The 55,124-nt window shown below is 74.0% G+C and carries 55 protein-coding genes and 1 pseudogene (2 of these 56 cut by a window edge); 32 read left to right on the forward strand and 24 right to left on the reverse strand.

Annotation, left to right across the window (positions count from 1 at the left end; all coding sequences use genetic code 11):
- The 3 genes from VKA29_RS14855 to VKA29_RS14865 form a co-directional block, all read left to right on the forward strand.
- Window positions 1-455, forward strand: the end of a protein-coding gene (locus VKA29_RS14855) for a CapA family protein (RefSeq protein ID WP_324786003.1). Its footprint begins 535 nt before the window's first position; 455 of the gene's 990 nt are visible here — the last part of the coding sequence; the start codon falls outside the window, past its left edge; it ends in the stop codon at window positions 453-455.
- Between the two features lie 180 nt (window positions 456-635).
- Window positions 636-893, forward strand: a complete 258-nt coding sequence (locus VKA29_RS14860; protein ID WP_324786004.1) for a hypothetical protein — start codon at window positions 636-638, stop codon at window positions 891-893.
- Entirely contained in the window at window positions 890-2,194 is a 1,305-nt protein-coding gene (locus VKA29_RS14865) for a globin domain-containing protein (protein ID WP_324786005.1), read from the forward strand. Before VKA29_RS14860 ends, VKA29_RS14865 begins: the two co-directional genes overlap by 4 nt.
- A 384-nt stretch (window positions 2,195-2,578) precedes the next feature.
- On the opposite strand, the gene VKA29_RS14875 is transcribed toward VKA29_RS14865, so the two are convergent.
- The 5 genes from VKA29_RS14875 to egtA all read right to left on the reverse strand — a co-directional run bounded on the left by VKA29_RS14875 (window position 2,579) and on the right by egtA (window position 7,294).
- Complete coding sequence (locus VKA29_RS14875; RefSeq protein ID WP_324786006.1) at window positions 2,579-2,794, reverse strand: dodecin; 216 nt, start codon at window positions 2,792-2,794, stop codon at window positions 2,579-2,581.
- Between the two features lie 135 nt (window positions 2,795-2,929).
- Entirely contained in the window at window positions 2,930-3,892 is a 963-nt protein-coding gene (gene egtD / locus VKA29_RS14880) for an L-histidine N(alpha)-methyltransferase (RefSeq protein WP_324786007.1), read from the reverse strand.
- Entirely contained in the window at window positions 3,889-4,680 is a 792-nt protein-coding gene (gene egtC, locus VKA29_RS14885; RefSeq protein WP_324786008.1) for an ergothioneine biosynthesis protein EgtC, read from the reverse strand. The genes egtD and egtC overlap by 4 nt, the downstream gene beginning before the upstream one ends.
- Window positions 4,680-5,996, reverse strand: a complete 1,317-nt coding sequence (egtB, locus tag VKA29_RS14890; RefSeq protein WP_324786009.1) for an ergothioneine biosynthesis protein EgtB — start codon at window positions 5,994-5,996, stop codon at window positions 4,680-4,682. The genes egtC and egtB overlap by 1 nt, the downstream gene beginning before the upstream one ends.
- Entirely contained in the window at window positions 5,993-7,294 is a 1,302-nt protein-coding gene (gene egtA, locus VKA29_RS14895; protein WP_324786010.1) for an ergothioneine biosynthesis glutamate--cysteine ligase EgtA, read from the reverse strand. Before egtA ends, egtB begins: the two co-directional genes overlap by 4 nt.
- A gap of 291 nt (window positions 7,295-7,585) precedes the next feature.
- On the opposite strand from egtA, the gene VKA29_RS14900 reads away from it, so the two are divergent.
- A complete protein-coding gene (locus tag VKA29_RS14900; protein WP_324786011.1) occupies window positions 7,586-8,410 on the forward strand; it encodes a TIGR02452 family protein in 825 nt (274 codons plus the stop codon).
- Between the two features lie 106 nt (window positions 8,411-8,516).
- Here VKA29_RS14900 and VKA29_RS14905 read toward each other — a convergent pair whose 3' ends face one another.
- The 4 genes from VKA29_RS14905 to VKA29_RS14920 form a co-directional block, all read right to left on the reverse strand.
- A complete protein-coding gene (locus tag VKA29_RS14905; protein WP_324786012.1) occupies window positions 8,517-8,963 on the reverse strand; it encodes a type II toxin-antitoxin system PemK/MazF family toxin in 447 nt (148 codons plus the stop codon).
- A gap of 61 nt (window positions 8,964-9,024) precedes the next feature.
- Complete coding sequence (locus tag VKA29_RS14910; protein ID WP_324786013.1) at window positions 9,025-10,512, reverse strand: SPFH domain-containing protein; 1,488 nt, start codon at window positions 10,510-10,512, stop codon at window positions 9,025-9,027.
- A gap of 248 nt (window positions 10,513-10,760) precedes the next feature.
- On the reverse strand, window positions 10,761-10,979 hold the full coding sequence (locus VKA29_RS14915; protein WP_324786014.1) for a hypothetical protein: 219 nt from the start codon (window positions 10,977-10,979) through the stop codon (window positions 10,761-10,763).
- Between the two features lie 26 nt (window positions 10,980-11,005).
- Window positions 11,006-12,451 carry an amidase gene (locus VKA29_RS14920; RefSeq protein ID WP_324786015.1) on the reverse strand — a complete coding sequence of 482 codons (1,446 nt, stop codon included), beginning with the start codon at window positions 12,449-12,451 and terminating at the stop codon, window positions 11,006-11,008.
- Between the two features lie 182 nt (window positions 12,452-12,633).
- Between VKA29_RS14920 and VKA29_RS14925 the strand changes: the two are divergent.
- Window positions 12,634-13,575 (forward strand): annotated as a pseudogene (locus VKA29_RS14925) (helix-turn-helix transcriptional regulator).
- On the opposite strand, the gene VKA29_RS14930 reads toward VKA29_RS14925, so the two are convergent.
- On the reverse strand, window positions 13,523-14,392 hold the full coding sequence (locus VKA29_RS14930) for a class II glutamine amidotransferase (protein ID WP_324786016.1): 870 nt from the start codon (window positions 14,390-14,392) through the stop codon (window positions 13,523-13,525). The pseudogene VKA29_RS14925 and the gene VKA29_RS14930 sit on opposite strands and share 53 nt — an antisense overlap.
- 246 nt (window positions 14,393-14,638) lie before the next feature.
- On the opposite strand from VKA29_RS14930, the gene VKA29_RS14935 reads away from it, so the two are divergent.
- On the forward strand, window positions 14,639-15,613 hold the full coding sequence (locus VKA29_RS14935) for a Rieske (2Fe-2S) protein (protein ID WP_324786017.1): 975 nt from the start codon (window positions 14,639-14,641) through the stop codon (window positions 15,611-15,613).
- A gap of 220 nt (window positions 15,614-15,833) precedes the next feature.
- Window positions 15,834-17,054, forward strand: coding sequence for a glutamate--cysteine ligase (locus VKA29_RS14940; protein ID WP_324786018.1), 1,221 nt, complete (start codon window positions 15,834-15,836; stop codon window positions 17,052-17,054).
- A 70-nt stretch (window positions 17,055-17,124) separates the two neighbouring features.
- Here the strand turns inward: VKA29_RS14940 and VKA29_RS14945 are convergent, their stop codons facing one another.
- From VKA29_RS14945 to VKA29_RS14960, 4 genes are all read right to left on the reverse strand, one after another.
- On the reverse strand, window positions 17,125-18,903 hold the full coding sequence (locus VKA29_RS14945; RefSeq protein ID WP_324786019.1) for a stealth family protein: 1,779 nt from the start codon (window positions 18,901-18,903) through the stop codon (window positions 17,125-17,127).
- A gap of 13 nt (window positions 18,904-18,916) precedes the next feature.
- Entirely contained in the window at window positions 18,917-20,587 is a 1,671-nt protein-coding gene (locus VKA29_RS14950; RefSeq protein WP_324786021.1) for a stealth family protein, read from the reverse strand.
- A 528-nt stretch (window positions 20,588-21,115) separates the two neighbouring features.
- Window positions 21,116-22,408, reverse strand: a complete 1,293-nt coding sequence (locus VKA29_RS14955) for a cytochrome P450 (RefSeq protein WP_324786022.1) — start codon at window positions 22,406-22,408, stop codon at window positions 21,116-21,118.
- 20 nt (window positions 22,409-22,428) lie between these two features.
- Entirely contained in the window at window positions 22,429-23,784 is a 1,356-nt protein-coding gene (locus tag VKA29_RS14960) for a glutamine synthetase family protein (protein WP_324786023.1), read from the reverse strand.
- Window positions 23,785-24,132: 348 nt separating this feature from the next.
- On the opposite strand from VKA29_RS14960, the gene VKA29_RS14965 reads away from it, so the two are divergent.
- From VKA29_RS14965 to VKA29_RS15010, 10 genes are all read left to right on the forward strand, one after another.
- Complete coding sequence (locus tag VKA29_RS14965) at window positions 24,133-24,321, forward strand: ferredoxin (RefSeq protein WP_324786024.1); 189 nt, start codon at window positions 24,133-24,135, stop codon at window positions 24,319-24,321.
- A gap of 4 nt (window positions 24,322-24,325) precedes the next feature.
- Window positions 24,326-25,537 (forward strand): FAD/NAD(P)-binding oxidoreductase, encoded by a 1,212-nt coding sequence (locus VKA29_RS14970; RefSeq protein ID WP_324786025.1) that lies wholly within the window; start codon window positions 24,326-24,328, stop codon window positions 25,535-25,537.
- 9 nt (window positions 25,538-25,546) lie between these two features.
- A complete protein-coding gene (locus tag VKA29_RS14975; protein ID WP_324786026.1) occupies window positions 25,547-26,353 on the forward strand; it encodes an acetoacetate decarboxylase family protein in 807 nt (268 codons plus the stop codon).
- Window positions 26,354-26,387: 34 nt separating this feature from the next.
- Window positions 26,388-27,851, forward strand: coding sequence for an aldehyde dehydrogenase (locus VKA29_RS14980; RefSeq protein WP_324786027.1), 1,464 nt, complete (start codon window positions 26,388-26,390; stop codon window positions 27,849-27,851).
- Window positions 27,844-28,770, forward strand: coding sequence for a 3,4-dihydroxyphenylacetate 2,3-dioxygenase (locus tag VKA29_RS14985; protein WP_324786028.1), 927 nt, complete (start codon window positions 27,844-27,846; stop codon window positions 28,768-28,770). The genes VKA29_RS14980 and VKA29_RS14985 overlap by 8 nt, the downstream gene beginning before the upstream one ends.
- Window positions 28,771-28,780: 10 nt before the next feature.
- Window positions 28,781-29,626: a fumarylacetoacetate hydrolase family protein gene (locus VKA29_RS14990; protein ID WP_324786029.1), complete on the forward strand. Its 846-nt coding sequence runs from the start codon at window positions 28,781-28,783 to the stop codon at window positions 29,624-29,626.
- Between the two features lie 28 nt (window positions 29,627-29,654).
- Window positions 29,655-30,284, forward strand: coding sequence for a TetR/AcrR family transcriptional regulator (locus VKA29_RS14995; RefSeq protein WP_324786031.1), 630 nt, complete (start codon window positions 29,655-29,657; stop codon window positions 30,282-30,284).
- Between the two features lie 161 nt (window positions 30,285-30,445).
- Window positions 30,446-31,903: an APC family permease gene (locus VKA29_RS15000; RefSeq protein WP_324786032.1), complete on the forward strand. Its 1,458-nt coding sequence runs from the start codon at window positions 30,446-30,448 to the stop codon at window positions 31,901-31,903.
- Between the two features lie 125 nt (window positions 31,904-32,028).
- Window positions 32,029-33,519 (forward strand): aldehyde dehydrogenase, encoded by a 1,491-nt coding sequence (locus VKA29_RS15005; protein WP_324786033.1) that lies wholly within the window; start codon window positions 32,029-32,031, stop codon window positions 33,517-33,519.
- Entirely contained in the window at window positions 33,516-34,223 is a 708-nt protein-coding gene (locus tag VKA29_RS15010; RefSeq protein ID WP_324786035.1) for a type 1 glutamine amidotransferase, read from the forward strand. The genes VKA29_RS15005 and VKA29_RS15010 overlap by 4 nt, the downstream gene beginning before the upstream one ends.
- A gap of 405 nt (window positions 34,224-34,628) precedes the next feature.
- Here the strand turns inward: VKA29_RS15010 and VKA29_RS15015 are convergent, their stop codons facing one another.
- Window positions 34,629-35,201, reverse strand: a complete 573-nt coding sequence (locus tag VKA29_RS15015) for a MarR family winged helix-turn-helix transcriptional regulator (RefSeq protein ID WP_324786036.1) — start codon at window positions 35,199-35,201, stop codon at window positions 34,629-34,631.
- Between the two features lie 171 nt (window positions 35,202-35,372).
- Between VKA29_RS15015 and VKA29_RS15020 the strand changes: the two genes are divergently transcribed.
- Both VKA29_RS15020 and VKA29_RS15025 read left to right on the forward strand, forming a co-directional pair.
- The gene (locus VKA29_RS15020; RefSeq protein WP_324786038.1) at window positions 35,373-35,657 is read left to right on the forward strand and encodes a hypothetical protein; all 285 of its coding nucleotides are present in this window, start codon (window positions 35,373-35,375) and stop codon (window positions 35,655-35,657) included.
- Window positions 35,658-36,039: 382 nt separating this feature from the next.
- A complete protein-coding gene (locus VKA29_RS15025; RefSeq protein ID WP_324786039.1) occupies window positions 36,040-37,491 on the forward strand; it encodes a hypothetical protein in 1,452 nt (483 codons plus the stop codon).
- A 107-nt stretch (window positions 37,492-37,598) separates the two neighbouring features.
- Here VKA29_RS15025 and VKA29_RS15030 read toward each other — a convergent pair whose 3' ends face one another.
- Window positions 37,599-38,879: an MFS transporter gene (locus VKA29_RS15030; RefSeq protein WP_324786040.1), complete on the reverse strand. Its 1,281-nt coding sequence runs from the start codon at window positions 38,877-38,879 to the stop codon at window positions 37,599-37,601.
- Between the two features lie 129 nt (window positions 38,880-39,008).
- Here VKA29_RS15030 and VKA29_RS15035 point away from each other — a divergent pair, with 129 nt between their 5' ends.
- The 3 genes from VKA29_RS15035 to VKA29_RS15045 all read left to right on the forward strand — a co-directional run bounded on the left by VKA29_RS15035 (window position 39,009) and on the right by VKA29_RS15045 (window position 42,070).
- Window positions 39,009-39,944: a LysR family transcriptional regulator gene (locus VKA29_RS15035; RefSeq protein WP_324786041.1), complete on the forward strand. Its 936-nt coding sequence runs from the start codon at window positions 39,009-39,011 to the stop codon at window positions 39,942-39,944.
- Window positions 39,945-40,699: 755 nt separating this feature from the next.
- Entirely contained in the window at window positions 40,700-41,032 is a 333-nt protein-coding gene (locus VKA29_RS15040) for a hypothetical protein (RefSeq protein ID WP_324786042.1), read from the forward strand.
- A gap of 12 nt (window positions 41,033-41,044) precedes the next feature.
- Window positions 41,045-42,070 carry an Acg family FMN-binding oxidoreductase gene (locus VKA29_RS15045; protein WP_324786043.1) on the forward strand — a complete coding sequence of 342 codons (1,026 nt, stop codon included), beginning with the start codon at window positions 41,045-41,047 and terminating at the stop codon, window positions 42,068-42,070.
- 36 nt (window positions 42,071-42,106) lie between these two features.
- Here VKA29_RS15045 and VKA29_RS15050 read toward each other — a convergent pair whose 3' ends face one another.
- Window positions 42,107-42,535 (reverse strand): hypothetical protein, encoded by a 429-nt coding sequence (locus tag VKA29_RS15050; protein WP_324786044.1) that lies wholly within the window; start codon window positions 42,533-42,535, stop codon window positions 42,107-42,109.
- A 53-nt stretch (window positions 42,536-42,588) separates the two neighbouring features.
- The gene (locus VKA29_RS15055) at window positions 42,589-43,254 is read right to left on the reverse strand and encodes a helix-turn-helix transcriptional regulator (RefSeq protein WP_324786045.1); all 666 of its coding nucleotides are present in this window, start codon (window positions 43,252-43,254) and stop codon (window positions 42,589-42,591) included.
- Between the two features lie 166 nt (window positions 43,255-43,420).
- Between VKA29_RS15055 and VKA29_RS15060 the strand changes: the two genes are divergently transcribed.
- Together VKA29_RS15060 and VKA29_RS15065 are read left to right on the forward strand one after the other, a co-directional pair.
- Complete coding sequence (locus VKA29_RS15060) at window positions 43,421-43,804, forward strand: hypothetical protein (RefSeq protein WP_324786047.1); 384 nt, start codon at window positions 43,421-43,423, stop codon at window positions 43,802-43,804.
- A 236-nt stretch (window positions 43,805-44,040) separates the two neighbouring features.
- Window positions 44,041-45,108: an NAD(+)/NADH kinase gene (locus VKA29_RS15065; protein ID WP_324786091.1), complete on the forward strand. Its 1,068-nt coding sequence runs from the start codon at window positions 44,041-44,043 to the stop codon at window positions 45,106-45,108.
- Window positions 45,109-45,215: 107 nt separating this feature from the next.
- Here the strand turns inward: VKA29_RS15065 and VKA29_RS15070 are convergent, their stop codons facing one another.
- A complete protein-coding gene (locus VKA29_RS15070) occupies window positions 45,216-46,241 on the reverse strand; it encodes an NAD(P)-dependent alcohol dehydrogenase (RefSeq protein WP_324786048.1) in 1,026 nt (341 codons plus the stop codon).
- Between the two features lie 75 nt (window positions 46,242-46,316).
- Window positions 46,317-46,721, reverse strand: coding sequence for a DUF302 domain-containing protein (locus tag VKA29_RS15075; RefSeq protein ID WP_324786049.1), 405 nt, complete (start codon window positions 46,719-46,721; stop codon window positions 46,317-46,319).
- A gap of 173 nt (window positions 46,722-46,894) precedes the next feature.
- On the opposite strand from VKA29_RS15075, the gene VKA29_RS15080 reads away from it, so the two are divergent.
- The 3 genes from VKA29_RS15080 (at window position 46,895) to VKA29_RS15090 (ending at window position 49,462) form a co-directional block, all read left to right on the forward strand.
- Complete coding sequence (locus VKA29_RS15080; RefSeq protein ID WP_324786050.1) at window positions 46,895-48,262, forward strand: MBL fold metallo-hydrolase; 1,368 nt, start codon at window positions 46,895-46,897, stop codon at window positions 48,260-48,262.
- 70 nt (window positions 48,263-48,332) lie between these two features.
- Window positions 48,333-48,719, forward strand: coding sequence for a rhodanese-like domain-containing protein (locus VKA29_RS15085; RefSeq protein ID WP_324786051.1), 387 nt, complete (start codon window positions 48,333-48,335; stop codon window positions 48,717-48,719).
- Window positions 48,716-49,462, forward strand: a complete 747-nt coding sequence (locus VKA29_RS15090; RefSeq protein WP_324786052.1) for a sulfite exporter TauE/SafE family protein — start codon at window positions 48,716-48,718, stop codon at window positions 49,460-49,462. The genes VKA29_RS15085 and VKA29_RS15090 overlap by 4 nt, the downstream gene beginning before the upstream one ends.
- A 45-nt stretch (window positions 49,463-49,507) precedes the next feature.
- Here VKA29_RS15090 and VKA29_RS15095 read toward each other — a convergent pair whose 3' ends face one another.
- Window positions 49,508-49,795 (reverse strand): metal-sensitive transcriptional regulator, encoded by a 288-nt coding sequence (locus VKA29_RS15095; protein ID WP_324786053.1) that lies wholly within the window; start codon window positions 49,793-49,795, stop codon window positions 49,508-49,510.
- 82 nt (window positions 49,796-49,877) lie between these two features.
- Here VKA29_RS15095 and VKA29_RS15100 point away from each other — a divergent pair, with 82 nt between their 5' ends.
- On the forward strand, window positions 49,878-50,462 hold the full coding sequence (locus VKA29_RS15100) for a rhodanese-like domain-containing protein (RefSeq protein ID WP_324786054.1): 585 nt from the start codon (window positions 49,878-49,880) through the stop codon (window positions 50,460-50,462).
- Window positions 50,463-50,772: 310 nt separating this feature from the next.
- Here the strand turns inward: VKA29_RS15100 and trxA are convergent, their stop codons facing one another.
- Both trxA and VKA29_RS15110 read right to left on the reverse strand, forming a co-directional pair.
- Window positions 50,773-51,141 (reverse strand): thioredoxin, encoded by a 369-nt coding sequence (trxA, locus tag VKA29_RS15105; RefSeq protein ID WP_324786055.1) that lies wholly within the window; start codon window positions 51,139-51,141, stop codon window positions 50,773-50,775.
- Window positions 51,142-51,218: 77 nt separating this feature from the next.
- Complete coding sequence (locus VKA29_RS15110) at window positions 51,219-51,671, reverse strand: OsmC family protein (protein WP_324786056.1); 453 nt, start codon at window positions 51,669-51,671, stop codon at window positions 51,219-51,221.
- Between the two features lie 275 nt (window positions 51,672-51,946).
- Here VKA29_RS15110 and VKA29_RS15115 point away from each other — a divergent pair, with 275 nt between their 5' ends.
- From VKA29_RS15115 to VKA29_RS15125, 3 genes are read left to right on the forward strand one after another with little or no spacing between them, the layout of a single operon-like run.
- Entirely contained in the window at window positions 51,947-53,185 is a 1,239-nt protein-coding gene (locus VKA29_RS15115; protein WP_324786057.1) for an FAD/NAD(P)-binding oxidoreductase, read from the forward strand.
- 16 nt (window positions 53,186-53,201) lie between these two features.
- Window positions 53,202-53,519, forward strand: coding sequence for a TusE/DsrC/DsvC family sulfur relay protein (locus VKA29_RS15120; protein WP_324786058.1), 318 nt, complete (start codon window positions 53,202-53,204; stop codon window positions 53,517-53,519).
- Between the two features lie 13 nt (window positions 53,520-53,532).
- Window positions 53,533-54,006: a DsrE/DsrF/DrsH-like family protein gene (locus tag VKA29_RS15125; RefSeq protein ID WP_324786059.1), complete on the forward strand. Its 474-nt coding sequence runs from the start codon at window positions 53,533-53,535 to the stop codon at window positions 54,004-54,006.
- A 266-nt stretch (window positions 54,007-54,272) separates the two neighbouring features.
- Here the strand turns inward: VKA29_RS15125 and VKA29_RS15130 are convergent, their stop codons facing one another.
- A complete protein-coding gene (locus tag VKA29_RS15130; RefSeq protein ID WP_324786060.1) occupies window positions 54,273-54,524 on the reverse strand; it encodes a hypothetical protein in 252 nt (83 codons plus the stop codon).
- Window positions 54,525-54,796: 272 nt separating this feature from the next.
- On the opposite strand from VKA29_RS15130, the gene VKA29_RS15135 reads away from it, so the two are divergent.
- Window positions 54,797-55,124, forward strand: partial view of a peroxiredoxin gene (locus tag VKA29_RS15135; RefSeq protein ID WP_324786061.1) — the beginning only. Its footprint extends 350 nt past the window's final position; only the first 328 of its 678 coding nucleotides appear in the window; the start codon lies at window positions 54,797-54,799; the stop codon falls past the right edge of the window.

Below are 55,124 nucleotides of genomic sequence, written 5' to 3' on the forward strand. Positions count from 1 at the left end.
CCCTGGCCGCCCGGACCGACCTGGTCCTGGTCAGCGTGCACTGGGGCCCCAACATGACCCCCCGGCCCGTCGCGCACGTCAGCGGCGCCGCCCCCGCCCTCACCGCGTCCGGTGCCGATCTCGTCGTGGGGCATTCCGCTCATGTTTTCCACGGCTTCACCCGGCACGTCCTGTACGACCTGGGCGACTTCATCGACGATTACGCCGTTCACCCGGCCCTGCGCAACGACCTCGGTCTGCTCTGGCTGGTCACCCTGGACGAGCACGGCCCCGTGCGCACGGAGGCCGTTCCCGTCGCCCTGGACTACTGCCACACCCGCCTCGCCAACGACGCGGAGTACACCTGGATCGCCGACCGGCTCGGCGAAGCCTGTGCCGAACTCGGCACCCGCGTCACGGACGAGGGCGACCGGCTGTCGGTCGACTGGTCCCGTTCCCTGGCCCGTGCGAGCTGATCAGCACAGAATTCCGCTTTCGAACAGGGCCGGACGGCACCCGTTCAAAGGTGCTTTGCTCCCTTTCGCAGGGTCCGTCGGCAGTGCCCGGACCATCCCTTCGGGTGATGTGATGCGATCACGCCCTCCGGCCTCGTCCCGATGGCGTATGCACCCCCGGAGCCGATAGGAAAAGTGCCGATGTTCCGCCCAGTTGTCATCACCCCGATCGTCTGTGCCCTGGCCGCGGGCGCCGCCGCGGTGTCCTTCGCACGGGGATCCTGGCTGGGGGTGGTCTGGTTGCTGCTGGCCGGGCTGACGTCCAACATGGCCCTCTCCTACGCCCGCCGGGCCAGGTCCGCGGCACGGGCCGGCGCGGTCGGCGCGGCCGGCGCCTGCGCGGGCGGCGGGGCGGCCGGCGGGGCGTGCGGAACCTGCGTGAAGAAGGTCTGCGCATGAGCGCCGACTACCACGCCCTGCTCGCGCGCCGGGAGGCCATGCGCCTGCGGGACCGGCTGCTCGCTCCCGCGCCCGGCGCGGCACGTGCCGTCCTGGGATCGCGGACCCCCGCGCCGCGCCCCGGCGCCCGCCGGTCCGGCGCCTACGACGGAGCCGCCGACCAGGAGCTGATCACCCGGAACCTGGTGCACGTCACGCCGTTCGACCGCCTCATCGCCCACCTCTACGAGGTCATGTTCGAGCGGCATCCGTACCTGCGGAAGCTGTTCCCCGACTCGATGGAGTTCCAGCGGGTCCATCTGGAACGGGCGTTGTGGTACCTGATCGACAACCTGCACCGCCCCGATGAGGTGGCCGACTTCTGCACCCGGCTCGGCCGTGGCCACCGCAAACTCGGCGTGCTGCCGGTGCACCACCGTGTGTTCGAGGAGGCCCTCGCCGACGCGCTGCACCGGTCCGCGGGCGGCCGGCTCGGCGTGGACGTGGAACAGGCGTGGCTGCGCATGGTCCGCTTCGCCACCACGGCGATGGCGGAGGGCGCCGAGGAGGCGCTGGCGGAGCCGGCGTACTGGAGCGGCACGGTCGTCGACCACCAGCGCCGCCGCCCGGACCTCGCCGTGCTGCGCGTGCGGCCCGCCGAGCCGTACCCGTACCGCCCCGGCCAGTACGCGACCCTGGAGACGCCCCTCCTGCCGCACACCTGGCGCCCGTACTCGCCGGCCGGTCTGCCGGGCGCGGGCGGCGAACTGGAGTTCCATGTCCGGCGTACCGGACCGGGCGGGGTGAGTGACGCCCTCGTGACGGGGACCGGCGTCGGCGACACCGTGCGCCTGGGCCCCGCCCAGGGGATGACCACCCTGGACGACGGCGACCCGCGCGACGTGCTCATCGTGGCCGGCGGCACCGGCTGGGCCACCGCCAGGGCCCTGCTGGAGGACATGGCCGAACGGCGCAGGCCGGGCCGCACCGTCCACCTGTTCCTCGGCGCCCGCACGGTCGACGACCTGTACGACGCACCGGCGCTGACCCGGCTGGAGGGCCGCTGCCCGTGGCTGCGGGTGATCCCGGTGATCGACGACGGCCCCGGCCTGTCCGGGCACGCGCCGGTCACCGAGGCGCTGGCCGCGCACGGCGACTTCAGCGGCCACACGGCGTACGTCAGCGGGCCGCCCGGCCTCGTCGCGGCCGCCGTGCTGCGGCTGGCCGAGCTGGGGCTGCCGGCGGACCGCGTCCGCCACGATCCGGTGGCGGCAGGGGCGCCCGCGCCGCCCGCGCTGCCGTCGACGGGCATCTCGGCGTGACAGACCGGGCGGTTCCGCGGTGGGCGCCGTGACCGGCGGCAGCCCACGCCCACTGGCCGTGTCCGACCTGGACGACACCCTCGCGGACACGGCACACCGGTAGTGCCGTCCGGAGTGGCGATCCCGCGACCGGGACGGCTTGCGGCGCGAGCCGGAGATCCTGCGCCGCCTCGCCGGCACCCGGGAGATCCGGGTCCCGGTGGACGACGACGAACCGGTGTGCGCGGACGCGCCGGGTCGTCCCTCCGGCCGGTCCGTCCGGGTCGTCCCTCCGGCCGGTCCGTCCGGGTCGTCCCTCCGGCCGGTCCGTCCGTGTGGTCCGTCCGTGTGGTCCGTCGGACTGGTCGGCGGCGGTTTCGTCGAGCCGTTGCGCGGTTTCTTCCGTCAGTCCGTCTCGTCCAGCCGGAAACCCACCTTCAGGCCGACCTGCCAGTGCGCGATCTGCCCCTCCTCGATCCGGCCGCGCACCTGCGTCACCTCGAACCAGTCCAGGTTGCGCAGGGTCTGCGAGGCGCGCTCGATGCCGTTGCGGACGGCCTCGTCCACGCCGTCCGGCGAGGTGCCGACGATCTCCGTGACCCGGTAGGTGTGGTTCGACATGCGGGTTGCTCCTCTCCGCCGCGTGACGGACCTGCCACGCCTGGTTCCACCGTGCCGTACGGCGCGACCGGGCGCGACCGCGCCGAGTGCGTGCTCGGCGCGGTCGCGCGGGGTACCGGGCTCAGCGCGCCCGGCTCAGCACGCCACGCTCAGCGACAGCGCGAAGCGGCCCTCGCCGTCCGTCCACCAGTGGGACAGCTCCAGCCCCGCGGCCCCGAGTTCGGCGCGCACACCCTCCTTCCGGAACTTCGCCGACACCTCGGTGCGCAGCTCCTCGCCCGCCGCGAAGTCGACGGCCAGGTCGAGCGCGGGCACCTTCACGGTCTGCGCGCGGCGCGAGCGCAGCCGCATCTCGATCCACTCGTTCTCCGCGTCCCACAGCGCCACATGGTCGAAGGCGCCGGGGTCGAAGTCGGCGCCCAGCTCGCGGTTGACGACGGTCAGGACGTTCTTGTTGAACGCGGCCGTCACCCCGGCCGCGTCGTCGTACGCCCGGACCAGCACCCGTTCGTCCTTGACCAGGTCCGTGCCGAGCAGCAGCGCGTCGCCGGGGGAGAGCAGGGCGCGGACCGAGGCGAGGAAGGCGGCCCGTTCGGCGGGCAGCAGGTTGCCGATGGTGCCGCCGAGGAAGGCCAGCAGCCGGGGGCCCGGCGTCTCCGGCAGGTCCAGGCGGGCGGTGAAGTCGGCGATGAGCGCGTGCACGTCGAGTGCCGGGTGCTCGGCGACGATGGCGTGGCCGGCCTGGGTGAGCGCGCTCTCGCTGACGTCGACCGGGACGTAGGTACGCAGTCCGGTCAGGGCGTCGATCAGGTGGCGTGTCTTGTCAGAGGAGCCCGAGCCCAGTTCGACCAGGGTGCGGGCGCCGGTCGCCGTGGCGATCTCGGCGGAGCGGGCGAGGAGGATCTCCCGTTCGGCGCGCGTCGGGTAGTACTCGGGCAACTCGGTGATCCGCTCGAACAGTTCGCTGCCGTGGGCGTCGTAGAACCACTTCGGCGGCAGCGTCTTGGGCGTGGCGGTCAGGCCGTGCTGGACATCGGCGCGCAGGGCGGCCTCGGTGGCGTCCTCGGGCAGGGTGCGGGTGACAAGGAACGGGCTCACGAACTGGGCTCCTTCCGTGGTGCCGGTGTCAGGGCGTCACTCGGCTCCTTGAGCGGGGTCAGCAGCACGTCGGTGCGGGTCGCCGCGAGCAGGGTGCGGTCGGGGACCTGCTGCCAGTGGGGGTCGTCGTCGTAGGGCTCGGAGGCCACGACGGTGCCGCGGCCGGGCGTCCACAGGTAGTGGAGCGCGTCGCCCCAGGCGGTCGCGGTGATCGTCTCGCCGTCGGTGAGCAGCAGGTTGAGCCGGGAGCCGGGGGCCGCCGCGGCGACCTCCAGCACCGTGTCGGCCATGGCCTCGCCCGGGTCGTAGCCGCCGCGCAGCCGGGCGAGGACCAGCGCCCACACGAACGCCGAGTCGTTGCGGGCCTCCAGCGACAGCAGGTCCTCGGCGGACAGCGTCCGGGCCAGCGGTGCCGGCGAGCCGGGCCAGCCCGCGACCGCGCCGTTGTGGCTGAACAGCCAGGTGCCCGCGGCGAACGGCGCCGCCGCGGCCTCGGCGTCGGCCCCGGACAGCGTCGCGTCCCGTACGGCGCCCAGCAGGGCGCGGCTGCGCACCACCCGGGCCAGGTCGGCGAAGGACAGGTCGGCCCAGATCGGCCCGGCCCGCCGGTACCGCGCGGGCACCGGGTCGCCGTCGGCGTACCAGCCGACCCCGAAACCGTCGGCGTTGACGGTGCCGTACCGCTGGTGCCGGGGCGCCCAGGACTGGCGGTACAGGGCGTGCGGGGGTTCCACCAGGAGCCGGCCGAGCGGCTCCGCGGTCCCCAGATAGGCCACGTGACGGCACATCAGGCCGCCTCCGAACGGGCGGTGCGGAAACCGCTGAAGATCTGCCGTCGGATCGGATAGTCCCAGTTGCGGAACGTGCCCCGGCAGGCCACCGGGTCCACGGCGAACGAACCGCCGCGCAGCACCTTGTACTCGGGTCCGAAGAACACCTCCGAGTACTCCTTGTACGGGAACGCCTCGAAGCCCGGGTACGGCAGGAAGTCGCTCGCCGTCCACTCCCACACGTCACCGATCAACTGCCGTACGCCGAGCGGCGACTCGCCCGCCGGGTAGCTGCCGGCCGGGGCGGGACGCAGGTGGCGCTGGCCGAGGTTGGCGTGCTCGGGCGCCGGGTCCGCGTCGCCCCACGGGTAGCGCCTCGAACGGCCGGTGGCGGGGTCGTGCCGGGCGGCCTTCTCCCACTCGGTCTCGGTGGGCAGCCGCCGCCCCGCCCAGCGGGCGTAGGCGTCCGCCTCGTACCAGCACACGTGCACGACCGGCTCGTCGGGCGGCACCACCTCGGTGACGCCGAAGCGGCGCCTGAGCCACTGCCCGCCGTCGCGGCGCCAGAACAGCGGGGCGCGCAGGGAGTTGCGGCGGACGTGGGCCCAGCCGTCGGCCGTCCACCACCGTTCGTCGTCGTAGCCGCCGTCCTCGATGAACGCCTGGTAGGCGGCGTTGGTGACCGGCGTGGTGTCGATCCAGAACGGCGCCACCTCCCGCCGGTGCGCCGGGCGTTCGTTGTCCAGCGCCCAGGGCTCGGTGGAGGTGCCCATGGTGAACGGGCCCCCCGGCACGAGGACTTCGGCCGGTCCGGTCGACAGGGGGAGCGGGTCGGGGTCGGGCGCCGTCAGGACCGGCGGGCCCTTGCGGAGCTGATGGGTGATCAGCATCGTCTCGTCGTGCTGCTGTTCGTGCTGCGCGATCATCCCGAAGGCGAAGCCGGCCCGGGTCAGCCGGGTCCCGTGGAAGTCGGCCTTCTCCAGCAGGTCCAGCACCCGGCCGCGCACCTCGGCCGCGTAGGCGCGGGCCTCGGCGGGCGGCAGCAGGGGCAGGCTGGGCCGTTCGGAGCGCGGGTGCTCGAAGGCGTCGTAGAGGCTGTCGATCTCGGGGCGCATCGCCTCCCGGCCGGCGACGGCCCGCAGCAGCCACTGCTCCTCCTGGTTGCCGATGTGCGCCAGGTCCCACACCAGCGGCGACATCAGCGGCGAGTGCTGTGCGGTCAGGTCGGGCCCGTCGACGCAGCTGGTCAGCAGCGTGGTGCGGGCGCGGGCCGTGGTGAGGGTGAGCAGGGTCCGTTCCCGCAGCGCGTCGGCGTCGAGGGAGGGGTCGGTCATGTGCGGCTGTCCTTCCCGTGGCTGCGACGGCCGGTGCCGTGCAGGTGGTCGAGCAGGTCGTCGGCGGGGCAGCGGCCCCGCGCCACGTAGCGCTCCAGGTACTCCGTGACGGCGTGCGTCACCTCGGCGGTGGCCCCGAGCCGGGGCAGGGCCTCCAGGGCCGCCGTGAAGCAGCCGACGGCCGCTTCGTGCAGTTCGGGGTCGGCCAGGCCCAGGCGGGCCGCGTCGCTCCACAGCGGGTTGTGCGGTGCGGGCCGGGCGGTGGCCCGCTCGGCCAGGGGCTTGACCATCCGGTAGGCCGTCTCGGCGGTCTCCGGGTCGTCGAACAGCGCGGCCGTCACGGCGAGCGGAACGATCCACCCGTCGTCGCCGGGCTGCGCGTCGATCATCCGCAGTTCCAGGTGGCCGCGCGGTCTGACCGGCGGGAACAGGGTCGTGATGTGGTAGTCGAGGTCCTCCCGGGTCGGCGCCCCGGATCTGGTCCATTCCCGGAACGTCAGTCCCTCGGGGACGTCCCAGGGTCCGCCGTCGCGGCGTACGCACATCACCGGCGCGTCCAGGACGTGCCGGGCCCAGGCGTCCCGCGGGTCGCCGTTCAGCCGTGGCGCGCCCGCCCGGCCGGGGCCGATCTCCATCCACCGCAGCTGGCGGGTCGAGCGCCAGCCGGTGGGCCGGCCCTCCGCCAGCGGTGAGTTGGCGAACGCGGCCAGCAGGACCGCGCCCAGCTGGTGCGCCAGCCACCAGCGCCGCCCGTGCCCGAGCGGGCCGGGCTCCTCGTACCCGGCGTCCAGGCAGACCTGGACGGAGGCGGAGGAACACATCATGGCGCGGCCGGCCGGACCGTCCCGGTCCAGGCAGGTCTCCATGGCGTCGTAGCGCGGCCGGCGCAGGAACCGGCGTGGCGGGTGCCACGGCTCGTGGCCGATGCCTAAGAGGCCGAGGCCGTGTTCGGCGAGGAGCGCGCGAACGGCGTCCAGGTCGGCGGAGACGGTGGCGATGCACTCCGTCAGCGAACCGGCGGGAGGCGAGCTGAGCTCCAGCTGGCCGCCGGGTTCGACGGTGAACGCCGACCTCAAGGGCACGGTCCGCAGTGCGGCGTAGGCCGCCGAGAGTCGTTCGGGTGTGACGGGGAGCTGCGGTGCGCGCAGCTCGTGGACGAGCCATTCCACCTCGACCCCGAGGACACGTGGTGGGCCGGTCTTGAAGCAGATGCCCCGGACCAGGGCCTCCACCTCGGCGTCGGTGACTGCGGTGCGGTTTTCCGGACAGTCACCGCAGTCGCTCACTGAGTTGGACATGTCGGGATTCCTCCTGAGATTCCACGATGCCACCGATCAACCCGTGAGGCGTCCGGGCGGCGGCACCCGTCCTACCCAAAACCCTCGCGTCTATTCGCACAAGAGTGCGTCCCGGTGTGTTCCGGCCCGGTAATCTCCGCCTTCCCGCCGTTTCCCACGCCTTTCCCCGGCGTTCTCGGGGCCCCTGGAAACCCGGTTGCCCCGCATCACCAGCATCACCCACGATGCCTGCATGAGCACGATGGGGGAGCACGCGCAGGGCGTGGTCATGGAGTCCACGGGGGTGGCGCCATGAGCGCGCGCCTGCGCGGCATCGCGCGGCAGACGGAACAGATCGTGGCGGCCGGGGCCTACCGCGCGCCGGGCGGCCGGGAGGTGCCGCTCGCCGCGGCCGTCGAGGCCGCGCGGGCCGGCACCCGGATGTACGGTCCGGCGCCCGTGCCGGTGGTGCCGGCCGCCGGGACCGGCACGGGTGTCGAGGTCACGGGCGAGAGCAGTCTGGAGGCCGCCCGCCGCCTCGGCGCGGACACGGCCGTGCTGAACTTCGCCTCGGCCCGAAACCCGGGCGGCGGCTACCTCAACGGCGCGCAGGCCCAGGAAGAGGCCCTGTGCCGGGCGTCCGCGCTGTACACCTGTCTGCTGCGGGCGCCCGAGTACTACGAGCACCACCGCGCGCACCGCGACCCGTTCTACACCGACCGGGTCATCCACTCACCGGCGGTGCCCGTCTTCCGGGACGACCGCGGCCGCCTGCTGGACGAGCCGTACACCGTGGGTTTCCTGACCGCCGCGGCGCCGAACGCGGGAGTCGTCCTGCGCAGGGCGCCGCAGCGGGCCGGTGAACTGCCGCGGGCGCTGGCGGTGCGGGCCGAGCGGGTGCTGGAGACGGCCGTCGCGCACGGCTACCGGCGGCTGGTGCTGGGCGCCTGGGGCTGCGGGGTGTTCCGCAACGACCCGGCGCAGGTCGCGGGCGCGTTCCGGACGCTGCTCGGGCCGGGCGGCCGGTTCGCGGGGACCTTCGAGCACGTGGTGTTCGGCATCCTGGACCGCACGCCGGACCGGACGGTCCGTGCGGCGTTCGTCCGGTCCTTCCCCGAGCCTCGGCCCCAGGCGTAGCGTTCGGGGCCCAGCCGCGGCGAGCCCCGGCCGTGGCGATCGGGTGTCGGCTCTGGTGGTCGGGTGTCGGCTCTTGTGGTCGGGCGTCGGCTCTGGTGGTCGGGCGTCAGCTCCAGCCGTAGCGCTCGCGCAGCCGGTGCCGCACCAGGTCGAACCGCATCCGGTCCAGGGCGCAGGCCTCCCGGCGCATCCCGTCCTCGTGCAGCCGCAGCACCCGCTCCACGCCCACCCAGGAGTCCCGCCCGGACCGGTCCCACGGCCCGCCGCCGATCGCCACCCACTCCCGCTCGCCGTCGTGCCGTTTGCTCGTGAGCTGCACGGCGAGGAAGGTGCCGGCGGCCTCCCGGGCGACGACCAGCACGGGCCGGTCCTTGCCGCGGCCGTCGTTCTCCTCGTACGGCACCCAGGTCCAGACGATCTCGCCGGGGTCGGGGTCGCCGTCGTGCGCGGGCGAGTACTCGGTGCGCACCCTGCCGACCTGGCGGGGGTCGGCCTCGGTGGTGGCGGTGGGGCCGTGGCGGCCGGGGACGTTCTCATCGATGGACGCGGTCACGGGGGCACTTTAAAGGGTGCCCCCGTGACCTGTGCGCCGGTGTCCCGCGGGCCGGGCTCCGTCACTCCTCGTCGGAGTCCACCGGCACCTTCCGCGCGGGCGGGGACGCGGTCCCGTTCAGGGCCGAAGTGCCGTTCGCCGGCTGCCCGTTCTGGTTCATCGACGCCAGCAGCTGGCGGGCCAGGCCGAGCCCGGTGCCGCCCATGGTGAGCGCCTTGGCGAACATGTCGGCCATCCCGTCGGCGCCGTTGAGCAGCACCATGTTGTCGACGTTGCCGAAGGCGGACGCGCCGGCCTTCACGATCTCCGGCCAGTTCTCGGCGAGTTGCTGGGCGACCACGGCCTCCTGGTTCTCGGCGAGGGCCGCGGCCCGCGCCTTGATGGCCTCCGCCTCCGCGAGTCCCCGCGCCTTCGTCGCCTCGGCGGCCGCCAGGCCCTTCGCCTGCGCCGCAGCGGCCTCCGCCTCACCGGTGGCGCGGGTCGCCGCCGCCGTGGCGGCACCCCGGGCCTTGGTCGCCTCCGCCTCGGCGCCCGCGGCCGCCTTGACCCGGGTCGCCTCGGCCGCCGCCGCGAGCTCCGTCTCCTTCGCCTTCGCCTGCGCGGCCGAGATGCGCGCGTCCCGCTCGGCCTCGGCCAGCGTGCGCTTCTCGTACGCCTTGGCGTCCGCGGGCTTGCGGACGTCGGCCTGGAGCTGCTGCTCACGCCGGTGCGCCTCCAGTTCGGCCACCCGCGTCTCCTGGACGACGACCTCCTGCCGGGCGCCGGCCTCGGCGAGCGGGCCCGCCTGCCGGGCCTTCGCCGCCGCCTTGTCCCGCTCGGCCTGGTATCCGGCCTGCAGGATCTCGCTGTCCCGGGTGGCTTCCGCCATCCGCGCGAACGACTGCTGCTCCGCCTCGGTGGCGAGCCGGTTCGCCTCGGCCTGCGCGATGCGCGCGTCCCGCTGGACGGCCGCCGCGTGCGGCATGGCGAGGTTCTGGATGTAGCCGGTCGGGTCCTCGATCTCGTGGATCTGCAGCGAGTCGACGATCAGGCCGAGCTTCTCCATCTCCGTGCCGCAGGCGGCCCGGGTCTGCCCGGTGAGCTTCTCCCGGTCGCGGATCATGTCCTCGACCGTCAACCCGCCCACGATGGACCGAAGATGACCGGCGAAGACGTTGTGCACCCGCTCCGCCATCAGCTTCTGCTGGTCCAGGAAGCGGCGGGCCGCGTTGGCGATCGACACGAAGTCGTCGCCCACCTTGAAGATGACCACGCCTCGCACCTTGAGCGGAATGCCCTGGTGCGTCACGCAGTCCACGTGCAGTTCGGTCTCGTTCAGGTCGAGCGAGAGCTTGCGCACCGCCTGCACCCCGGGCAGCACCAGCGTGCCGCGCCCGGTGACGATGCGGAATCCCATGCCCTCCTCGAGGCCCTCGGTGCGGTGCTTGGAACCCGAGATGATCAGAGCCTCGTTGGGCTCCGCGACCCGCCACATGAGCTTGAACAGACCGATCAGGAGGAGGACGGCGCCTGCCGCCACCCCCGCCACGACGCCGACGATCATCGGCATACGCCCCCTTTGCATGGTGCCCTGTCGGCACCGAACGAGGGGGAGTGTGCTCCCGCCTGACGCCGCGGCGGAAGATACCGAAAGACCCTTGTAGCAATCTTGACGCACGCGCACAGGCACAGGCACAGGCACAGGCACACGCACGCGCACACGCCACGCACAGGCACCCGCACAGGCACCCGCACAGGTCTGCGTGCCGCCGATCCCACCTGGACGGGGGCCGGATCGTCCGACGGCCGGTCCGCGGCTCAGCCGTCGTACGCCTCGGTGACGTAGACCGTGCGCGGCGGCAGGTACTCCACGACCATCACGACCGTCCCCGGCTCGATACGGCCGCTGCCGGGGGCCGGATGGGCGAGGAAGTGCTCGGCTCCGCCCCGCACCCGCACCATCACCTCGCCGACGAGCCCGGGTCCGACCGTTCCGGTGACCCGTCCCACGAGCCCGACCATCGACGCATCGTCCATGGTCACAGGGTACGGGCCGAACTCACTTATGCCGCCGGGGCGTCGGCGTCGGCGTCGGGATCGGCGTCGAGGGCGGCCGGCGGCGGCCACGCCTCGTGCCAGCGCAGCTCGGCCTCCAGCTGTGCGGCCAGCGAGATCAGCAGCGGCTCGCTGCCGCCGGGGCCGAGCAACTGGGCGCCGACCGGCAGGCCGCCGGCGACGAATCCGGCCGGGACGCCGACGCCCGGCCAGCCCAGCACGTTCCACGGCCAGGCGTACGGGCAGGCGGCGATCATCGCCCGGTCGGTCGCGAAGCCGCTCAGCGACAGCAGCGCGCCGACGCGTGGCGGGGGAGCGGCCGTCGTCGGCGCGAGGACGACGTCGTACGACCGGAAGAACCCGCCGATACGGCGCTGCAGGACCGCCTCCGCCCGCCGGGCGGCCCGCAGCGGCGCCCCGTCCAGCAGCCTGCCCAGCCGGGCGGCGTCACGGGTGCGCCGGTCCAGCAGCGCGGGGTGCGGAGCGTCCCGCACGTATTCGGCGATGCCGACGGTGGCACGGGGGAGGAAGGCCAGCCCGATCTGCCCGTAGGGCGGGTCGGCCTCCTCGACCGTGTGCCCCAGGCCGGCCAGTTTCCCGGCCAGTTCGACGACCCGCGCCCGTACGTCCGGCCGCAGCCGGGCCGGCAGGGCGGTGAACGGCGGCTTCAGGGAGAGGGCGATCCGGAGCCGGCCGGGGTCGCGGCCGGCCGCCGCGCGGGCGTCGACGGGCGCGGGCCGGTGCGGGTCGCGCGGGTGGTTGCCGCTCGCCGCGTCCAGCAGCAGGGCGGCGTCGGCGACGGTGCGGGCCAGTGGGCCGTTGACGGTGATGCCCTGGAAGGACTCGCCGCGCGGCCAGGTGGAGATGCGGCCGCGCTGTGGCTTGATGCCCACGAGGTGGGTCCAGGAGGCCGGGATGCGCACCGATCCGGCCCCGTCCGAGCCGAGCGCGGCGGGCACCAGTCCGGCGGCGACCGCGGCCGCCGACCCGCCGGACGAGCCGCCGGGGGTGTGGGCGAGGCTCCACGGGTTCCGGGTCGCGCCGAAGCCCGGCCCCTCGGTGAAGGGCCACTGCCCGAACTCGCAGGTGTTGGTCTTGCCGACGATCACCGCTCCGGCCGCGCGCAGCCGCCGTACGGCCTCGCCGTCCTCGGCGACCGGCGGGAAGGCGCCGTCGCAGCCGAACGCGGTCGGCTCGCCGGCCACGTCCATGTCGTCCTTGACGGCCACCGGCACCCCGAGCAGCGGTGCGCGGGCCCCGGCGGCCAACCGCGCGTCGGCGGCGTCGGCTTCGGCGAGGGCTGCCTCGGCCCGCACGATCCGGAACGCGTTGACGGTCGGCTGCGTCACCTCGATCCGGGCCAGCGCCGCCTCCACGAGGGCCCGCGAGGTCACCTCCCCGGCGGCCAGCGCACGGGCGGATTCCGCGAGGCCGGGGGAACGGTCGGGCACCATGCGTGACACCTCCGGGAGCGCGTTGTCTACCGAACAGTAACGTCTTGCGGCGCGCCCCGGTACGGGACGGCGAACGTCACCGCCTGGGCCCGAGCGGCCCCGGCACCGACGTGCCGGGGCGGGGGACTGCATCCCTGCGGTCCCCGTCCCGGCCGGCCGCCAGAATGGGCGGCATGGGCCCTGTGAAGTACACCGAACCGGGAGCGTTCCTGCGGTCGCGGCCCGAACAGGTCCGTCCCGCCGACGTCGGGCTGCCGGCCGGCCCGCGCCGCCGGGTGCCCGGACTGCGCCGTGAGGAAGTCGCCCAGCTCGTTGGGGCGTCGGTGGACCACTGCAACGAGCTGGAGCGCGGCGCGGAATCCCACCGGTCCGAACAGATGAACGCCGCACCGGCGAGGGCGCTGCGGCTGACCGCGGACGAGCGTGACCACCTGTAACCACCTGGCGGCCCGTCCGGTGCCGCCGCACGGCACGGCCGCCTCGCACGTGCACCCCGGCATGCTCGACCTGCTCGGCCGGCTGACCTCCACGCCCGCGCAGGTCATCACCGACCTGCACGTCGTCCTCGTACGGAATCCGCTCGCCGTGGCACTGCTCGGCGACCGGTCCGGTCTCCGGGGCCCCGGGCCGGCTTCGTCCACCGGTGGTTCACCGAACCCGACGCCCGGCGGCTGTACACCGAGGCCGACCACGAGACCCAGTCCCGTGCCTTCGTCGCCGATCTGCGGGCGGCCGCCGCCCGCCGGGACGCGAAGGACACGGAGGCCGACGCGGTGATCCGCACCCTGCTCGACGTGCCGGGCGAGTTCGCCGTGCTGTGGGCGGACCACGACGTGGCGTTCCGGCGCGACGACCGCGAACGCCTCGTCCACCCCACGCTCGGCCTGATCGAGGTCGACTGCCTCAACCCGTTCTCCGAGGACGGCCGGCAGCGGCTGCCGTGGTTCACCCCCGCGGTCGGCACCGACAGCGCCGGCCTGTTCGACCTGCTCGCGGTCGTCGGCACCCAGGACATCGCCGGACCGGGCCGCCGACCCGGCGTCGGCCGCACCGTGCGGGCGGGGCGACGGCTCAGGCCGCCTTCTGCGAGGCCGCCGCCTCGGGGCGCAGGTCGTCGAGGGTGAGCGGGTGGGCGGGGGCGTGCGGCACGACGTGGTGGCGGCTGGTGCGCAGACCGGCGCCGACGTGCAGCAGCTCGCCCGGCTCCAGGAGACGCCAGTCGGGGTTGTCGTCCATGCGTTCGCTGGCGACCACGACCGAGGGGTGGCCGGCCAGGTCGGCGGAGTGGACGCGCATGCGCCCACCGGTGCCGCTGTGGTCGAGATGGCGGGTGCCGTGGCAGCCGCCCGGCGGGCGCTCGAGGACGTACAGCTCGTGGGTGTCGGGGTAGCGCAGCGCCCACAGCCGGTCGGAGGTGATCAGGACCAGGTTGAGGGCGAAGAGGGGCAGGTTCCCGGCGATCCAGCGGGCGGCGCTCTCGATGCCGGCGCGGACGTCGCCGCCGTGGGCCCGGGTCTCCCGGGTGATCAGTGCGAAGAACCGCTCCGAGTCGGTGTCGCCCCGGACCAGTGACCGGTCCGGGCCGAGGCGGTCGTCGAGCGCGTCGAGGCCCTCGATGACGCCGTTGTGCGCGAACAGCCGCCCCTCCTGCGCGAAGGGGTGGGTGTTGCGGGCGTCCAGGCTGCCTGTCGAGGCGAAGCGCACATGGGCGAGGAAGGTGGCCGACTCCACCCGCCGGGCGTCCTCGGCGAAGGCCCGGTCCGCGTAGGCGGCGATCGGCGCCTTGTCGACGCGTGGGGTGCCGTCGGGCGCGAAGTAGCCGAGGCCGGTGCCGTCGGGGTCACGACGGCTCTGCAGACTGAGACTGTCGGGGGCGTCCAGCAGCCAGAAGGTCGCGTGAGTGCGCCGAGGCGCGCTGCTGAGACCGAACAGACGGCACATCGCCTCTCCTCTCCCGATCCTCTGCCGGCCCTCTCCGGCCCTCTCCGGTCCACTCCCGGTCCTCTCCCGGCCCTCTCCGATCCTTTCCTGACCGTCTCCCGACCGTCTCGCGACGAGGGGGTCCCGCCGGGCGGCGAGCCGAGTACCTCGTCCCCGCCGGCCCACACCGCCCCGCCGGACCGGGGACCGCGGACCTGCCACGGCCGGCTTCGTTTGCCCTGCGGGCAGGGGGAAACCCGGCTGCGTATGAACACAAGGCGACGCCACCCGCGGACGCGGCAGAACCGGCTCCTGAGCCTGCTGGACCGCCTGGAGCGGGGCCGGCGGGCCGACCCGGTGATCGACACACTCCAGAAGGGGGTCCGCTCCCTGCCGCTGGGGCGCGGCAGGGACGTCCTGCACGGCAGGTGGCTCGGGCACCCGGTCCATCCGCCCATGGTGCAGGTGCCCCTCGGCAGCTGGCTGTCCGCCGCGGTGCTGGACCTGTGGCCGGGCCGCTCCCGTGAGGCGGGCCTGCTGGTCGGGGTCGGCCTGGCCACCGCCGCCCCCGCCGCCCTGGCCGGCGCGACCGACTGGGCGGAGCTGCACCGTCAGCAGATGCGCGTCGGGCTGGTGCACGCGGCGGCGAACGTGACGGCGGTCGGCCTGTACGCGGCCTCGCTGGCCTGCCGGCTCACCGGCAGGCCGGGCGCGGGACGGACGTACGGCTTCCTCGGGTTGACGGCGGTGGGAGCGGGCGGTCTGCTGGGCGGCCACATGGCGTACCGGCAGGCCGCGGGCGCCAACCACGCCGAGGAGGTGCCGCACGTCGTCACCCAGGGCTGGCACGCGATCGGGACGGTGGACGAGTTCCCGGCCGGCCGGGCCGTGCGGCGCACCGTGGACGACGTGCCGGTCATGGTGGTGCGGGAGATCGGCGGGGAGATCCACGCCCTGGCCGACCGGTGCAGCCACCTGGCCGGACCGCTGTCCGAGGGCACCATCGCCGACGGATGCGTGCAGTGCCCCTGGCACGGCAGTGTCTTCCGCCTCGCCGACGGCTGGAACGTCCGCGGGCCCGCCACCGCGCCCCAGCCGGCCTTCGACACCCGCGTCACCGACGGCCGGGTCGAGATCCGCCTGCGCCAGGAGGACGGTGAGGTCCGCACGGGCGACGGCCGGGCGTCCTGGTACCGGAGCGGTGCCGGGACGGGACCGGCCCCGCGGGGGCAGGACGGCTGACCGTCGCCGGTACGCGCCGGGGCGCCGGTATGCGCCGGGGCGCCCGTACGCGCCGGGGCGCCCGTACGCGCCGGGGCGCCGGTACGCGCCGGGACGACGACACCCTTCGCCGCTCATCTGTGCGGTGGTTGCGTCAAACGGGCGTGACCGTGCTTACGTGGGCCCGTCCTGGGCACCTGGGGGTGGCACGCACTCGGGCAACACCTCAAGGAGAGCGACCGTGAAAGCTGGTCTCGGTGTGGAGGAGGAATTCCACGTCCTGGAGGTGGAGAGCGGCCTGCTGGTGCCGCGCGCCGACGCGCTGCTGCGCCGGCTGCCCCGGCGCAGTTTCCAGGCGGAACTGCACCAGTCCACCGTGGAGTCCAACAGCGGCGTGCACACCTCTCTGCACGAGCTGTACGCCGACCTCGCCGGCCTGCGCGGGCGCCTGGACGCGGCCGCCTCCTCGCTCGGCCTGGCGGTGGTGGCCGCGGGCACGGCGCCGCTGGCGCCCGCGTCCTCCGGGCACCCCACCGCGGACGCCCGCTACCGCCGGATGGTCGAGGACTACCGCAAGGTCGCCGACGAGCAGCTCATCTGCGGCGCCCAGGTCCACGTCGACGTACCCGACCGCGACACGGCGGTGCGGGTCATGTGCGAGGTGGCACCCTGGCTGCCGGTGCTGCTGGCGCTGTCCGCCAGCTCGCCGTTCTGGCAGGGCGCCGACACCGGGTACGCCAGCTGGCGCACGCTGCTGTGGCAGCGCTGGCCCACCGCGGGCCCGGCCGGCTGCTTCCCGACCGCGGCCGACTACGACGACGCGGTAGGCGACCTCGTCCGGTCCGGGGTCATCACCGACCCGGGGATGATCTACTACGACGTCCGCCCCTCCGCCCACCTGCCGACGCTGGAACTCCGCCTCTGCGACGCCTGCCCGCGAACCGAGACGGTGGTCCTCGTCGCCGGGCTGTTCCGCGCTCTGGTGACCCGGGCGCGGCAGCGGCTGCTGACCGGCGGCGCACCGGTGTGCCGGGGCCGGCACGAGTGGCTGCGCGGCGCCTCCTGGCGGGCCGCCCGCTCCGGTCTCGAGGGCACCCTGGTGGACCCCGAGACCCGTCGCGAGGCGCCCGCCGCGCAGGTCGTCCGCAAGCTGCTCGACCGGCTGCGCCCCACCCTCGAAGCCCTCGGCGACCGGCAGACCGTCGAGGCACTGACCCGGCAGGCCCTGGCCGAGGGCAGCGCCGCTCAGCGCATGCGCCGCACGGCGCAGCAGGAGGACCTGCTCGCCTGCGTCGACATGCTGATCGCCGAGACCCGCGGCGAGCACCGGCACCGCGGGCCGCGCCCGGCCGGCCCCGGACGCGTCCCGTACCCGGACACCGGCGCGCCCGGCGCGTTCTCCGGCACCGGCGCGACCGGCCCCTCCGCCGGCTCCGAGGCCGCGGAGATCATCGGGACCTGACAGCCGCGCCGCGGCGGCCGCAGCCGCGCCCCCGTGCCCGGCCGTGCCCTTCTTGTCCGGTGTGTCAGGCTCAGCCCGCCCGCAGGTGGCGTACCGCGGGCGGCGCGTGGCGGTGCGCGGTGGTCGCGGGCGTGGCTTCGAAGCGGCTCGGGAAGGGGTACTTCCGCTCCAGGAAGGCGTGGATGGCCGCCCGCGACGCCGCCCTCGCCGCGGGGGCGGTGTCGACGTCGTTGAGGCAGAAGAAGTCGATGTCCTCGCCGGCCTCGAGCCGGGCCAGGCGCCGCCGCATGTCCGGCGTGCCCAGTTCCACGTAGCGGAAGCGGTAGTCCGCCGGGACGGCCCGGCCCGTCGCGATCGCCCAGTGGTGGTGCAGCGTGGACGCCGGGGCGACGTCGCGGACCGAGCGGAAGCGCGAGGCGGCGGTGTGCTCCAGCTCCTCGATGCCGAAGCCCTCCATCTCCCGCATGACGGACAGCAGCTGGGGATGCGGGGTGTGCAGCGACTTGTGCCTGGCCTGCCGGCCGTGGAAGCGCCTGATCACCTCGCGGGCGTTCTTCCCCGCGGAGTTCGGGGCGGGCTCCAGCGGATGCGGGGCGCCCACGCCGAGCTTCAGCGGGGACAGCGGGATGCGGGCGATGCCGTTGCCGTGGAAGAAGCACTCGGCGCGCACCGGACGGTTGATGAAGACGTCGTCGTTGAAGTAGAGGTAGTGCTCCGACAGGCCCGGTATGTGATGCAGCCGGCTCTCTATGGCGTGCGAGTTGAAGACCGGCAGCGCCTCGGCCGGGAGGATGTCCCGGTGGTCGACCACGGTCAGCCCCTCCGCCTCCGGATCCAGCCAGTCCGGCACCTGCGAGTCGGTCACCAGGTAGACGTGCCGGACGAACCCCGCGTACATCTCCAGCGAACGCAGCGCGTACCGCAGCTCGTCGTGGCTGGTGTAGCGGGAGGCGCCGGTCTCGCGCGGGGCGATGCCGCTGTCGGCCGGGTTCAGGTGGGCCCGGCGCTTCGCGGCCATCGCCGGGTCGTCCCCGTCCACCCAGGTGTACACGGCGTCCACCGGGAAGCGCACCTCGTCGAGGCCCGGCTCGGCGAACGCGGCGAACGTCGGCACGCTGCGACGGCGGCCCGCCACCGCGGCGGGCAGCTGCGCGGTCTCCGGCACCACCTCCGACACGGCGTTGCGGCGCGGGGCGACCAGCGCCGGGCCGAAGACGTCCCCCAGCCGGCTGCCGGGCACCGTCAGCCAGGACGGATCCGTGCCCAGGTCGCGGCCGCGGCGCCAGAACTCGACGTCGCACCCGGCCTCCAGGCCACTGAGCACCTGCCCTCCGGGACCGAGGCGCACCACGCCCGTACGCAGCACCGTCGCCCGGCGCAGCGCGCGCGGCAGCTTCCCGTCGGCCCACAGTGTGGCCCGCGTCACGGTCCCGTCCGGGCCGACGGCGCCGACGTAGCGGGCCGTGCCGGCGAAGCGCTCGGCGGCCCGGGCGAGGACGGCGCCGCGGTGTGTCTCCTCGACGCCGATCACCCGGCGCGGCGCGCCGTCCGTCTCCTCGACGGGCACCAGGAAGTAGGGGACGCCGGCCGCCTCCAGCAGGGCGCACACGTCATCGAGGTCGGCGTCGGCGGCGTCCGTGGCGGTGTAGCCGGCGACCGTGCGCCCGTACAGCGGCAGCGGCCCGCAGGACACGCGGCGCAGGCCGGTCACGGCGGCCCGCAGGCGCCGTCGGGCCCGGGCGGAGCGCAGCACCCAGAGCCGGGCCCACAGCCAGAGTCTCAGGCGGGCCAGGAGGCCCCGGGCGGCCCGCAGCCCCGCGGAACCCGTGAATCGGTGGCGGATGTCCATGGACGCGGCCCCGTCAGTTCTGCTTCTCGAAGCGGCTGGGGAACGGGAAGTAGTCCTCCAGGAACTCGTGCATCCGCACGCCGACCCGCTCCCGCTCCTCGGGCGGCACGTCGACGTCGTTGAGGCAGAAGAAGTCGAAGCGGCGGGTGCGGCGCAGGTCGGCGAGGCGGGCCTCGGCGTCCGGGCGGCTGATGTTCACGTACCGGAAGCTGAACCGGCCCGGCACGCCGCGGCCGGTCATCAGCGCGTACTGGTAGAGCAGCGGCGCCGTCATCGCGATGTCCTGCGGCGAGCGGAAGCGGGAGGCCGTGGTGCGGGCGACGTCCTCGGCGAAGAGGCGCTCCAGCTCCTGGAGCGTCGCGCGCTGCTGCGGCAGCGGGGTGTGCATGAAGTTGTTCGTCGTCATGCGCCCGAACTTCTCCAGCAGCAGCCGCCGTACGTTCTTGCTCGCGGAGTTGGTGGCCGTCTCCTCGGCGTGCGGCTTGCCCACGCCGATCTTGAGCGGGGACACCGGGATCCTCATCAGACCGCTGCCGTGGAAGAAGTGCTCCGCGGTGACCCGGCGGCCGACGAACACGTCGTCGTTGAAGTACAGGTAGTGGTCCGACAGGCCCGGGATGTGGTGCAGCCGGGTCTCGATCGCGTGCGAGTTGAACACCGGCAGGACGTCCGCCGGGAAGATGTCGCGGTGGTCGACGACCGTGATCCCGTCGGCCCGGTCGTCGAGCCAGTGCGGCTTCTGGCCGTCGGTCACGAGGTAGATGTGCCGGACGAAGTCGGCGTACATCTCCAGCGAGCGCAGCGAGTATTTCAGCTCGTCGTGGCTGGTGTAGCGGGAGGCGTTGGTCTCCTTGTCCAGGATCTCGGCGGTGCCGCGCTCCTGGTACCGGGCCCGCTTCGCCCGCATTCCGGGCTCCTCGCCGTCGACCCAGGTGTAGACGACGTCGACCGGGAAGGTCACGTCGTTCACCGTCGGCAGGGTCAGCGGGGCGAAGCTCGGCAGCTCCCGGACACCGACCCGCACCGTGGCCGGCTTCTGCTCGGAGGCCGGCAGCACGTCGGTGATGCCGTTGTTGCGCGGCGCGACCAGGGACTCGGCGAAGACGTCCTCGGACGCCTGCGGCTGCACCTTGGCCAGCCGCCGGGGCCCGTCCTCGGAGGCGAGGAGCTGCGCCCCGTCGTCCCAGAACTCCACGTCGCAGGCCAGCTCCGGCCCGGCGAGCAGCTGGCCGGCGGGCCCGAGGTGGTTCTCGCCGACGCGCAGCGTGGGCGCCGTGCGCAGCGCGGCCGGCAGGACGCCGTCCATGAACAGGGCCGGGTGCTTGAGCTGGCCGCCGGGCAGCGGCCTGCCGATGAACACCGCCTTGCCGGCGTTGCGGGACTCGAGGGCGGTGAGGAAACGCTCGCGGTCCACGGCGTTCACCCCCACCGTGTGCCGTACCCGGGACGACGGCACGAGGAAGTAGGCGATGCCCTCCTGCTCCAGGGCGGCGACCACCAGGTCGAGGTTGGCGGCGGCCGCCTCGGCGGCGGTGAACCGGGTCACCACCCGTCCGTAGAACCGCTGGCCGCGCACCGCCACCGGGCGGAGCACCGGATCGGCGACCGCTGCCCTGCGGCGCCGCCGCATGGTGCGCAGCTGCCACACCCTCTCGGATGCCTTCCGCTCGACTCGCGGCCGCATCCGCCGGGCAAATGAACGCACGGTCACGCTCGGTGCTCCTCTTCCTCACTACTGAACATCCCTGCGCTAACCAGACAGGCGCGCTTGGTGAATGGTTGTAGAAAATTTCCCCGAGGATTAACAGATGTGAGGCGATGCACACGGCTGATTCGTCACAGGCTGTGCTATTTCGCGGCCTGGCGGGCGGCCGGGGGGAGCGGTACGGCGTCCAGGGCTGACGGAGCGCGGGACGTCGAGGGCGCGTGGCCGTCGTGGGGCCGTCGTGGGGCCGTCCTGGGGTCGTCGTGGGGCCGTCCTGGGGTCGTCGCGGGGCCGTCCTGGGGTCGTCGCGGGGCCGTCGAGGGGCCGTCGTGGGGACGGAAGAGGGGAAGAACGTGCCGGGTCCTGGGACCGGTGGCCGCTTGTGCCGAAGCGGCGCGGCCCTCGTCCTGAAGGGTCCGCGCCGCCGCGTGGTGCCGGAGCCGCGGCGCGCGTCGCGGCCGCCGCCCTGCCGCGGCGGCGGCGCCGGCGAGCGGCGGCCCGGCCGAGTCAGGCGAGCGTGACCTCGACCGGCAGCTTCTTGATGCCGTTGACGAAGTTCGACCGCACCCGCGGCACCTCGCCGACCAGCCGGATGTCCGCCAGCCGCGGGATGAGCTCCTCGAACATGATCCGGATCTCGGTGCGGGCCAGCAGGTTGCCCAGGCACAGGTGCGGGCTGCCCTTGCCGAAGGTGATGTGGTCGTTGTCCCGCCGGGTGACGTCGAAGTCGTAGGGGTTGCCGAAGACCTCCTCGTCACGGTTGCCGGAGGCGTACCACATGACGACCTTGTCGCCCTCCCTGATGTGCTTGCCGTTCAGCTCCACGTCCCGGGTCGCGGTGCGCCGGAAGTGGTAGACGGGGGACGCCCAGCGCAGGAACTCCTCGACCGCCGCCGGGATCAGCGACGGGTCGTCCCTGAGGCGGGCGAGCTGCTCCGGGTGCTGCAGGAGGGCCAGCATGGAGTGGCTGATGGTGTGGCGGGTGGTCTCGTTGCCGGCCACCACCAGCAGCAGGAAGTAGTTGTCGAAGTCCTGCGCGGAGAGCGGGACGCCGTCCTTCGGCGTGGTGTTCACCAGCCGGGACACCAGGTCGGTGCCGTCGCCGCCGCGCCGCTGCCGGGCCAGCTCGCGCCCGTAGGCGAAGACCTCAAGCGAGGCGGGGGAGCGGAAGGGCAGGTCGCGGTACTTCTCGCTCTCCGCGCTGTGCAGCAGCACGTCCGCGTAGTCGGGGTCGGTGTTGCCGATGATGCGGTTGCCCCAGTCGATGAGCTGCTGGTTGTCCTCCGGGGGCACGTCGAGGAGGCGGGCGAGGACGTTGATGGGGAAGTCGGCGGAGACCTCCTTGACGAAGTCGAAACGCCCCTTCGCCAGCGCCGCGTCCAGGGTCTGGGCGGTCAGTCCGCGCAGGAAGTCGGTGTAGCTGCTGATCACGCTCGCCCCGAACTGGCGCTGGATGACGCTGCGCAGGGCGCGGTGGCGGACGCCGTCCAGTTCCAGGATCGAGGCCCGCTTCTTGATCTGGTCCTCGTCGACCTCTTCGAGGTTGACGAACTTCGAGGAGGTGAAGGTCTCTGCGTCGCGGTCGACGCGTGCGATGTCGGCGTGCCGGGTGACCGCCCAGAAACCGGAGTTGGGCGCCTCCTCGGGCTGCCAGTGCACCGGGTCCTCGTGACGCAGGGTGTGGAACATGCGCCAGGGGGTGACGCCGTCGGTGAAGTTGTCGAGGTTCGCGAGGTCGACGTCGGCCAGCGGCATCGGATCGGGCGCGGCGTCGGTCAAGGGCGGGGTGGTGATGCTCATGGGGTGTGGGCTCCTCGGTGTCACAGGTGGTAGGCGTACTCGGTGAACTCCCAGTCGGTGACGTGCCGTTGGAAGCGTTCGACCTCGTCGCGCTTGTAGGTGAGGTAGGAAGAGGTGAAGGACTTGCCGAGCAGCTCGGTCAGGTCGGTGTCGGCCTCCAGGGCGTCGAGCGCGGCCGGCAGGGTCGTCGGCAGCATGGCCGCCCTGGTGGTGTCGTAGCCGTAGCCCTCCAGCGGGGCGGGGGGCTCCTCGCCGGCCAGGACGCCCAGCAGCGCGGCGGCGGTGGTCGCGGCGACGGCGAGATAGGGATTGGCGCTGGCGTCGCCGAGGCGCAGTTCCAACCGGGCTCCGGAGCCCCGCTCGGGCGGGATGCGGACCATCGCGCTGCGGTTGTCCATGCCCCAGTCGATCAGCCAGGGGGCGAGGGTGTCGGGGCCGAAGCGCTTGTAGGAGTTGACCGTGGGGTTGAGCAGCGCGGCCAGGGCGGGCGCGTGGGCCAGGACGCCGGCGACCGCGTGCCGGGCGGTGGCCGACAGGCCGTGGGCGCCGGAGGGGTCGTCGAAGGCGTTGCGCCCGTCCGGGCCGGTACAGGAGAAGTGCAGGTGGAAGCCGGAGCCGCCCGCGTCGTTGAAGGGCTTGGCCATGAAGGTGGCGAGCCTGCCCTCGCGCCGGGCCAGTTCCTTGACCGCGGCCTTCAGGCGGAAGGCCCGGTCGGCGGCGGAGAGGGCGTCGGAGTGCAGCAGGTTGATCTCGAACTGCCCGCCGTCGAACTCGTGGTTGCCGCTGAGCACCCCGATGCCGAGGCCGCGCACCTGCCGCAGGGTGCGCAGCAGGTGGTTGTCGGGGTCGGCGCGCAGGCCGGCGGTGTAGACGACGCCGCCGGTGGTGTCGTAGCGCCGCCACCCGCCGGCCGTCCCGGGGGCCGGCTCGCACAGGAAGTACTCCAGTTCGGGGCCGATCACCGGGCTCAGCCCGTGCCGCCGGCACCGGTCGAGGACCGAGTGCAGCAGGTCGCGGGGTGATTCGGGGGCCGGCTGCCCGGTGGCCGGGTCGACGACGTCGGCGAGGCAGGCGGCGACCCCGGGCTCCCAGGGCAGGGCGACCAGGGTGCTCAGGTCGGGCTGGACGGAGACGTCCGGCAGGCCGGCGTCCAGACCGCCGCTGACCGGGACCACGTCGCCCTGCGGGGTGGTGTGGTAGACGGCCCGGCAGAAGGCGAGCCCGTGCTCCACGGCCCGGGGCAGATCCTCCAGCAGCACGTCGCGGGCCCGGTCGGTGCCGATGAGGTCGGGATACGTCACCCGGACCACGTCGATGCCGTCGGCGGCGAGCCGGTCCATGTGCCGGCGGACTTCTGACAGGTCTTGAGCGCTCACCGATGTCTCCTCGGGCGGACGGCGGGACACCTCCGGGACCGGACGTCCAGGAGGCGGGTGGCGTGGGGAGAAGGGGGCCGGGGCGCTTCTGCGGGAGGCGTCCTCCCGGCCAGTTGTTTGATGCCAAACGGTAGGGAGGGGCGACCCTGGCCGCAAGGGGGACGGGGAAAGAATTTATCCAGACGGATAGGTATTGACCAGGGGGTACCCCCTGCCTACCTTGTTTGAAGCCAAACGAGTTGGGGGTGCGGTCTCCGCGCCCCTTTGGCCGGGGCCCGGACGTTCCGCGGCCGGGCCCCTCTTCCGCTTCTCCCCCTTCCCCGCTCCCGTTCCCCAGGAGGACCGGCCATGAAGGTCGTCGTCGACATGAACAAGTGCCAGGACCACGGCCAGTGCGTCTTCGCGGCCCCCGACGTCTTCTCCATGGACGACGCGGGACACCTGGTGTACGTCTCCGAGCCCGACGCCGCGCTGCGCGACGAGGTCGAGGAAGCGGCCGACGTGTGTCCGCTGCAGGCCATCCGCATCGAGGGCTGACCCGATGCCGTCCGGACGCATCGTCGTGGCCGGCGCCTCCATGGCCGGCCTGCGCGCCGCCGAACAGCTGCGCGCCGCCGGCTGGAGCGGAGCGATCACGCTCGTCGGCGAGGAACCCCACATGCCCTACAACCGGCCGCCCCTGTCCAAGGAGGTCCTGGCCGGCAAGGCGCCCTTCGACTCCCTGGCCTTCCGCCCCCGGGCCGAGGTGTCCGACGCCGAGTGGCGGCTGGGCACGAAGGTCGTCGCCGCCCGGCTCGCGGACCGGACGGTCTCGCTCGACGACGGCTCGACGCTGCCGTACGACGGGCTCGTCGTCGCCACCGGCATGCGGCCCAGGCGCCTGACCTGCCCCGGCCCGGTCCCGGGGCGGCACACCGTGCGCACCCTCGCCGACGCCCGGGGACTGCGCGAGGCGCTCACCCGGCCCGGCGCGCGGGTCGTCGTGGTGGGCGCCGGCTTCATCGGCTGCGAGGTCGCCGCGACCGCGGTGGCACTCGGGGCCGCCGAGGTGACGGTCGTGGACCCGCTGCCGCTGCCCATGCTCGGCCCGCTCGGCGACCTGCTCGCCGGGGCGCTGCTGAAGCGGCACCGGGAGCGCGGCGTGCGCTTCGCCCTCGGCACCGGAGTGTCCGGCTTCACCGGCGAGGACCGGGTCACCGGCGTGGTGCTGGCCGACGGGACCGTGCTGCCCGCCGAGGTGGTCGTGGAGTCGGTCGGCTCGATCGCCAACACCGAATGGCTCGACGGCAACGGCCTGGACCTCACCGACGGAGTGCTGACCGACGGCATGCTGCGCGCCGGCGGCCTCCCGGAGGTGGTCGCGGTCGGCGACGTGGCCCGCTTCCCCAACCCCCGCTACGACGGCGTGCCGCGCCGCGTCGAGCACTGGTCCATCCCGACGGACACCGCCAAGCACGCGGCGAGGACCCTGCTGTCCCGTCTGGCCGGCACCGAGGAACCGCCGGCGTCCTTCGCGCCGCTGCCGACCTTCTGGAGCGACCAGCACGAGTTCCGGTTGCAGTCCTTCGGGGCGCCGGCCCTCGGCAAGGACGACGTACGCGTCCTCGACGGCGACCCGGACGGGGACGTCCTCGTCGGCTACCACGCCCACGGCCGGCTCGTCGGCGTCGTGGCCCTCGGCGGCCGGGCCGCCGCGGCCGCCGCCGCCCGGTACCGCGCCGAACTGATCGAGCAGCCCGCCCTCACCGCATAAGGAACCCCAGTGACCACTGTCCGCGGATACTTCCCTCCCAAGACGGCGAGCGGCGCCTCGTCGCTGATCCCCTCGCCGCCGTGGCGCTACTCCGGTGACCTGCTCACCGTCGAGTACCGCACGGACCCCGCCAGGGTGCGCGAACTGCTGCCCGAACCGCTTCAGCTCGCGGACGACGACCCCGGCGCCGTCGCGCTGATCTGGGCCGACTGGCAGTCCTGCTCGGCCTCCGGCGCGGAACTGCTCGATCCCGTGCTCTCCCAGTACAAGGAGGCCTTCGCGGTCGTGCGCTGCAAGTACCGCGGCCAGACGTACTCGCGCTGCGTCTACATCTGGGTCGACAAGGACTTCGCGATCGCCCGCGGACTGCACCAGGGCTACCCGAAGAAGCTCGGCTCCGTCCACCAGACGCGCCCGCACCCGTACGGGCCCGCCCCGCGGATCGAGGCGGGGGCCCGCTTCGGGGCGACGCTCGCCGCGGCGGACCGGCGGCTGGCCCAGGCCGTGGTGACACTGCGGGAGCCGTCGGAGACGAACGGTTTCGTCAACGGCCACCCCATGGCCCACCACCGCTGGCTGCCGTCGATCGAGAAGGGCAAGGGCCTCGCGCTGGACGAGCTGGTCGAGTCCGGCGCGGCGTCCTTCGAGGCCGGGCCGGCCTGGCGCGGCGACGCGGAGCTGGAGCTGTTCGAGGCGCCCACCGAGGAACTGGCCAGGCTGGAGATCCGCGAGCCGATCGCCGCGTACTACCGCCAGGTCGGCGTCGTCTGGGACGGCGGCCGGCTGCTGGAGTCGAACACCTCCGGGGCCGAGTGACCTCCGCACACCGCACACGACTGGGAGACCGGACATGACTGACCACACGCTCACGGTGGCCGGGGTCGCCGTCGACACCCGGCACTTCATCGGCGGCGAACGCGTCGCCTCCGACGCCACCTTCACCGACTTCTCGCCCATCGACGGCAGCGTCCTCGGCGAGATCGCCCGCGGCGGGGCCGCCGAGGCGGAGGCCGCCGTGGCCGCCGCCAAGGCCGCCTTCCCCGCCTGGGCCGCCACCCCCCGCGCGGAACGCGCCCGCCTCCTGCACGCCGTCGCCGACGGCGTCGAGAAGCGCCTGGAGGACCTGGCGATCGTCGAGACCTGCGACAACGGCGCCCTGCTGCGCTCCCACCGCCGCGGCGTCATGCCGCGCGTCGCCCACAACTTCCGCTTCTTCGCCGACTGGCTGCTGAAGCTGGAGCACGAGGACTTCGCCACCCGCGGCCACACCAACCACGTCAGCTGGGACCCGGCAGGCCCCTGCGTGCTGATCACGCCGTGGAACGCGCCGCTGATGCTGGCCACCTGGAAGGTCGCACCGGCTCTCGCGGCCGGCGACACCGTCGTCCTCAAGCCCGCCGAGTGGTCCCCGCTGACCGCGTCGCTGCTCGCCGACATCGCCGCCGAGGCCGGCCTGCCGGCCGGTGTCCTCAACGTCGTCCAGGGCTACGGCGCCGAGATCGGCGACCCGCTGACCTCGCACCCGGACGTGCGCCGCATCAGCTTCACCGGATCGGTGCCCACCGCCAAGCGCATCTCCGCGTCGGCCGCGGCCAACCTCACCCCGCTCAGCCTGGAGCTCGGCGGCAAGTCACCCCTGCTGGTGTTCGCCGACGCCGACCTCGACCTCGCCGTCGACCTGGCGGTGGAGCAGTACGACAACGCCGGGCAGGTCTGTCTCGCCGCCACCCGCCTCCTCGTCGAGGAGCCGGTCGCCGAGGAGTTCACCCGCCGCTTCGTGGCGAAGGCGTCGCGGCTGACGCAGGGCGACCCGCGCGACGAGGCCACCGACATCGGCCCGAACATCCACCCCCGCCAGCTGGAGAAGATCGACGGGTTCGTGCGGCGGGCGCTCGCGGCCGGCGCCCGCGCGGTCATCGGCGGCCACCGCGGGGAGGGCCAGTACTACGCGCCGACGCTGCTCACCGACGTCGCCCAGGACTCGGAGATCGTGCAGGAGGAGGTCTTCGGCCCGGTGCTGACCCTGCAGACCTTCACCGGCGAGGACGAGGCCGTCCGGCTGGCCAACGACACCCGCTTTGGCCTGGCCGCCACCGTCGCCACCGGCGACAGCGAGCGCGCCGAGCGCGTCACCGCGCGGCTCGTCGCGGGCACCGTCTGGGTCAACTGCTTCTTCGTCCGCGACCTCCGGGCCCCCTTCGGCGGCTCCCGCCACTCCGGCGTGGGCCGGGAGGGCGGCACCTGGAGCTTCGACTTCTACTGCGACCTGAAGAACACCGTCACCGCACCGAAGGGCTTCCACGACCATGGGTGAGATCGTCGGGGCGGGCCTGCTCGCCCACGTCCCCACCATCGTGCTCCCCGAACAGGACCGGCTGGCCCTGAACGAGGGCAAGGAGATCACCCTCGTCAGCGGCCTGCGGGAGCTGCGCAGGGACGTCTTCGAACGCGACTCCGCACAGGGGTACGACACCGTCGTCGTCCTCGACTCCCACTGGGCGACCACCGTCGAGTTCGTCGTCACCGCCCAGCAGCGGCGCGCCGGGCTGTTCACGTCCGAGGAGCTGCCGCGCGGCATGTGCCGGATGCCGTACGACTTCCCCGGCGACCCCGAACTCGCCCACAACGTGGCCTCGTTCGCGGAACGGCACGGTACCTGGATCACCGCGATCGACGACGAGTACCTGCCGATCTTCTACGCCACCACCAACCTGTGGAAGTTCCTCGGCGAGGGACTGCCCGACAAGCGGTGGGTGACCATCGGCGTCTGCCAGACCGGTGACATGGAGGACCACCTGCGCCTGGGCCGCGCGCTGGCCGACGGCATCGCCGCCACCCCGGGCCGCCGGGTCCTGCTGATCGCCTCCGGCGCCCTCTCGCACACCTTCTGGCCGCTGCGCGAGCTGCGCGACCACGAGGCGAGCGACCCGGCGCACGTCTTCACGCCCGAGGCCCGCGAGGCCGACCTCGAACGGATCGCCTGGTTCAAGGAGGGCCGCCACGACAAGGTCCTCGACACCATGGACGACTTCTCCCGGTACAAGCCGGAGGCGAAGTTCTTCCACTACCTGATGATGGCCGGCGCCCTCGGCGAGCAGGCGTGCACCGCGAAGGCCCGCCAGTACGGCGAGTACGAGAACTCCATCGGCACCGGCCAGGTGCACCTCTGGTTCGACCGCCCCGCCGACGGCTGGACCGGCGCCGGCCTGCCCACCCCCGACAGCCGCAGCTAGGAGCCCCCGCATGCCCGAGTACCGCCGCATCCTCCTCGACGGCGCGGCCGTCGAGACCGTCGTCGACGGGGACGAACTCGTCGCCGGGGACGGCCGGCGCGTCAAGATCGACGACGCCCACCACCTGCCCCCGGTCGTCCCCTCCAAGGTGATCGCCGTCCACCTCAACCACCGCAGCCGCGTGGACGAGTTCCGGATCGGCCTGCCCGACACCCCCACCTACTTCCACAAGCCCACCTCCTCCCTCAACTCCCACCGGGGCGCGATCGTCCGCCCCGAGGGCTGCAAGTGGCTCAACTACGAGGGCGAGGTCGCCATCGTCATCGGCCGCACCGCGCGCAACATCGCACCGGCCGCGGCGGGGGAGTACATCGCCGGGTACACCGTCGCCAACGACTACGGCCTGCACGACTTCCGCGACACCGACGCCGGCTCCATGCTCCGCGTCAAGGGTTCCGACACCCTCTGCCCGCTCGGCCCCGGCCTGGTCACCGACTGGGACTTCCGCGGCAAGCGACTGCGGACGTACGTCAACGGGGAGGTGGTGCAGGACGGCTCCACCGACGAGATGACGTGGGACATGCACTACCTCGTCGCCGACATCGCCCGCACCATCACCCTGTACCCCGGGGACGTGCTGCTGTCCGGCACCCCGGCCAACTCGCGGCCGGTCCGGCCCGGCGACGTCGTCGAGGTCGAGGTCGAGGGCCTGGGCCGGCTGACCAACCACATCGTCACCGGCCCGACCGCCGTCCGCACGGACGTCGGCGCGCAGCCCACCGAGTCCGAGGAGGTGCTGTCCACCGCGCTCGGCGGCGACTGGGAGTTCCGTGGTATCCGGCCTCCGCGCCGCTGAGGCGGCCCGCCCCGGTAGTGTCGGGCCCATGACGGAGTCCGCCGACACCTCGCGGCAGCCCCGCTCCCGGTCGCGCAAGAAGCGGCTCGGCTACGGAGAGGGGCGCGAGGCGCTGCTCAAGGCCGCCGTGCGCGTGGTCGCGCGGCGCGGACTGCGCCACCTCACCTACCGGGCCGTCGCCGAGGAGGCCGGCGTCACGCACGGTCTCGTCGTCCACCACTTCGGCTCCCGCGACGCGCTCGTCGAGGAGTCCCTCGCCTACGCCGTGCGCGTCAGCCTGAGCAGCAGCCTGCTCGAACCGGGCACCGGCCGGCCCGAGGACTTCGTCACCGGCGTGCCGGAGATGGTGGAGCAGGACGCGGACGGTCAGGCGTACCAGTACGAGCTGCTGCTGGAGGCGCGCCGCCGGCCCGAGCTGCTGCCGCGGGTGCGCGAGCGCTACGACGAGTACTTCGAGGCCTCGCGGCGCGAGCTGGCCCGCATCCTGCCCGACGGCGCCTCCCCGGCCTTCAACCGGCTCGTCTTCGCCGCTCTGGACGGCCTGGTGCTGCACCAGCTCACCGGCCTGGGCGACCGCGCCGACACCGAGGCCGCCCTCGCCGAGCTGCGCTCCCTGCTGAGCACGCTCGCCCAGCGGCCGTCGGCGGACCACGACTGACCGCGTCCGGCACGGCACCCCCCGTCGCGGCTCGTGGCGGGGGGTTTCCCCTCCGTAAATTCCTGTCCCACCCCCTTGTCAGATGGATAGTTCCCACTCACGATGGGGCAACTCGTTTGGCTCAAAACGAAACTTCTTCCCTTCCTCAGCAGGTGATCCGAGTGGACAGTCAGACGGTCGACGCCTCCCCGCAGACCGCGGAGGGCACCCGCCCCGCCGCCACCCTCAAACGCAACGCCCTGGGCGTCCTGGGCATCCTCTTCTTCGTCCTGTCCGCCCAGGCGCCGCTCACCGGCATCGCGGGAGCCGTCCCGATCGCCGTCGCCATCGGCAACGGCCCCGGCGCCCCGGCCGCCTACGCCCTGGCCGGCGCCGTCATCCTGCTGTTCTCGGTGGGCTTCGTGGCGATGGGCCGGCACGTGGTGAACGCGGGCGCCTTCTACACCTACATCGGCAAGGGCCTCGGCCGGACCACCGGCAGCGGCAGCGCCGCCGTCGCGCTGTTCGCCTACTGCACGGTGCAGGCCGCGATGTACGGCCTGTACGGCGTCACCGTCTCCGGCCTGGTCGGGCACTACACCGGCGTGCAGACGCCCTGGTGGGTGTGGGCGCTGGTCACCATGGTCGTCGTCCAGGTGCTCGGCGCGGCCGGCATCGAGATCGGCGCCAAGATCCTCGCCGTGTTCGTCCTGGCCGAGTTCAGCATCCTGCTCGCCTTCGCCCTGGTCACCCTCGCCAAGGGCGGCGGCCCGGAGGGCCTCGGCGTCGCCGACACCTTCTCCCCGGGCGCCGTCCTGCAGGGCGCGCCCGGCGTGGCCCTGATGTTCGCCGTGGCGTCCATGTTCGGCTTCGAGGCCACCGCGATCTACGGCGAGGAGGCCCGCACCCCGCACAAGACCGTGCCCCGTGCCACCTACCTCTCCGTCGCCGTGGTCACCGGCTTCTTCGCCTTCATCTCCTGGATGCTCGTCTCCTCCTACGGCCCCTCGAAGGCCACCGCGGCCGCCGGACGCGCCCTCGCGGGCGGCGACTCCACGGTGTTCGTGTTCGAGCCGATCGCCGACCGGTTCGGCGGCTGGGTCTACGACGTGCTGCCCGTCCTGCTCGCCACCTCCCTCTTCGCCGGCATCCTCGCCTTCCACAACTCCGCCAACCGCTACCTGTTCTCCCTCAGCCGCGAGGGCCTGCTCCCGGCCCGGCTGCGCTCCCTCAACTCCCGGCACGCCCCCTGGACGGCGGGCGTCGTGCAGACCACGATCGCGGCGCTCCTGGTCGTCCCGTTCGCCCTGGCGGGCAAGGACCCCGTCCTCACCCTCTTCTCCTGGGGCAGCGGCGTCGGCGTCCTCGCGTGCATGCTGCTGTACTTCCTGACGTCGGTGTCCGTGATCGTCTTCTTCCGCCGTTCCCGCCTCGACACCCGGCCCTGGAACACCCTGATCGCGCCCGCCCTCGGCGCCCTGGGCATCGCCGCCGTGATCTGGATCGTCGTCGCCAACTTCACCACCCTCATCGGCGGGGACCCCGCCACCGCCACCTGGCTCGTCATCGCCGTACCCACGGTGCTGCTGCTGGGCGCCGGCGCCGCGCGCGCCGTCCACGCCCGGGCCGCCGCCCGCTGACCCACCCCACCCCACCCGGCCCGGCCCCTCCCGCAGACGGGCCGGGCCCCCTCTCCGCTGCTCCCGTACTCCGGTGATCCCGTACCCGGGCATCGCCGCCCCCGCGTACTCCTGGACGGAAACCCATGCTGGACGTCACCCACGACGACCTGCTGCGCCACGCCGAGGCGCTCGACCTGCCGGCGCTGCACCACATCGACGGAACCGACGAACCCGGATCCGGCGCGACCTTCGCGGTCGTCTCCCCGCGCGACGGGCAGGTCCTCACCGAGGCCGCCGACGCGGGGCAGACCGAGGTCGACCACGCCGTCGCCGCCGCCCGCCGCGCCTTCGACTCCGGACCCTGGCCCCGCCTGGCGCCCGCCGACCGCGGCCGCGTCCTGCTGCGCCTGGCCGACCTGCTCGAAGAACGACGGCAGGACCTCGCCCTCACCGTCACCCTGGAGATGGGCAAGCCGATCACGGACGCCCACGACATCGAACTGCGCGCCGCGATCAACACCTTCCGCTGGTACGGCCAGCTCGCCGACAAGCTCGCCGACGAGTCCCCGCACACCGCCCCGGACGCCCTCGCCCTGGTCACCCGCGAACCCGCGGGCGTGGTCGGCGCGGTGGTCCCCTGGAACTTCCCGCTGACGCTCGCGAGCTGGAAGGTCGCGCCGGCCCTCGCCGCGGGCTGCACGGTCGTGCTGAAGCCGTCCGAGTCCTCCCCGCTGTCCGCCCTGCTCCTGGGCCGCATCGGCACCGAGGCCGGACTGCCGCCGGGCGTCCTGAACGTCGTCACCGGCGACGGTCCCACCGCCGGCCGCGCCCTCGGCCTGCACCCCGACGTCGACGTCCTCGCCTTCACCGGATCGACGGCCGTCGGCCGCCACTTCCTGCGCTACTCCGCCGACTCCAACCTCAAGCGGGTCTGGCTGGAGCTCGGCGGCAAGTCGCCCAACATCGTCCTGCCCGACGCCCCCGACCTGGACCGGGCCGCGGCCACCGCCGCCTGGGGCATCTTCTTCAACCAGGGCGAGATGTGCACCGCGCCCTCCCGGCTCCTGGTCCACTCCTCGGTCGCCGAGCGGGTGACCGACGCGATCGTGCGCCGCGCCGAGGAACTCCGGCTCGGCGACCCCCTCGACCCGGCGACCGAGATGGGCGCGCTGGTCGGCCGGGCCCATCTGGAGCGCGTACGCGACCACGTCGCCACCGGCCGCGCGGAGGGCGCCCGCCTGCGCACGGGCGGTGAACCCACCCTGGCGGAGACCGGCGGCAGCTACCTGCGGCCGACCGTCTTCGACCGCGTCCGACCGGGCATGCGGCTGGCCCGCGAGGAGATCTTCGGCCCCGTCCTGTCGGTGCTCACCTTCGACGACCTGGACGAGGCGGTCCGCCTCGCCAACGCCACCGAGTACGGCCTCGCCGCCGGCCTGTGGACGTCCGACCTGTCCACCGCCCACCGCGTCTCCCGCGCCCTGAAGGCCGGCACCGTCTGGGTCAACTGCTACGAGGAGGGCGATCTGACCGTCCCCTTCGGCGGAATGAAGCAGTCCGGCAACGGCCGCGACAAGTCGGCCCACGCGCTGGAGAAGTACACCGAACTCAAGACGACCTGGATCCAGTTGTGACCCGCCCGCTCATCGCCGTCCCCGCCCGCTTCTCCGCCACCACCTCCGCCCTGCGCTTCGCCGCCGAGGTCAACGCCCGGGCCCTGGTCGAGGCGGTCTGGCGGGCGGGCGGCGAACCCGCGACCATCCACCCGGCCGAGGACGGGGCGGAGCAGCGGCTCGCCCGGTTCGACGGCGTCCTGCTGCCCGGCGGCGGCGACCTCGCCCCGCACCGCTACGGCGCCGCCGACACCCACGACACCGTCTACGACGTCGACGACCTCCAGGACTCCTTCGACCTCCGGGCCGCCCGCCACGCGCTGGCGTCGGGCCTGCCCCTGCTGGCGATCTGCCGTGGGCTGCAGGTCGCCAACGTCGCGCTCGGCGGCACCCTGGAGCAGGACATGGGCGGCCCGGACCTGGACCACCGCCACCGCGTCCACCCGGTCCGTGTCCGGCAGGGCACGCTCCTCGAACAGGCCCTGGGCACGGACAAGGTGGACGCCTCCTGCTACCACCACCAGCGGGTGGACCGGCTCGGCAGCGGTCTCGCGGTCGTCGCCACGGCCGCCGACGGCACCGTCGAGGCCCTCGAAGCGACCGCCCCGCGGGGCTGGTTCGTCGCCGTCCAGTGGCACCCGGAGGACACCGCCGAACGGGACCCCGTCCAGCAGCGGTTGTTCGAGGCGCTGGTGGAGTCGGCGCGTATGCGCGGCTGCGCCTGACGGGTGGCCGGGGCAACGGCGGGCGTCAGCCGACCGGTTGAGCCCGGCGAGGCCGGCCTGGCGGACGCCGGTCGGCTCCGTTCCGACCGGCCGTGGCCGACGGGTCGGAACGGACCTGTCGGAATGGACCTGTCGGAATGGACCCGTCGGAACGGGTGGGTCGGAGCTGACTGGTTCGGGGCGTTCGGCGGGGAAAGGGCAGCCCGGCACAGACCGGCCTGACGCCGTCCGGCCCGGCGCCGTCCGGACGGGAGCCGACTCGTCGCAACTGACCGCCGCGGGGCGACCGGTCGGAGTCGGCCGGCGTGGGGGTTCTGCGTAGGGCGGACGGTCGGCGCCGCCCGGCGCGGGACGACCGTGCCTGGGTGACGGTCGGAGCCGGTCGGTCGGCCGGGGCCTTGCCGGTCAGTTCCTCGGTCGGCGGCCGCTGCGCCGCGGCGCGGGTTCCGCTCCGCCCAGCAGTTCCCGGCGGCGCTCCTCCCCGTGCTCCTCGACCTGCCGTACGACCTGCCGCAGCCCCTCCGCGAGACCGCGGCACTCGGCGTCGCTCAGCCGGGCCGTGACGAAGGCCTCCTCCTCGTTGAACTCGGGGAAGACCCGCCGCATCAGATCCTCGCCCTTGCCCGTCAGGCTCAGCAGCACCAGCCGGCCGTCGCTCGGATGGGCGGCCCGCCGCAGCAGACCCCGCGACTCCAGCGTGCGCGCCACCCCGGTGAGCGTGCCCTTGGAGATGCCGGCCTCGTCCGCCACATGCCGGGTCTCCGACTCGCCAAAGACCCACACCACCCACAGCACGACGAACGCCGTCCAGGTCAGGTCCGAGCCGCGCAGCACGGAGTTCTCCAGGTGCTGGCGCACCGCCGACGCGGCCCGGTAGATGTTGGCCACGGCCGCCATCTGCTCCCGGCGGATCGGGAACCCGCCGAGCTTCGCCGAGACGAGCGACTCGGTTTCCGTGATGGATCGCTGACCGGGCACGGGCGGCTCCTTCGGGTCCTGCGCCATGAACCGCACGGCCGACGGGCGCCGTACGGTCGTTCGGCCTCAAATTGTACGGAGGTGATCGCGGGCGTCCGCCAGGGCCCGCGCGGTCGCACTCTCACCCGTACGGGTGACCTTGGGTGCTCGGATCGCGGGTACTCGCGCACGGTGACTGATCGAGGGGGACCGCCGCCGGAGGTGCGGCTGCTGATCGAGCGGATCGTGTCCGCCGTGCGCGAGGGCGACGACACCCGCGTACAGGTCCTGCTGTGCCGCTTCGCGCACCAGGCCGACATGGGGGCCGCCTTCATGCTGCGGCAACGGTTGCTGCACGACCCGCCGGACGGACCGGGCGGCGAGGTGAACGGTGAGGCGGGCGGTGAGGCGGGCGGCGAGGGCGGCGGGAAGAGCCCCGGCGGGCTCCCTCCGCGCCATGCCGAACACCTCACGTGACCACCACATGCACGCGACCCTCGGGGGTAGACGGAGCCTGCGCGGGCCGGAGGGCGATCCGGTCCGCGTCCCCGGTGCCACGCACCGGGGCCGCCCCGTGACCGGTCGGCGGGTCACGGAGCGGCGGGCCGCCGCCGGGGTCGGCCCCGGCGGCGGCAGTCGGGCCGACGCCGTCCCGCCGCCCCACCCCGCCGGCGAGCCGGGCGGCCCACGGTCGGTCAAGGTCCCCTGCGCGCCGCGCCGTTGCCGACGACGCCCTGATCTGAACGCCCTGCCGCGGGAAGGGGTGACCGCCGCTCGTCCCGCCATGTGGTTACGGTAGCGTAGGTTACGGAACCGTAAGTAGGGCTTCCGGAACCGGCGATCACACCTGCGAGGACTCATGCGCACATCCCGGACGACAACCGACCTGCCGTGGCTGATCCAGGGCGGAATGGGCGTGGGGGTGTCCGGCTGGCGCCTCGCCCGCGCCGTCGCGCGCACCGGGCAGTTGGGTGTCGTCTCCGGCACCGCCCTGGACACGCTGCTGATCCGGGTGCTGCAGAGCGGCGACCCGGGCGGTCACCTCCGGCGGGCGCTGGCCGCCTTCCCCGTGCCCGAACTCGCCGACGCCGTCCGGCGGCGCTACTTCGTCGAGGGCGGGATCGGGGCCGGGGAGCGGTTCGCGGCCACGCCCCGGCTCACCGCCGACGAGGCGTGCCCGGCTCGCTCGCTGACCGTCGTGGCCAACTTCTGCGAGGTGTGGCTGGCCAAGGAGGGCCACCCCGGGCCGGTCGGCGTCAACTACCTGGAGAAGGTCCAACTCGCCACCGTGCCCGCCATGTTCGGTGCCGTCCTGGCCGGCGTGGACTACGTCCTGGTCGGCGCGGGCATCCCCGCGCAGATTCCCGGAATCGCCACCCGGCTCGCCCGGCTGGAGCCCGTCACCGCGCGGGTGGACGTCGAGGGCGACGACCGGCCCGTCGAACTGCGCTTCGACCCGGCCTCGGTGCTGGACGGGGCGCGGCCCGGCCCGCTGCGCCGCCCCGACGTCCTGGCCATCGTCTCGCTGCCCGCCCTGGCCTCGTACCTGTGCCGTTCCCCGGAGACCACGCCGGACGGCTTCGTCGTCGAGGGTCACCGCGCCGGCGGGCACAGCGCGCCGCCGCGCGGGCCGCTACGGCTGGACGAGGACGGCGACCCCGTCTACGGCCCCCGCGACACCCCGGACTTCGCCAAGATGGCCGCGCTCGGCCTGCCCTTCTGGATCGCCGGTGGCCAGTGCGGGCCGGAGCACCTGCGGCGAGCCCGCGCGGCGGGTGCCGCCGGCGTCCAGCTCGGCAGCGTCTTCGCGCTGTGCGAGGAGTCGGGGCTCGACGCACGGCTGCGGCGGGAGTTGGTGGCACGCCGGCTCCGCTCCGAGCTGACCGTGCGCAACGATCCCGCGGCCTCCCCGACCGCCTTCCCCTTCAAGGTCGCCGAGCTGCCCGGCACGCTGGCCGACCCCGCCGTCGGCGCGGCCCGCCGCCGGGTCTGCGACCTGGGCTACCTGCGTACTCCGTACCGCTCCGAGCGCGGCACCCTCGCCTACCGCTGCCCGGCCGAGCCGCGCGCCGCCTACCTCCGCAAGGGCGGCGCGGCCGAGCAGACGGAAGGACGCCAGTGCCTGTGCAACGGACTGCTGGCCGCCGTAGGACTGGGCCAGCGCCGCCCGCACGGCGCGGTGGAGCCGCCCGTCGTCACCATCGGCCAGGATCTCGGCTTCCTGCCGCGGATCGCCCCGGAAGGCCGCCCGTACACCGCCGAGTCGGTGGTCCGCTGGTTGTCCGCCGGCCTGACCGCGACGCCCGTGTGAGCGCGCCGTCGGCCGGCCGCCACGACTGGCGCCGCGAGACGGCGGACCGCGACCTCCGGACCGGGCACCCGTCGGCCGGCCGCGGCGCCGGCCGCGGGGGCTGACCCTCACGGGCGGCCCGGCGCCGGCTTCGGCTCCGGCTCCGGCTCGCGGAGAAGCGCTGCCGCGCGGCGGGGGAGCAGCAGCGGGGTCGCCAGCAGCAGTACGCCGGCCAGGCCGATGGCCGTACGCGGGCCGAGCACGCTCCCCAACAGGCCCCAGACGGCCGTCAGCAGCGCGGCCGAGGCCTTGGTCGTGACCGCCCAGGCGGACAGTGTGCGGGCGGCCCGGTCGGTCGCGGTCCGCCGGAGGCGGTAGGTGGCGTGGACGGGGTTGAAGACCCCGCAGCACAGGATCAGCCCGAACTCGACGCCCGTCACCAGCAGCAGCCCTCCGGCGCCCGGCCCCGGGAAGGCCAGGCCGACGGGCCAGACCGCGCGCAGCGCCCCGGCCGTGACCAGCACCCGGTGCTGCCCGAACCGGGTGACGAGCGGCCGGGCCACCCGGGAACCGAGCAGCCCGCCGATCGAGGGCGCGGCGAAGGCGAGGCCGTACTGCCACGGTGCGAACCCGAGCCGGCCGAGCATCAGGACGGCCAGCAGCGGCTGGACGGCCATCACCAGGCCGTTGAACAGGGCGGTGTTGCCCAACAGCGGACGCAGCGTCGCGTCGGCGAGGATGTACCGCCAGCCGTCGAGCAGGTCCCGGGCCCGCAGGCGCGCGGCCGCGGGGCGCTCGGGACGTTGCTCCCGGCCGCCCATCGCGCGGATGCCGAAGGCCGAGAGCAGGTAGCTGACCGCGTCGGCCACCACCGTCGCCACCGGCCCGAGGAGTCCGGTCGCCGCGCCGCCCAGCGGCGGACCGATGATCGTGGTCGTCCAGGTCGTCGACTCGAAGCGGGCGTTGGCGACGAGCAGGTCCTCGGCCGGCAGCAGCGTCTTCAGGTACGCGCCGGAGGCGGCGCGGAAGGTGATGTCGGCCGCCGCGACGACGACCGACACCAGCAGGAGCTGGAGGAAGGTGAGCACGCCGAGCGCGAACGCGGCGGGGACCGTCAGCAGCGCCGCGAACCGCGCCAGGTCCATCGCGATCAGCACGGGCCGCTTGCGGCGGAACTCCACCCACGGGCCGAGCGGCACCGCCACGGCCGCGCCCACCGCGGCCCCCGCCGCGGAGAGCGCGGCGACCTCGGCCGGCCCGGAGTGCAGCACCCGGACGGCGATCAGCGGGAACGCCCCGAAGGCGAGCCAGGTGCCGAGCGCGCTGGTCCCGTACGCTCCCCAGAGCCAACCGAACCGCCGCCCCAGCCGGTGCCCGGGCGGATGTCCCACCCGCTGCCCGCTCCTCATGTCCGAAGCCCCTCGTCGCCCGCACAACCGATCCGTGACCGGAAGCATCAAAGCGAGCTGCGCGACCAGGGATCAAACAACCGCTCAGCCGCCGGACACAACCGACGGTTGTGTCCCTAGGGTGTCGGCATGGACCTCGACACCGTCCGGACCTTCGTCGCCGCCGCCGACGCGGGGCAGTTCCAGCAGGCCGCCGCCGAACTGGCGGTCACCCAGCAGGCCGTCTCCAAACGCATCGCCGCGCTGGAGCGCGCCCTCGGCGTGCGGCTGTTCACGCGGACCCCGCGCGGCACCGAACTCACCATCGACGGGCAGGCGTTCCTGCCCCACGCGCGCGAGCTGCTGCGCGTCGCCGAACGCGCGGTCTCGTCCGTGCGCACCGGCCACCGCCCGCTGCGCGTCGACATCATCGCCTCGCGCGGCGCGGCCTCGGGCCTGATGCGCGGCTTCCACCGCGCGCATCCCGACATCGACCTCGACGTGGTGATGCTGTTCGACATCGAGACGGCCGTCGCGGCGATCCGGTCGGGCGAGATCGACGCCTCCTTCCGTGCCGTCGCCGCGCCCGGCCGGCCCTTTCCCGAGGACATCGCCTCCGTCCGGGTGCTCGACGAGCCGCTCCAGCTCCTCACCGGCCCCGCCCACGTCCTGGCGGGCGCCCGCTCGGTGCCGCTCGCCCGGCTCGCCGGGCACCGGATCTGGATGCCGGGCATCGTCCCCGGCACCGAGTGGGCCGCCTACTACGACGACCTCGTCGCCCGGTTCGGTCTCACCATCGAGGCGACCGGCCCCAACTTCGGTTCCGACGCGCTCCTCGACACCGTCGCCGACACCCCGGCCCTGGCCACCTTCATGGGCGGAGACACCCGGCTCGTCTGGCCCGCCGGCCACGGCCTGCGCCGCATCCCGGTGACCGACCCCACGCCCGTCTACCCGCACTCGCTGCTCTGGCACCGCGACAACCCCCACCCGGCGCTGGCCACCCTCCGCGCCCACCTCGCCGCCGCGACGCCCGGTCACGACGCCGCCGGCACCTGGATGCCGGACTGGGTGATCGCCCGCTGAACGCCGCCGCGGCGAGGCATGCGCAGAGGCAGAGGCAGAGGCAGAGGCATGCGCAGAGGCAGAGGTAGGGCCAGGGCCAGGGGTATACCCGGAGACAGGGGCGGAGCCGGATCGCGTGGGGGTGCGCCCGCGGCCACGGCCATGCCCGTGCACGGGGCGCCGTCCGCGGGCCCGGCCACGGGCGTGGCCGCCGCGCTGGGCGTCGCCGCGGCCCGCGCGGGCGGTGCCGTCCGTCCGCCCGGCGTCGGCGCCGCGGTCACCGGGCGGTGCACCGGCGGGCCTGCCGGGACGGACGTCCGCAGCGGCGGGGAGGGGCCGCTGTTCATGATCCCGGAGGCTAACCGCCGCCGGCCGGGTCCCACCCGGGCCGAAGATCCCTTCCGGGGCGGCCGTTCGGCCCTGTTCCGCGGGCCGAAGCGGGGGCCGGGGGGCCGGGGCCGGTGGACCGTCCGGCCCAGGACCCGGCGGGGGCGGCGCGATGATGCTGGTCACCGACCGGCCGGGAGCCACCGGACCGCCGGGTACGGATGCCCCGGCCACGTCTCCTCGTGTCCAAGTGGTCGCGGCAGAGCGGCCCCGGCCCGGTCACCGTCCGGTCGTCCCACCCGTCGTGCCGGACGGATGTCCGCCACGCCCCGGCGTCGGCGCCCCGCTCAACGCCGTCGGCGGGAGCGCCGGCCGCGTCGGGGCGTGGCGGACGAGTCGGCCCACCGCACTGGCCGGAAACTCCGGCCGTGAACCGCTGGAGGCAAGCCGTGAGTGCTCTCACCCTGGCGTCGGCGCCCGAGGACGCCGCCGCTCTCGAGACGGCCGAGGCACACCGCGCCCTCCTGGCCGGGGAGTCGGCCGGACGGGTGACGGCGCCGCTCGCCGCCGTGGACCACGATCCGGGGGCCGCCGGGCGGATCCTCGCTGGCCTCGTCGCCTTCCGCGAGCGCGAACCGCTGCCGCACGCGGCCGCCGACAACGGGGTCCCGAGACCTGGCGGCTCCGCCTCGGCCGCGACTGACCCTGCACAGCACAAGCCCGCGGACGCCGCCCCGTCCCGGTCCGCACTCACCTACGGACGGTCGGGGCGCCCGCAGTAGGGAGGAGACACCGTGCGCACCCAAGTCCTGGACGCCGCTGACCTGGAGACGCTGCTGGCGGCCGCCGTGGCGGCGCCGTCGATCCACAACACCCAGCCCTGGCGCTTCCGGCTGGACCCGGACAACAGGGCGCTGGAGGTCCGCCCGGCGCCGGAGCGGTCACTGCCGCTGGCCGACCCCCTCCGGCGCGCCCAGTACCTGTCGGTGGGCGCGGCCGTGTTCAACCTCCGCCTCGCGGCCGCCCGCATGGGCCGGCAACCGCGGGTGCGACTGCTGCCGGACCCGGCCGATCCCGCGTTGCTGGCCGTCGTCCACCTGGCCGGCCCGTTCGACGAGGACGGCCGCCGTGCCCCCGAGCCCGACCTCTACGACGCCATCGCGCGGCGGCACACCAGCCGGATGCCGTTCACCGGCCGCCCGGTGCCCGAACCGGTCGTCGCGGAGATGAGCGCGGCGGCGCACGCCGAGGGCGCCCGGCTGTACCTGCCGGACATCGCCGGAACCCGGCGCCTGCTGCGCCTGACCGCCGCCGCCGAGGCCCGCAACCACGTCAATCCGCTGCGCACGGCCGAGAGCCGCGCCTGGATCACCGCCCCGGGAGCGGCCACCCCGTACGGCATACCGGCCACGGCCCTCGGCCCGCGGGACGCGGCCGGACGGGTGCCGATGCGGGACTTCACGGGACCGCTGCCGCCTGCTCTGCGCCTGCCCGCCCTGCGCTTCGAACGCCACACCCACTTCGCCCTGTTGTGGACCACCCACGACCGGCGCGAGAACTGGCTGCGAGCCGGTCAGGCACTGCAGCGCGTGCTGCTCACCGCGACCGCGCACGGGGTGCGCACCTCGCTCCTGCACCAGGCGATGGAGTGGCCGGACCTGCGGGCGGCCAGCGGCCCGGCGTGGCGTCGGTGCCACCCGCAGGTGGTGATCCGCTTCGGCTACGGTCCCGACGGCGCCCGCACCCCCCGCACCCCCCGCGCGCCCGGGAGCGCGGCGTACGGGGCCGGGCAGGACGGAGCCGATACGCCGGACGCGTGACGCACCGCCCCGCGGTCAGACCGCGAGGAGCCGCGGTCAGACCGCGAGGAGGCTGACGCCCAGCGTGAGCAGGGCGACCACCTTGACCGACTCCACGGCCACATAAGCGAGATGACCGCGTGAGCGGGGCAACTCCTCACCGGCCAGCACGCGGTCGGAGCGGCGGTTGAGACGGGGGCGGATCACGGTCAGCTGCCCGGCGAGCGAGGCGGTCACGACGACGGTCGACGCGACGATCCACGCCGTCGGGTCTCCCACGGCGACCGCGACGATCACCGCGACGGCCAGGACGGCCTCTACGGAGTTCAGCGCCCGGAACACCAGCCGGCCGATGCCCAGGCCGAGGGGGACGGTCACGCCGGGGGCGCGGAACTTCAGCGGCGCCTCCAGGAAGGAGATCGCCAGCACCATACCGAGCCAGACGAAGGTGACTGCCCCCGCGGCGGCGGCTGACGTGGTGTTCATCGAGGTGTTGCCTTTCTCGGAGGGCTCAGGAAGAGGAACTGGGGTGCGCGCCGTCAGGCCGGCGCGGGCCGGAGATGGGCGACGCACGAGTCGGGGGTGGCGAACGGCTCCAGCCGGACCGCGTCCAGCGGAGCGCGCAGTCCGGCCAACGCCCCCTGCATCAGGCCGAGATGGAGCGGGCACACCAACTGCCCGTATTCCTCCGCCAGTTCGAGGAAGGGGCAGTGCCGCAGCCGGATGCGCTGCGGCGCTTCGGCGCCCCCGTCGTGTTCGGCGGTGGGGGCGAAGCCGAGGTCGTCCAGCAGGGCGACGAGTCCGTCGGCGGCCTGCCCGGCGGTCGGCTGCCGGAGCGGCGGTGCCGGATCGACCAGGAAGGCGCCCCAGGCCCGGCCGGCCTCCGCGGCCGCCCGGTGCGCCTCCGGACCGGTGGACGCCAGCTGACTGAGCAGCACCTGCGCCAGGAGCCGGTATTCGCGTGTGCCTCCCCGGTGCATGCCCGGCTCCGCGGCGTAGACGGTCCTGGGCCGTCCGCGGCCCGACGGCTCCTCGGTACGCCGCTGCACCAGGCCCTCGCTCACCAGGGCGTCCAGGTGGAAGCGCACGGTGTTGGGGTGCACCCGCATCCGCTCGGCCAGGTCCGTGACACCCAGCGGTGCCGCGGCGGCCCGCAACACCTCCAGCACCTCGCGACGGCGAGGGCTCTCCCGCCCGGTGGACATGTCGCTCCGGCCTCCCTGCACCCGCGTCCGTTCCCGCTCTCGATCCCTGGTCCTGGTCCTGGTCCTGGTCCTGGTCCTGGTCCTGGTCCTGGTCCTGGTCCTGGAATTTTTCCAAATGGTACCTGTAATAATTAGGGCCGGAAGACCCGGCCCCACGAGGAGTCCCATGCCATCCGAGCCACTCCCGCAGATCCTGTGCGACGCCCGGGCGCTGACCGGCCGGCCGCCCGAGTCCGTCGAGGTGGCCTGGAAGCTGGCGGAGAGCGGGCGCCAGCTCGACGCCAATCTCGTACGGCTGCCGCCGGGCGAGCGCATCGCCACCCACACCGAACCCGACCTGGACGTGCTGGTCACGGTCGTCGCCGGTTCCGGAACGGTCGACACCCCGGCGGGCGGCGGGCCCCAGGACCTGACCCCGGGCACGGTGCTGTGGCTGCCCCACGGGTCCACCCGCAGCCTGGCCGCGGGGGAGGAGGGCATCACCTACTTCACCGTCCACCGCCGCCGCCCCGGAATGCAGATCCGCCCCCGGCCTGCCGGGACGCCCTGACGTCCGGCATCAGGCGCGTCACGGAGCGGAATGCCGCTGGGCGGCCCGCCCGCCGATCGGCCCGACGCGGCCCGCGACGCCGGCCTGCCGGCCGGGTGGGCCCGGGGGCGCCGGTCCTGATGCGCCGGCCGGCAGGGCGCCGCCGGCGGAACCGGTACGACCCGGTGCGGCTGGGTACCGAGCCCTTACGGGGTCGGTGTCCCGGTGGCCGCGACGCCCTGGAGGCAGACGTGGACGTGACAGTGGGCCGGATCGGCCTGGTCGTGCACAGCGGGCGCCCGGCGGCGACGGAGGCGGCCGGTGTGGTCCGGGGATGGTGCGAGGAGCACGCGGTGCGCTGCACCGACATCGACGTCTGGCGCGACGGCGGGCGGCGCAGCGCCCGCGACGAGGTCGAGGCCGCGGGCGACCCCGACCTCATCGTCACCCTGGGCGGCGACGGCACGTTCCTGCGCGGTGCCCGGCTCGCCGCCGAGAACGACGCCCTGGTCCTGGGGGTCGACCTGGGCCGGCTCGGTTTCCTGACGGAGGTGCCGGCCGCCGGGGTGCGTTCCGCGCTGGACGCGGTGCGCGAGGGACGGCTGCGGACCGACAGCCGGATGCTGCTCACCCTGCGTGCCTCCCGGCGCCTGGAGGTGCCGCCGGGAGTGGACGCCCTGGTCCGCCACGGCCGGGGACCGCTGCTGCCGCCTCCCCAGGTGCGCGCCGAGTGCGCGGCCGACGACGAGTGGGGCATCCCGCTGCACGTCACCGCGCTCAACGACATCGTCCTGGAGAAGCTGGCCCGCGACCGTCAGGTCTCGGTCGGGGTCTACATCTCCGGCAGGCTCCTCGCGTCCTACTCGGCCGACGCGGTGCTGGTCGCCACCCCGACGGGGTCCACCGCCTACAGCTTCGCCGCCGGCGGGCCCGTCGTCTCGCCGCGCGCGGAGGCCCTCGTCTTCACGCCGGTCGCCCCGCACATGGCCTTCGACCGGTCGGTCGTCACGGCGCCCGACGAACCCATCGGGCTGCGGGTCCTCGAGCGGTCGGGCCAGGCCGCGGTCAGCATCGACGGCCAGCTGCGCGGTGTCCTCGACCCGGGCGACTGGATCGGCGTGTACGCGGCCCCGCGCCGGCTGCGGGCCGTCCGGCTGGGCCCGATGGACTTCTACGGCCGCCTGCGCGAGCGGATGAACCTGACCGACGCGCCGGCCGCGGTCGCCTACGGTTCCCCGGCGCCGCTGTGGTCGATGACGACGCCGCCACCCGGCGACCTCGCCCACCTGGCCCTGCTGACGGCGGAGTCCCCGCCCCGGCGCTGAACGGCCACCGAACGGCCACCGGTCCCGGCCGGACGGCCCGGTGCGAGGCGCCGCCGGGTCCGACGCGCCGCCGGGTCCGGCGCGCCCCGCCTCCCGGCCGGCGCGGGTCAGGGCACGAGGATCGCGCGTCCGCGGACCCGGCCCGCGGCGAGGTCGTCCAGGGCGTCCTGGAAGCGGTCGAGCGGGTACTCGGTGGTGTGCAGCCGGACCCGGCCCTGCGCGGCGAGCACCATCAGCTCGCACAGGTCGCTGTAGGAGCCGACGAGGTTGCCGACGAAGCTGATCTCGGCCGAGATGATGTCGATGGTCGGGATGTCGAGGTTCTCCCCGTACCCGACCACGTGGTAGTCGCCCGCCCGGCGCAGCATGCGCACCCCGTCCCGGGTCGCGCCGCCCTCGCCGACGAAGTCGACGACGGTCTCGGCACCCCGTCCGTCCGTCAGCTCCAGGACGTCCTCCACCTGCCGTCCCCCGGCGAGCACGGTGTGGTCGGCGCCGACGGACCCGGCCAGCTCCAGCGCGTCGGGACTGCGGTCCACGACGACGATCTCGGCCGCCGTGAGGGCCTTGAGCACCTGGACGCCGATGTGCCCGAGCCCGCCCGCGCCGATGACCACGCACCGGTCGCCCGGCCGCAGCCGCCGGGCCGCCCTGGCGGCGGCGTGATAGGCGGTCAGGCCCGCGTCGGCGAGGGCCGCGACGCCGGCCGGCTCCAGGGAGCCGTCGAGGCGTACGACGCTGCGGGCGGAGGTCCTCAGGTACTCGGCGTAGCCGCCGTCCGTGTCGATGCCGGGGAAGGCGCTCTGCTCGCAGTGCACGTCGTCGCCCCGCCGGCACGCCCGGCACAGACCGCAGGTGATCAGCGGATGCAGGATGACCTTGTCGCCCTCGGCGACGTTCGTGACGGCGTCGCCGACCGCGTGCACCCGGCCGGCGTTCTCGTGCCCGATCGTGCAGGGCAGCGTCACGCCGGACTTCTCGGCCCACTGCCCTTCGAGGATGTGGAGGTCCGTACGGCACACGCCGGCGCCGCCGATCCGGACGATCACGTCGTGCGGGCCGGTGATCCCGGGAGCGGGGACGTCGGTCATCTCGGGGGCGCGGCCGTAGCCGACGACCTGGACTGCCTTCATCGGACGTTCTCCTTCTCGGGGGCGCGGCCCGGCCGGCCGCGGAGCTCCGCCGTCCGTGGACTCCGGCCGTCCGCGTCAGCTCTCCGCTTCCGCCGCGGTGAGGGCGGCGAGGGCGGCGTCCAGGCGGCGGGTGGCCTCCTCGGCCACGGGGCGCAGGGCGTCGAGTCCGGTGAGGGCGACCATGGTGCCGGGGTCCAGGACCTGCACGGCGGTGCGGTCGCCGTCGCGGCGGACGACGACGTTGCAGGGCAGCAGCAGGCCGATGCTGCGGTCGGCGTCCAGGGCGCGCTGGGCGAGGGGAGGGTTGCAGGCGCCGAGGATGACGTAGTCCTCCATCTCGTGGTCCAGCTTGGCCTTGAGGGTGGCGGTGATGTCGATCTCGGTGAGGATGCCGAAGCCCTGCGCGGCGAGGGCGTCGCGGGTGCGGGCGACGGCGGCGGCGAAGTCGGTGTCGAGGTGCACGGTGCGGTCGTAGCGCATGGTGTCGGCCTTTCTCGTCGGCGTGCCCGCGGGACGGGTGTCCTGCCGTGGGCGAGGTACTCGTGAAGTGTTTCCCGGGTTTTTCCCGCGCTTGGAAATACCCCAGGGGGTACTCATGTTACCTTCGTAGACATACCCCCCGGGGTAAGTGAATCACTCGAAGGGAGTACTTCGTGTTCTTCGTCGACACGATCGAGTTGTCCGGGCTCGGCAACCGCAGCTACCTGGCGGGCGGCGAGCGGACGGCCGTTGCGGTCGACCCGCCGCGCGACGTCGACCAGGTGATCGCGGCGGCGGCCCGGCGTGGGGTGCGCATCGCGTACGTCGTCGAGACGCACGTGCACAACGACTACGTCACCGGCGGCCTGGAGCTGGCCCGGATCACCGGCGCCTCCTACCTCGTGCCCGCCGACGCCCGCGTCTCCTTCGATCGCGTACCGGTGCGCGACGGCGACCTCGCCGACGTCGACCCCGGCGCCGGCCTGGTCCTGCGCGCCCTGGCGACCCCCGGCCACACCCCGCACCACACCTCCTACGTGCTGGAGGAGAACGGCACGGCCGTCGCGGTGTTCACCGGCGGCTCGCTGCTGATCGGCACGGTGGGCCGGCCCGACCTCGTCGAGCCGCGGCTGACCGAGCACCTCGCCCGGGCCCAGCACGCCTCCGCGCACCGGCTGGCCGCCGAGCTGCCGGAGGAGACGGCCGTGCTCCCCACGCACGGATTCGGCAGCTTCTGCTCCTCCTCCCAGGCGGAGGGCAGCTCCACGACCATCGGCAAGGAGAAGGCCACCAACGAGGCCCTCACCCGGGACGTGGACACCTTCGTCGCCGACCTGCTGGCCGGCCTGGACGACATCCCCGCCTACTACACGCACATGGGACCGGCCAACGCCGCCGGCCCCGCGCCCGTGGACCTCACCCCGCCCGCCGTCGCCGACCCCGAGGAGATCGCCGCCCGGCTGGCCGCCGGGGAGTGGGTGGTCGACCTGCGCAACCGCGTCGCCTTCGCCGCGGGACACGTCTCCGGGTCGTTCAACTTCGAGGCCGAGGGGCAGCTCGCCACCTACCTCGCCTGGCTGATCCCGTGGGGCAAGCCGGTCACCCTGCTCGCCGAGTCGCCCGAGCAGCTCGCCGCCGCCCAGCGCGAACTGGTGCGGGTGGGCATCGACCGCCCGGCCGCCGCGGCCACCGGCGGCCCCGCCGACTGGCTGCCCGAGGGCGGGACGCCGGCCTCCTTCCGCCGCGGTGTCTTCGCCGACCTGGCCCTCCGGTATCCGGCCGAGGGCGTCGTCGTGCTCGACGTCCGCCGGGACTCGGAGCGCGCGGGCGGCTACATCGAGGGGTCGGTGCACATCCCGGTCCACACCCTGCACCGGCGCGTGGACGAGGTGCCCGAGGGCGAGGTCTGGGTGCACTGCGCGGGCGGCATGCGCGCCGCCGTCGCCGCCTCCCTGCTGGACGCCGTCGGCCGCGACGTCGTCGCGGTGGACGACTCCTTCGACGCGGCCGAGAAGGCAGGGCTGGCGCTGCGCACCGCCTGACGGCGCCGGGACGCCGCAGCGGCCGGGCCGGCCTTTCGTACAGATCCGGGAACAGGAGTCAGACACCGAGATGAGCATCTTCCGACGCAGCAAGAGCGGCCCGGGCCGCGTGACCGTGCAGGAGGCCGCCGGGCGCACCGGCCACGGCGATTCCGCCGAGCGCGGCGACGCCGTCCTGCTCGACGTCCGCGAGGCCCACGAATGGCAGGCGGGACACGCCCCCCGCGCCGTCCACCTGCCGCTGTCCGCACTGAGCGCGGGGGCGGGCCTGCCCCCGCGGGCGCAGTCCCGGCCGCTGATCGTGATCTGCCGCTCGGGCAACCGCTCCCGGCGGGCCGCCGAACTGCTGGCCGCCCGCGGCACGGACGCCGTGGACGTCGTCGGCGGCATGCAGGACTGGGCCGGGGCCGGACTGCCGGTGGTGGACTCGCGCGGCAAGGCGGGCACCGTCGCGTGAGTGCTGTGATACTCGCCCTCGTCGCCGGCGCCGTCATAGGCCTGGCGCTGGGCGCGCTCGGTGGCGGCGGCAGCGTCCTCGCCGTCCCCGCCCTGATCTACCTGCTCGGTTTCACCCCGGTCGCGGCGACCACCGCGAGCCTGGTCATCGTCACGATCACCTCCGTCACCGCGCTGTCCGCGCACGCCCGCGACGGCAACGTCCGGTGGCGTACCGGACTGCTGTTCGCGGCGGCCGGTATCGGCCCGGCGATGCTGGGCGGAGCGCTCGCCGACCGCATTCCGGAGCCCGCGCTGATGGCGGCCTTCGGCGTGGTGGCCGCGGTGGCCGCGGCCCGTATGCTGCGGCCCGCCAAGGCGGCGGGCACCGTCGCGCACGTCCGTCCGGGGCGGGCGGCGGCGGCCGGCGCCGGGCTCGGCGCGGTCACCGGCGTCCTCGGCGTCGGCGGGGGTTTCCTCGCCGTGCCGGCGCTGGTGGGCGTGCTCGGGATGCGGATGCGCAACGCGGTGGGCACCAGCCTGCTGGTCATCACCGTCAACTCGCTGGCGGCGCTGGCGACCCGCGCCGGCACGGTCGACACGCTCGACTGGGCGGTCGTGGGTCCGTTCATCGCGGCCGCGATCCTCGGCGCGTGGGACGGCAAGCGGCTGGCCGGCAAGGTCTCCGGGCCCACGCTGCAACGGATCTTCGCCTTGGTGCTGCTGGCCGTGGGCGGTTTCATGCTGATCGACGCGATGCTGTGATGCGTACTCCGCTTCCGCCCGACGCTCCGCCCGCCCGGCCGGTCCCTACGCCAGGGACAGGAACAGCTTCTCCAGCCGGGTGCGGATCTCCTCGGTGCCGACACCGTCCGTGCGGCCGGACCCGATGCCCGCCATGCACTGCTGCAGACCGGTCGCGACGATCGCGAACCCGGCCCGGTCCAGCGCCCGGGACGCGGCGGCGAGCTGCGTGATCACGTCCTCGCAGTCGCGGCCCTCCTCGAGCATCCGGATCACGCCGGAGATCTGACCCTGCGCCCGGCGCAGTCGGTTCAGCACGGCCTTCAGGTCCGCGGCCTCGAGCTCCAGTTCCATGACCCACACTCCTCAAGCAATACCCCTAGGGGTACTGTACGTCCCGGTTCGGGACACGTCGACCATAAGGATCACTTCTGCCATGAGCACTCACACCCCCGTCACCCTCGGCACCGACCAGGCACGCAGCCGGCTGCACGAGTTCACCGTCATCGACGTGCGGACCCCCGGCGAGTTCGCCTCCGGCCACCTTCCGGGCGCCGTGAACATCCCTCTGGACCACATCCGGCGGGCGCTGCCGGAGATCCGCCACGCCGCCGAGCAGGGCGACGTCCTCGTGGTGTGCGCCTCCGGCGCCCGCTCGGAGAACGCCTGCAAGCTGCTGGCCGCCGAGGGCATCGTCACCGCCACCCTCGCGGGCGGCACCGGCGCCTGGGCCTCCGAGGGCAACGACCTGCAGCGCCCCGTCGCCTGCGACACGCGCGCCTCCTGGAGCATGGAGCGGCAGGTGCGCTTCACCGCCGGCACCGTGGTCCTGCTCGGGCTCCTGCTCGGCGTGCTGGTGCACCCGGCCTTCCTGCTCCTGTCCGCCGGCATCGCGGGCGGCCTGGTCTTCTCCGCCCTGACGAACACCTGCGGCATGGCGGTCATGCTGGCCAAGCTGCCCTACAACCGCCCCCGCACCGCCGACCTCGACACCGCGCTGGCGGCCCTGCGCAAGCGCTGAGCCCCGGGCACGGAGCCGGCGCCGAGCCCCGCACGGGGAACGAGCGCTGAGCCCCGGGCACGGAACAGGCGCCGAGCCCCGCACAGGGAACCACCGCTGAGCCCGCACAGGGAACAGCGCTGATTCCCGGGCGCGGAACCAGCGCTGAGCCCGCACACGCAAACGGGCGCCCGCACCGATGACCGGTGCGGGCGCCCGTTTCCGTGTGCGGAGCCCGCCTGTCCGCCGAGCGGTCGAGCCGGGAGAGAAAAGACGGGGCGCCCGCACCGAGCCTCGGTGCGGGCGCCCCGTCATGCCGGAGCCGTGGCCGTCAGCCGCGCCCGGCCGACCCGGCCGCCTGCCGGCGCACGTCGTCCATGTCGGCGGCACGGATCTTCCCGATCAGCTCCTCCAGGGCCTGCGGCGGCATGGCGCCGGGCTGCGCGTACAGCACGGTGCGGTCCCGGATCGCCATCAGGGTGGGGATCGAGGAGATCTGGAAGGCGCCGGCGAGTTCGGGCTGCGCCTCGGTGTCGACCTTGCCGAACACGATGTCCGGGTGGCGTTCCGCGGCCTTCTCGAAGACGGGGGCGAACATCCGGCACGGTCCGCACCAGGCGGCCCAGAAATCGATCAACACGATCTCCGAACCGGTGACGGTCTCCTCGAAGTTGTCCTTGGTCAGTTCGACGGTCGGCATGGGCCGCGCTCCTCTCGTATACCCACTGGGGTATCTGGTTCAACGGGTGCCCGGCTGGATTTGTTCCAGCGTCCCGGTCACGCCTCGAGTTCGATGTCGACCGCGGGCGTGTGGTGCAGGGTGTTGTGCACCGTGCAGTGCGAGGCGACGGCCAGCAGGGCCTCCCGGCGCTGCTCGGGCAGCTCCGGCGGCGGGACGACCACCACGCGCAGGGAGGCGACGCGGGCCGGGCGGTCGGTGGCCATGGTGAACTCGGTGCGCACCCGCAGGCCGGCGCGGGGCAGGCCGTGGCGGTGCAGGTAGCGGCCCGCGTAGAAGGCGACGCAGGTGGCGAGGGAGGCGGCGAACAGCTCCGTCGGTGTGGGCGCGGTGTCCGTGCCGCCCACCGCGACGGGCTGGTCCACCAGGAGCCGGTGGCCGCGGATGTCGACGGCGTAGGCGTCCTGGTCGACGTGGGTGACCTCGAATCGCTGCACGTCGGCCTCGCGCGGCCGGTTCGTGCCGGGGTCCTGTACTGCGGTGCCGGTCATGGCCGGGTCCCTCTCGTTCGCATGCGCTCTCGCTGACGTCTCCCAGTCGACCGCACGCGGGGTGCCGGGACGTAGAGACGGACGGGCTGAGGTGGGGACCGTTGGTCCCCCGCGCGACGGGGCCGATATACCCTGGCGGGTATCTCATCAGCGTGTTCGCGGCCGGCGAGGGGCCCGATGGTCCGCGATCGGGCCGCGGAACATACCCCGGTGGGTACCCGACCCGGGACCAGCGGCCCATGCCCGCGCCCCCTGCCCGGCGCCACTGTGGAGTCATGGGCAAACACATCGTGATTCTCGGCGGCGGCACGGCCGGCACCATGACGGCCAACCGCCTGCGCCGCGCCTACGACGAGAGCGACCTCCGGATCACGGTCGTCGACCAGAACGACGACCACCTCTACCAGCCCGGGCTGCTCTTCGTCCCCTTCGGGCTCGCCCAGCCCCACCACCTCGTCCGGTCCCGTCCGCGGCAGCTGCACGCCGTCGACTACCTGCAGGCGCCGATCGAGCGGGTCGACCTGGACGCCCGCACGGTCCACCTCGACGGCGGCGTCCGGCTGACCTACGACGTGCTGGTGGTGGCGACCGGAGCCCGGCTGCTGCCGGAGGAGACCGAGGGACTGACCGGCCCCGGCTGGGGCGAGAACGTCTTCACCTTCTACGACCTGCCCGGCGCCACCGCGCTGCACCGGGCGCTGGAGCGCTTCGACGGCGGCCGCGTCGTGATCGACGTCGCGGACCTGCCGCTCAAGTGCCCCGTCGCACCGCTGGAGTTCGCCTTCCTCGCCGACTGGTACTTCCAGCGGCGCGGCATGCGCGACGAGGTCCGGCTGACCTACGCCACCCCGCTCGACGCGGCCTTCACCAAGCCGGTCGCGTCGAAGGCGCTGGGCGGGCTGCTGGCGGACAAGGGCATCGAACTGGTCACCGAGTTCACCCTCGGCGAGGTCGACGGCCAAGGCGGCCGGCTGGTCTCCTACGACGAGCGCGAAGTGCCCTTCGACCTGGCGGTCGTCGTCCCGCTGCACGGCGGCGCCGCGTACGTCGGACGTTCCGAGGGCCTGGGCGACGAGCTGGACTTCGTGCCCGTCGATCCGCACACCCTCCAGCACCCGGACCGTCCCGAGGTGTTCGCCATCGGGGACGCGGCGGGTCTGCCGGCGTCCAAGGCCGGATCGGTGGCCCACTTCGAGGGCGAGGTGCTGGTGCGCAACATCAGCCGCTTCCTCGACGGGCAGCCGGTGGACGCCTCCTTCGACGGGCACGCCAACTGTTTCGTGGAGACCGGCTTCCACAAGGCCCTGCTGATCGACTTCAACTACGACACCGAGCCGCTGCCGGGCCACTACCCGGCCGCGCTGGGGCTGCCGCTGCTGAAGGAGTCGCACGCCAACCACCTCGGCAAGCTGGCCTTCGAGTGGCTGTACTGGCACAGCCTCCTGCCGGGCCGGGACCTGCCCGGCATCGGCTCGGCGATGCCCGAGCGCGGCAAGGTCCACCTCCCCGCCTGAGCGAAAGGAAACCGTCATGCCCACCGCCACCTACGACGGCACCGCCGTCCCGGTCGACGACGAAGGCTTCTTCACCGACCCCGGCCGGTGGACCGAGCCGATGGCCGCGCAGATCGCCGAGGAATGCGGCATCGACGCCCTGACCGACCAGCACTGGACGGTCATCCGCTTCATGCGCGCCCAGTACGCCGAGAAGGGCACCGGACCCACCGTCCGCGTCCTCGGCAAGACCTCCGGCGTCAGCGTGAAGGAGCTCTACCAGCTCTTCCCCAAGGGTCCGGCGAAGACAGCCGCGAAGATCGCCGGGATCCCCAAGCCGCGCGGCTGCATCTGAGGAGGGGGCAGTCATGGCCGACGTCGCCACCATCGAGAAGGTCTCGATCATCGTCTCCAAGGGTTCCCTGGAGGGCATCTACCCGGCTCTGATCATGGCCAACGGCGCCCGCGCCGAGGGCATCGAGGCCGATCTGTTCTTCACCTTCTTCGGGCTGGACGCCATCACGAAGAAGCGCTGGGAGCACATCAAGCTGGCCACGGTCGGCAACCCGGGCCTGCACCTGCCGACCCTGCTGGGCGGCCTGCCGGGGGTTCCCGACATGGTCACCCGGTACATGGAACGCAAGATGGAGAAGCTCGACATCCCGCCGATCCCCGAGTTCATCGAGATGATCTCCGACACCGGCGCCGGGATCTACGCCTGCAAGGCATCCGTCGACCTGTTCGAGCTGGACAAGGACGACCTGGTGGAGCAGGTCCAGGGCGTCATCACGGTCGGCGAGTTCTACGAACACGCGGCCGGCGGGCAGATCATCTACACCTGAGAAGGAAGCGTGAGCGGCACACCTGGCGAGAGCGCCCCGTCCGGCCCACCGGGCGGGGCGCGCCGCGTGCCGGCGGTCGTTCTCCGGGAGCACCCGCGGATGGCACCTTCGCCGGCGGCGCGGCGGCCCGGCGGCGCGGACAGGGGCGGACAGGGGCGGCGGCTCGCTCGTCGGCGTGCGGCGGCCCGGTCAGGGGCGGCGTTCCGCCCGGCGACGGGCACGCCGGTCAAGGACGGCGGCCCGCCCGTCGCCGGGCGGCGGTCCGGTCAGGCGCGGCGGTCCGCCAGGCCGGCGTGCAGCAGGAGCAGGCGGGCCAGGTCGCGGGCCTCGTCGGCGGTGAGCGCCGCCCAGGTGCCGTGCTCGTCCCCCTGGTCCGGACCCACGTCCAGGGTGACCCGGCTGATGGGCCGGTCCGCGGGCGCGAGCCGCAGGCACCGTACGGCGATCCTGCGTCCGCAGCCGGTCACGAGCGAGGTGTCCTCGGCCGCCATGGGCCGGGTGCGTTCCGGGGTCGCCATCGTCCTCACACTCCTACGACCAGTCGGTCAGGGTCCCGGTCGGCGCCTTCGCGTATACCGGGCGGGGTATCAGGAACAGCGCTGCGCACACGCGGATTGTTCCCTCCGGCGGGGAGGTCCGGCCGTCCCGGACACTCAAGGGGCGAACGGGGATGCGGAGAGGGCCGTACGGCCCCCGACGGGTGGTCGTACGGCCCTCCAACCGGGTGGGATCCGGAAAATACGTTAAAGGGGTATACAGACATCTGTGATCGCCCGGGAGGGATCCTCCGATGACCGTCTCCGACCAGCCGACCCAGCCCGCCCCCGCCGGCCTGCCCCTCATCGGCGACAAAGCACCGTACTTCGAGGCCGAGTCGACCCACGGCCCGGTCCGGCTCACCGACTACTCGGGCCGCTGGCTGGTGCTCTTCAGTCACCCGGCGGACTTCACCCCGGTGTGTACGACGGAGTTCGTCGCCTTCACCGAACTCGCCGACGAGTTCGCCGCCCGCAACACCGCCCTGCTCGGCAACTCCGTGGACTCCGTCCACAGCCACCTCGCCTGGACCCGGGCCATCCAGGAGAAGCTGGGCGTGCGCATCCCGTTCCCGATCATCG

This window comes from Streptomyces sp. H51, from assembly GCF_035656535.1.
Classification (GTDB): Bacteria; Actinomycetota; Actinomycetes; order Streptomycetales; family Streptomycetaceae; genus Streptomyces.

Bases quoted from the DNA above. Each gene is read 5' to 3' on its own strand.
- VKA29_RS14860 (WP_324786004.1), top strand. From the start codon at position 636: ATGTTCCGCCCAGTTGTCATCACCCCGATCGTCTGTGCCCTGGCCGCG.
- VKA29_RS14865 (WP_324786005.1), top strand. From the start codon at position 890: ATGAGCGCCGACTACCACGCCCTGCTCGCGCGCCGGGAGGCCATGCGC.
- VKA29_RS14875 (WP_324786006.1), bottom strand. From the start codon at position 2,794: ATGTCGAACCACACCTACCGGGTCACGGAGATCGTCGGCACCTCGCCG.
- egtC (WP_324786008.1), bottom strand. From the start codon at position 4,680: ATGTGCCGTCACGTGGCCTATCTGGGGACCGCGGAGCCGCTCGGCCGG.
- egtB (WP_324786009.1), bottom strand. From the start codon at position 5,996: ATGACCGACCCCTCCCTCGACGCCGACGCGCTGCGGGAACGGACCCTG.
- egtA (WP_324786010.1), bottom strand. From the start codon at position 7,294: ATGTCCAACTCAGTGAGCGACTGCGGTGACTGTCCGGAAAACCGCACC.
- VKA29_RS14900 (WP_324786011.1), top strand. From the start codon at position 7,586: ATGAGCGCGCGCCTGCGCGGCATCGCGCGGCAGACGGAACAGATCGTG.
- VKA29_RS14910 (WP_324786013.1), bottom strand. From the start codon at position 10,512: ATGCCGATGATCGTCGGCGTCGTGGCGGGGGTGGCGGCAGGCGCCGTC.
- VKA29_RS14915 (WP_324786014.1), bottom strand. From the start codon at position 10,979: ATGGACGATGCGTCGATGGTCGGGCTCGTGGGACGGGTCACCGGAACG.
- VKA29_RS14920 (WP_324786015.1), bottom strand. From the start codon at position 12,451: ATGGTGCCCGACCGTTCCCCCGGCCTCGCGGAATCCGCCCGTGCGCTG.
- VKA29_RS14930 (WP_324786016.1), bottom strand. From the start codon at position 14,392: ATGTGCCGTCTGTTCGGTCTCAGCAGCGCGCCTCGGCGCACTCACGCG.
- VKA29_RS14935 (WP_324786017.1), top strand. From the start codon at position 14,639: ATGAACACAAGGCGACGCCACCCGCGGACGCGGCAGAACCGGCTCCTG.
- VKA29_RS14945 (WP_324786019.1), bottom strand. From the start codon at position 18,903: ATGGACATCCGCCACCGATTCACGGGTTCCGCGGGGCTGCGGGCCGCC.
- VKA29_RS14950 (WP_324786021.1), bottom strand. From the start codon at position 20,587: ATGCGGCCGCGAGTCGAGCGGAAGGCATCCGAGAGGGTGTGGCAGCTG.
- VKA29_RS14955 (WP_324786022.1), bottom strand. From the start codon at position 22,408: ATGAGCATCACCACCCCGCCCTTGACCGACGCCGCGCCCGATCCGATG.
- VKA29_RS14965 (WP_324786024.1), top strand. From the start codon at position 24,133: ATGAAGGTCGTCGTCGACATGAACAAGTGCCAGGACCACGGCCAGTGC.
- VKA29_RS14970 (WP_324786025.1), top strand. From the start codon at position 24,326: ATGCCGTCCGGACGCATCGTCGTGGCCGGCGCCTCCATGGCCGGCCTG.
- VKA29_RS14980 (WP_324786027.1), top strand. From the start codon at position 26,388: ATGACTGACCACACGCTCACGGTGGCCGGGGTCGCCGTCGACACCCGG.
- VKA29_RS14985 (WP_324786028.1), top strand. From the start codon at position 27,844: ATGGGTGAGATCGTCGGGGCGGGCCTGCTCGCCCACGTCCCCACCATC.
- VKA29_RS14990 (WP_324786029.1), top strand. From the start codon at position 28,781: ATGCCCGAGTACCGCCGCATCCTCCTCGACGGCGCGGCCGTCGAGACC.
- VKA29_RS14995 (WP_324786031.1), top strand. From the start codon at position 29,655: ATGACGGAGTCCGCCGACACCTCGCGGCAGCCCCGCTCCCGGTCGCGC.
- VKA29_RS15005 (WP_324786033.1), top strand. From the start codon at position 32,029: ATGCTGGACGTCACCCACGACGACCTGCTGCGCCACGCCGAGGCGCTC.
- VKA29_RS15025 (WP_324786039.1), top strand. From the start codon at position 36,040: ATGCGCACATCCCGGACGACAACCGACCTGCCGTGGCTGATCCAGGGC.
- VKA29_RS15030 (WP_324786040.1), bottom strand. From the start codon at position 38,879: ATGAGGAGCGGGCAGCGGGTGGGACATCCGCCCGGGCACCGGCTGGGG.
- VKA29_RS15035 (WP_324786041.1), top strand. From the start codon at position 39,009: ATGGACCTCGACACCGTCCGGACCTTCGTCGCCGCCGCCGACGCGGGG.
- VKA29_RS15050 (WP_324786044.1), bottom strand. From the start codon at position 42,535: ATGAACACCACGTCAGCCGCCGCCGCGGGGGCAGTCACCTTCGTCTGG.
- VKA29_RS15055 (WP_324786045.1), bottom strand. From the start codon at position 43,254: ATGTCCACCGGGCGGGAGAGCCCTCGCCGTCGCGAGGTGCTGGAGGTG.
- VKA29_RS15060 (WP_324786047.1), top strand. From the start codon at position 43,421: ATGCCATCCGAGCCACTCCCGCAGATCCTGTGCGACGCCCGGGCGCTG.
- VKA29_RS15070 (WP_324786048.1), bottom strand. From the start codon at position 46,241: ATGAAGGCAGTCCAGGTCGTCGGCTACGGCCGCGCCCCCGAGATGACC.
- VKA29_RS15075 (WP_324786049.1), bottom strand. From the start codon at position 46,721: ATGCGCTACGACCGCACCGTGCACCTCGACACCGACTTCGCCGCCGCC.
- VKA29_RS15085 (WP_324786051.1), top strand. From the start codon at position 48,333: ATGAGCATCTTCCGACGCAGCAAGAGCGGCCCGGGCCGCGTGACCGTG.
- VKA29_RS15095 (WP_324786053.1), bottom strand. From the start codon at position 49,795: ATGGAACTGGAGCTCGAGGCCGCGGACCTGAAGGCCGTGCTGAACCGA.
- VKA29_RS15100 (WP_324786054.1), top strand. From the start codon at position 49,878: ATGAGCACTCACACCCCCGTCACCCTCGGCACCGACCAGGCACGCAGC.
- trxA (WP_324786055.1), bottom strand. From the start codon at position 51,141: ATGCCGACCGTCGAACTGACCAAGGACAACTTCGAGGAGACCGTCACC.
- VKA29_RS15110 (WP_324786056.1), bottom strand. From the start codon at position 51,671: ATGACCGGCACCGCAGTACAGGACCCCGGCACGAACCGGCCGCGCGAG.
- VKA29_RS15115 (WP_324786057.1), top strand. From the start codon at position 51,947: ATGGGCAAACACATCGTGATTCTCGGCGGCGGCACGGCCGGCACCATG.
- VKA29_RS15120 (WP_324786058.1), top strand. From the start codon at position 53,202: ATGCCCACCGCCACCTACGACGGCACCGCCGTCCCGGTCGACGACGAA.
- VKA29_RS15125 (WP_324786059.1), top strand. From the start codon at position 53,533: ATGGCCGACGTCGCCACCATCGAGAAGGTCTCGATCATCGTCTCCAAG.
- VKA29_RS15130 (WP_324786060.1), bottom strand. From the start codon at position 54,524: ATGGCGACCCCGGAACGCACCCGGCCCATGGCGGCCGAGGACACCTCG.